Source organism: Bifidobacterium sp. M0353 (assembly GCF_016100645.1).
Classification (GTDB): Bacteria; Actinomycetota; Actinomycetes; order Actinomycetales; family Bifidobacteriaceae; genus Bombiscardovia; species Bombiscardovia choladohabitans.
Window position 1 is genome coordinate 575,780 of record NZ_JACFSB010000002.1, and the last position, 57,671, is coordinate 633,450.

The following is a 57,671-nucleotide window of genomic DNA, read 5'->3' on the forward strand; positions in this document are numbered from 1 at the left end:
GTACGACCAGTACGCCGATGCCTACAACGCCCTGCTTGACCACCGTGGTGACGCCATGAGCACCGACAACACCGAGGTGCTGGCCTGGGCCAAGGCCAACAAGGGCTTCTCGGTGGGCATCACCAAGCTCGGGGACGAGGCGGTCATCGCTCCTGCCGTGCGCAAGGGGAACAAGCCCCTGCTGGACTACATCAACAAGGAGCTGGTCAAGCTGGGCCAGGAGCGGTTCTTCCATGAGGACTACCGCAAGACCCTGGAGCCGGTCTACGGCAGCGAGGCCAACCCCGACGAGATTGTGGTCGAGGGCGGCAAGGACTGACCCGGCCGCCTGGTTTATGACAGGGGCCCGCACCCATCCGTATGCGACTGGATGGGTGCGGGCCCCTGTTTCTGCGTGAGTTGGCGGATTGCCGGATCAGTAGGCGGCCAGAATGTCGACCACGAATATCAGGGTCGAATTGGCCGGGATGCTCTGCTGTTTCTGGCTGCCATAGCCCAGCTCGGGCGGGATGATTAGAAGAACCTGAGAGCCTACGGTCTGGCCGGCCAGACCCTGCTGCCAGCCCTTGACCACCTGGTCCAGACTGAAATCGCTGGCCTCACCCCTGTCCCAGGAGGAGTCGAACTGCTTGCCGTCGGCGGCCAGCCAGCCGGTGTAGTTGGCGCTGACGCTCTGATGCTCGCCGACCTTGGCCCCCTCGCCCTTGATCAGGGGCTGGACGACCAATCCTCCCTTTGGTTTGTACCCCTTGAGATCCAGGGAGGGCTTGCCCTTGTCGTCCAGGCTGATCTTGGGCAGGTCGCTGGGCAGGTCGGTCACCTTCTTACCCTGGGCGCGGGTCAGGTTCTTGGATCTGGAGACGAAGGTCAGGGCCATGATATAGGAGTCGGTCGCCTGGCTGTTGCCGGAGCCTGACTCATCGATGCCCACGGCCACGGTGGAGTTGACCTTGAGGCCTTTGAAGGTGTCATAGTAGGCCGGGATAGATTTCCTGCTGATGACGATGGAGCACTCCGGGCTGCTCTTGTCCCAGGTGGAGTTGATTACCTTGCCGGTCTTGGCATCCAGGGCCAGGCTCCTTGTACATACACGGTCCCCGTCGCGGATGACCTCGCCGTTGCCCTCCTGGATGACCTGATGGGTTTGGTTCTCGACCTTGAAGGGCGTCTTGAAGCTGATGTCGGGCTTGCTGCCAGGCTTGCCGCTGGCTGATACTCCCTGCATGGTGTCGCCCGAGTGCCCGCCCCCGTCGGATTCCCCGCCGCAGGCTGACAGTCCGAGACATAGGGCCAGAGCGGTCATGGCGCCCAGCAGACGCTTGCTGCCTGATTTCCTTGCGATGATGGTCATGGAAGACCAGTTTAGGGCTTATGGGTGATTTCCCGGTGCTGGAAACCATCTCATAGGGTGCCGACGGTAGAATGTGGATGATATGGAGCAAGTACCCGAGGAAAAAGATGAGATGACGCGGCCCGGCAAGCCCTCGCGTCACAGCATGATCATGCGCGGCATCGTCACCCCCATCTTCGGACTGTTGGCTGTAACGGCCATAGTGCTGGGTATCTTCAACGCCACGGTCTGGAAGCCTTCGGCTCATGTGGATGCGCATGCGCGCACGAAGGCGGCCTATGTGGTGACCGATCCAGGTGTGCTTCCCCTGGTGGACAGCAAAGTGACCATGCGAGTGGATGCGGCATCGGCTGGAACTGCCGCGTCAGCAGATCAGGATTCACAGAAGCCCACCGTCTGTATGGCCCTGACCACGGCCAAGGATGCAGCTGGCTGGACAGCCGGGCATGATGTGGCCCGGGTGCGCGGCCTGGATGATTGGCAGACCCTGTCCGTCGGCAGGGACACCAGCCCCGGCAAGGCCGTCAAAAGTGATCAGGGCGTGGCCTTTCAGGATTCGGATATGTGGCAACAGGTCACCTGCTCCGACAGCAGCGTGTCAATGTCCCTGAAGACCGACGATCCGCAGGCCGTCCTGCTGGTGGCAGTTCCCCAGGGCGCTCATTCCCTGGGGCTGGAGATGCTCTGGCAGCGTGACAAACTGCCCAACTTCGCCATGCCCTTCTACTTTGCCGGCGGGCTGTTGGCCCTGCTGGCTGTTCTTTCGGCTACGGTCTTTGCCATGGATCCGGCCAAGCGCCGCAGGCAGACCGAACCTGAACAAGAGGATGAAGAGACTCCCGAGGTCAGTGTGGTCCAGGCCCTGGGCAGCGCCATTCTGCCTGGTCTCGGAAATCGGCATACCCCGGCTTCAGGCCGACGCCTGCGTCACGCTCGTGGCCAGGCGCGGCAGGGGGATCCAGGACCCCCGCCCAGGCCGCCTGTGGTGATTGATCCGCGCAATCGGAACCTGGTCGCTGACCAACAGGAGAGTGCCGACGGCAGTACCGTCAACGGCGACCGGAGAGCCGACGATATGTCGTCCACCAGGGTTATCAGCAGCCAGGAGATGGCCTCCTACCTGGCCAGGCTTGCCCACGAGGGGGAGGAGGAGCGCCAATGAGTATGAACAAACCGTTGAACGGGGTGGCGGCTGTAGCGGCGTTGGCTTTGTCCCTGGCCCTTCTGCCGGGTCTGTCCGCCTGCGAGGGGCAGGTTCCCCAGGCGCGCCGGACCGAACCCCAGAGCACTGCAACCACTGCTCCCGCCCCCAACCTGACCCCGGCCCAGGAGGCACGTATCCGCAAGAGCATCGGGGCTGTTCTCGATCAGGCCAACGAGGCCAAAGACCCGGCCGGGCTGGACCAGCGGGTCAGCGGCCCCCAACTGGAGATCCGCACCAGCGAGCTGACCATAGCACGGGCCACCGGGCAGTTGGATCCCAAGACGACCATCCCCACAACCATCGCCCAGACGGTCATTCCCGGCGATCCGGGCTGGCCGCGTTCGGTCTTCTCGATTACCACCACCACGCAGGATCAGCAGTCCAAGCGCCTCTTGGTTCTGGACCAGGAGTCCGCCCATGACAACTACAAGCTTTGGGGCGTGGCCCGACTCTTCCAAGGAGCCCAGTTGCCCAAGTTCCCGGTGGCCACCATCGGCGCCAGGATGGGGCAGGGCGACGACCAGGGGCTCAAGGCTACACCGGTGGAGGCCGTGCGCCGCTATGCCGACCTCCTGCAGAATCCCCAGGGCAGCAAGTATGTCAAGGAGTTCGCCCAGGATGACTTCCGCAACTCCCTGGGCACGCTGACTCAGGTGGTCCAGCAGGGAATCGAAGCCAACAAGGGCAGTCAGTCCCAGACCTTCACCCCGGCACAGGGGCAGCTGCGGGTCATGCACTCCTCCGATGGGGGCGACCTGGTCGTGGCCCGAATCGATTCGGTCTGGACCAGGCAGGCGGGGGAGGGCCGTGAATCCTCGCCGGCCTCGGATGCCGAGACGGCCCTCTTTGGGCAGGGCAAGCCCACCAGCACCATGAAGGTCACCTATGTCAACGTAATCGCTCTTTACGTGCCTTCGGCGGACTCGCATGAGCCTATCAGGGCCGTGGGCGCCGAGCGTGAGCCCATCAAGGTGGAAGCGGTCTGAGGGGCGGGATTGCGCTGGGTGAACGCCCGGGCCTTGGACTAGATTGGCTTTCAGGAGTTTGCAATCGAGGGCGGGCCGAAGCTGCAGTCGGCGACCGCGGGGTTAAGGAGGACTGACATGGCGAACAAGAACGGGCAGGGGCAGCCGGGCGTCTCGTTGGCAGGAGCGGTCGACCTGGGCGCGCTCAAGCACCAGGTCGATGCCGAGCCAGGCCAACAGGGAGGTGCGCCTGCGGCCGGCGGCTACGTGATCGATACCACCGAGGCCAGTTTCCAGGCCATGGTCCAGACCTCGACCACCTTCCCCATTCTGATCCTGCTCTGGGTGCCCACCGACGACCGTCTCTTCCCCCTGGCCACCCGTCTGGCCCAGGCCGTCAACGCCCAGGAGGGGCGCATTCAGCTCTCCCGCATCGACATCGCTTCCAATCCGCAGATCGCCCAGACCTTCCAGGTGCAGGGCGCCCCGGCCCTCTTTGCCCTGCTGGCCGGCAGGCCCATGCCCATCCTGCAGGGGCTGCCCACCGATGAGGAGATGAACCAGATCACCGATCAGCTCATTCCCCAGGTGGTTCAGATGGCACAGAAGGCCGGCATCACCGGCAGTGCCCCCTACCAGGAGACCAACGACCAGGGGCAGGATGAGCAGGCCGGCCAGTCAGCGGCTGATGCCATCCCCCCTGCCCATCAAGAGGCCCACCGGCTGGCCCAGGAGGGCGACTATGCAGCTGCAGCCGAGGCCTATGGCAAGCTGGTCCAGGCAGATTCGACAGACGATCTGGCCAAGCGTGAACAGGCCAAGTGCCTGCTGATGGCCAGGTCGGCCAAGGCCGATGTTCGCAAGGTCCGTCAAGCGGCTGCCGATGCCCCTGACGACTTGCAGGCTCAGTTGGATGTGGCCGATGTGGACATGATCGGCGGCCAGATCCAGGATGCCTTTGATCGCCTGCTCGACTTTCTGGCCGGGCACCGGGATCAGACCGATCCCATCCGCCGCCGTCTGCTGGAGTACTTCGTCATTCCCGAACCGACCGATCCCCGGCTGGCCAAGGCCCGTCGCCGTCTGTCCACGCTGATGTACTGAACCGCTCCTGGGTCAGGACTCGCGATTCCCGTCGAAGTTGGTCAGGAAGCGCGGTCCGCTGGCCTTCAGCTCCCGGTCGAAGTCGGTCGCCCAGTCACCGAAGGGACGGTCGGCCAGCCCGTCGTTGGAGAACCGCGGATCGTCGGTGATTTCCGTGGTGCAGAAGTCGGGGATGGTCAGGTCGGTCACCGGACCGGTCCGTTCCACCTCGGCCACCACAAGGGGGGTGTTGCCGTCCCCGAAGACATCCAGGTTCCACCAGTCCTCGTCCAGCCAGACTCCATATCGGTTCTTGACGATGGGAACGCCGCCGCGCAGAACCAGCTCCAGGGCGATTCCCGGGTCTATGGCCCGTTCGGCCTCGTAGCGGGTGCCGCCGACAGAGGGGCCCTTGGCCGTCATTGAGGCGGCCTCGAAGTGGTCGCCTTCCTCAAGCAAGGTGTGGAGGGCATCGGTCCGGGCAGTCATGGGCACCACCGGGTCCACCTGTCCCTGAAGGCGAACACGCAGGGCGAAGTTGTCCTCATGTACGTAGTAGCTCTGCACAATAAGGGTCGGCCGACTCTCCCCGAGCAGCTCCCGGGGGAGGTCCCGGCAGAAGAATCTGCGCTCGAACTCGAAATCGTCCTCGTCCTCATTCATGGCCATGTCTCCCATGGTACGGTAGGCCTGTCGCGTCCACCATTTGCCGTCCACAGCCCATCAGACTTGTCCAGGTATGTGAAGGCCGCTTGTGATGGCCGGGTGAAGGAACTACAGTGGAGACTATCCCGAGAGAAGATCATCCGGGAATGTTGGCGGCTTCGCGCCACCGCATGAGGATGCAATGGCGCAACCGGGGCGGTGGCACGAAGTCTTGCCATCACGATACCTACGAAACGCCCGGAATTTTGCGGCAACACGCCGAGAGTGGCTGGAGCCGGACCGACACGTCAGGACGCGCATGGGTGCGAAAATGCGCAAAGTGTCCTAGTATAGTCTCTGTTGTCCACTGGAAAGTGGCTGTCGGGTTCGTAGCTCAGCGGATAGAGCGTCTGTCTCCGGAACAGAAGGTCGAGGGTTCGAATCCCTTCGAGCCCACCAGGATGAAATCCCTGCGGCCAGGAAGAGTGCGGGGGTTTTCCTTATGCGACTCCCGTCTGCCATCGTGCCTGGGATTATGGTCTTGGTGCTCACTGGATGAAGTAAGCGCACCCCCTATGCGTCACGATATGTGTGGTGAATCACTAAGCTTTTGAGGAACATGGCCCTTGGCCCGCTCGTGTCTTCGTTCTCAGGTGCCATAGTGAAGGGGTAAGACCGAACGTCGGGGAGGACCGACGCTTCCGCGTTGTGGCGGAGCCTCCTTTCCCCGGTGAAGCAAAGGAGTTCACATGGCCAATCGAATCAATGCAGGGGATGCTGTCCTTCACGTCCTGGAGCAGTGGGGGGTGCCGCGCATCTATGGCCTGCCCGGCGGTTCCTTCGACTCCATGATGAACGCCATCCACAACGAGCGCGAGCGCATCGACTTCATCCAGGTCCGTCATGAGGAGGCCGGAGCCCTGGCTGCCGCCGGCGAGGCCAAGCTGACCGGCAGGATCGGTGTCTGCTTCGGCTCGTCGGGCCCAGGGGCTGTCCACCTGCTCAACGGCCTCTATGATGCCCGCGAGGATGGCGTGCCGGTGCTGGCCCTGGTGGGCGAGGTGCCCCAGGCCTTTATGAACATGGACTTCTTCCAGGCCATGGACGAGGTGCCTATCTTTACCGATGTGGCCGTATTCGCCCGGGCCGCCACCAACGCCCAGGGGCTGCCGGCCCTGGTGGACGAGGCCATCCGCCGCGCCTATGCCAGCAACGGGGTCTCCGTGGTCATCATTCCCAAGGATCTGGCCTGGGCCGAGATCGACGACCGCCCGGTGGCTTCTGCGCCTAACTTCCGTAAGCCTGAGCCTCTGAAGCCCGCGGCCGACCAGGTCAGCAAGGCGGTGGAGATCATTCAGTCCGCCAAGGCGCCGTTGCTCTACTTCGGCCAGGGCGCTGCCGGGGCCCGCGATGAGCTGGTCGCCATGTCCGAGCGTTTCAAGATGCCCATGGTCTCCACCTTCCCGGCCAAGGGGATTGTGGAGGACACCTATCCTGCCTACCTGCAGTCGGCCGGCCGTGTGGCCACCAAGACCGCCACGGAGGCCATCTACACCTCGGATCTGACGGTCTGGGTGGGTTCGGATAACCCCTTCGGGTCCATGTTCGTCACTCCCAACACCAAGGTCATCCAGATCGACCTGAACCCGGTCAAACTGGGCAAGCGCTTCCAGGCCAACGTGGTCCTGGCCATCCAGGCCGACGCCCGCGAGGCCCTCAAGGCAATAACCGCCGCTGGCCAGGACCAGGAGGAGTCCGTCTTCTACAGGGCCTGCCTGCGCAGCAAGGAGAACTGGGACCAGTGGCTGGCCTCCTTCAACGAAGACACCCGTACGCCCCTGCGGCCCGAGCCCGTCTACCACGTCATCGATCAGCAGCTTGAGGACAATGACATCGTCATCCCCGACGTGGGCAATGTGGACATCGATTTCCTGCGTCTGCTGCATCTGAAGCCCACCAACCGCTGGACCGTCTCCGGCAAGCACGCCACCATGGGCTACGCGGTGCCGGCCGCCCTGGCTGCCAAGCTGGAGCATCCTGAATCGACCGTCTACTCCCTGAGCGGCGACGGCGGATTCGCCATGCTCGGCGAGGAGGTGCTGGCCCAGCTCAAGTATCATGCACCGGTCATCAACGTGGTCTTTTCCAACCGGTCCCTGGGCTACATCGAGGCCGAGCAGCGCGACGACAGCCATCAGCCTCTGAGCGGAGTGGATCTGCCCGACACCGACTGGGCCAAGGTCGGCGAGGGCATGGGCGCATTGGGCTTCACCGTGCGCACGGTGGCCGATGCCCGCCACGCCTTCTCCGAGGCCCGCAAGGCCGACAGGTCTTCGGTCATCGATGTCAAGCTGACGGGAGCCAGCCCTCTGGACACCCGCTACATGCGGTTCCCGGAGACCTGCTCGGATCCGGACCAGGTCGAGAAATTCGTCAAGACCTACGAGGCCGGCGATCTGCGCTCCCTGGCCTACTGGATGGGCCAGGAGGCTCGCAAGGGCTGAGACTGGTGCCGCTTCTACCGGGCGGGCACTCCTATAGTGGACGGTGTCCGCCCGGGGCTTCGGCCCGGCATGGGTGCGGCGGACCTGAAGAAAGGACGGACTCATGGAAGATGGACCGGAAGAGATCGGCACGCCGTATGCGCCCCAGGCCTTGGGGGCTTACAGCCAGGCTGTCAAGGCCGGGGGCTTTGTCTTTGTCTCCGGACAGCTGGGCATCGACCCGGGAACCGGCGAGCTGGTGGAGGGCACTGCGGCTGACCAGGCCACCCAGGCGCTGAAGAACGTCAAGAACATCCTGGATGCAGCCGGCACCGGCATGGAGAAGGTGGTCAAGGCCACCATCCTTATGCGGCGGGTGGAGGATTTCACCCAGGTGGACCAGGCCTACTCCCAGGTTTTCATCGGCTCGGTGCGGCCGGCCCGCGTGGCTTTCGGTGGCGCTGACATCCCCAAGGGGGCCCTGGTCGAGATCGAGGTGGTGGCTCTGGCCTGAGACGGGCCGGCTGCTGGTCCCCGCCATCGCTAGACTTGAGGGCATGAGTCCTGAAGCACTTGCCCGTATCATCTCTTCGACAGCCGTCAAGATGGCCCAGTCAGGCCGCCTGGGAAGCCTGGAGCCCGACATGGTTCCAGACGCCGACCATCTGGCGGTCATGCGCCCCAAGGACCGCTCCCACGGGGACTGGTCCACCAACATAGCCATGCAGCTGGCCAAGAAGGCCGGCATGAGGCCTGTCGAACTGGGGCAGGCCTTGGCCGAGGCCCTGCGGGAGGCCGACGGGATCGCCCAGGTGGACGTGGCAGGTCCCGGCTTCATCAACATAACCCTGGATTCGGCCTCGGCGGCTGCAGTGGTCGATGCGGTCCTGGAGGCGGGGGCCGCCTTCGGGAGTAACGATCACCTGAGCGGGCGCACGCTCAATCTGGAATTCGTCTCCGCCAACCCCACGGGTCCCATCCACATCGGCGGCACACGGTGGGCGGCTGTGGGCGACTCCATGGCCCGCGTCCTGGAGGCCAACGGCGCCAAGGTGGTCAGGGAGTACTACTTCAACGATCACGGCACGCAGATCGACCGCTTCTCCCGTTCGCTGGTGGCGGCGGCCCACGGCGAGCCTGTGCCCGCTGACGGCTACAAGGGTTCGTATATTGACGAGATTGCCTCCCGGGTGGTCAAGGAGGCCGCCGACGAAGGGCAGGACATCCTGGCCATGCCCAGGGTGTGCGACCAGGACGGCGCCGAGGGTGACAGCCCCCAGCGCGAGGCCTTCCGCACCCGGGCTGTGCCCATGATGTTCGCCGAGATCCAGCAGTCCATGCGTGACTTCCGGGTCAATTTCGATGTCTGGTTCCATGAGAACAGCCTGTACGAGTCCGGTCAGGTGGACCGGGCCATCGACGAGCTGCGGGCCAAGGGCGACATCTTCGAGAAGGACGGGGCTACCTGGTTCCGCTCCACCACCTACGGCGACGACAAGGACCGGGTGATCATCAAGTCCGACGGCCACGCAGCCTATGTGGCGGCCGACATCGCCTACTACCTGAACAAGCGGCGCAGGGCCAAGGATCCCTGCGACGAGGCCATCTACATGCTGGGCGCCGACCACCATGGCTACATCGGCCGGATGATGGCCATCTGCGCGGCTTTCGGTGATACACCAGGCGTGAACATGCAGATCCTGATCGGCCAGATGGTCAATGTCATCAAGGACGGCCAGGCCGTGCGCATGAGCAAGCGGGCAGGTAACGTGGTCACCATCGATGATCTGGTGGATGCCGTGGGTGTGGATGCCGCCCGGTATTCCCTGGCCCGCACCGACTACAACCAGAGCGTGGACATCGACCTGGACCTGCTGACCTCGCACACCAATGACAACCCCGTCTACTACGTGCAGTACGCACACGCCCGCTCCAAAAACGTGGATCGTAACGCAGCCCAGGCGGGTATCGACCGGTCCGGGGCCGACCTGTCCCTGCTGGACACTGCCGCCGACAACGATGTTCTGGGCGTCCTGGCTCTTTACCCCAATGTTGTTCAGACTGCCGGCGACCAGAAGGCCCCTCACCGGGTGGCCCACTACCTGGAGCAGCTGGCTGGGGTATACCACCGCTGGTACAACCTGGAGCGCGTGGTGCCCATGGAGCCCACTGGCCGGGCGGATTTGGACCAGAACGAGGACAGGAATCCACAGCCGGCCCGCGCGGCAGCGCGTCTGCGGCTCAATGACGCTGTGCAGCAGGTCATCGCCAACGGTCTGGGTCTGCTGGGCGTCCAGGCCCCGGACCGTATGTAAGTCTGAAGGTCACCGGGAGGTCGTCGATGGAAACAGGGATGTGCGGGCTGGGGCCCGACGGGTTCTGGCCAGAGTCTTTGCAGCGGGACCACCAGGGCATGCTGACCATGCACGGGTGCTCCATGGAGGACCTGGCCAAGCGTTACGGCACCCCCATGTATCTGATGGATACCGCGATGATGGCGGAACGGGCCTCGGCCTTCCGTCAGGCGGCCCTGCGGGATCTGGGTGGTGCGACCACCAGGGTCAGCTACGCCGGCAAGGCCTTCCTCAGCAAGGAGACCGTGCGGATCATGCTGCGCCAGGGGCTTGATATCGACACCTGTTCCCTGGGCGAGATGCTGATCGCCCGGGCCGCCGGCGCACCCGGTCGCCGCCTGGTCCTGCACGGCAATGACAAGTCCGATCAGGAGATCGACCTGGCTGTGAGGGAGGGCTACAGGGCCATTGTCATCGATGCGCCCGACGAGCCAGCCCGGATTGCCGCTGCTGCCAGGGCTCAGGGTCGTCGCGCCAAGGTCATGCTCCGGGTGACTGTGGGCGTGCACGCCGGCGGTCACGAGTACATCTCCACTGCCCACGAGGATCAGAAGTTCGGCATCCCCCTGCTGCCCCAGGGCACCGACGTGGGCCTGCTGGACCTTGGGTCTGGGCCTGGATCCTCCGGACAGGCTGGGGCAGCGACTTCGGTGGCCACGAACGAAAACGGCACCTCGGCTCCTGTCGATTCCGTGCTCTCACCCTCCTCTTCGGCCCTGTATTCGGCTGCCAACGGGCCCGCTGAACCGGCCGATCCCGCACGGATCAAAGCCATGTCCGCCCTGGCCGACGGACCGGCCATCGCCCTGCTCAAGGAGATTCGCTCCCACGAGAAGGAACTGGAGCTGGTGGGCATCCATACCCATATCGGCTCCCAGATCCATGACTCTTCGGCCTTCATCGAGGCCGCCCGGCGCATGATGCTGCTGCGGCACACCTTCTGGGCCACCGACGGTTACCTGATGCCCGAAGTGGATCTGGGCGGTGGTTTCTCCGTGCCCTATACCCCGGATGAGGACCGGATGGACCTGGACCAGACCCTGACCAGTCTGGGGGCTGACATGGTCGCCATCAACCGTCGCCTGGGCATGCCCATGCCGGTCATTGCCTTCGAGCCCGGCCGCTGGATCGTGGCCCCCTGCGGCATGAGCCTGTACCGGGTGGGCACCGTCAAGCCCGTCCCCCTGTCTGACGGAAGCGTGCGCACCTACGTTTCGGTCGACGGCGGCATGAGCGACAACATCCGTCCGGCCCTCTACGGGGCCGAATATACCGCCGTCCTGGCCAACCGACATGGCAGCGGGGACCGGATCCAGGCCCGTGTGGTGGGCAAGCACTGTGAATCGGGGGACATCCTGGTGCAGGATGTGGCTCTGCCTGCGGACATCCGCAGGGGTGACCTGCTCCTGGTGCCGGTGACCGGCGCCTACGGGCGGACCATGGCCAGCAACTACAATCAGGCTCTGATCCCTCCTGTGGTGGGCCTGGACCTGTCCGGCGCCCATCTGATGATGCGGCGGCAGACCATGGATGACCTGCTGGCCCTGGACCAGGGATGAGTCCCGCCCCGGATGGAAGCGGCCGCCGGGGTGGATACGGGTGTCGGATTGGCTTTCTAAGATGGAGCAACACACGGTGACCGGCCCCGTTGGGGCGGATGGAGGATCCATATGCCCAGGAATACGCAACAGCAGGAGGCCGTCAGGCCTATCCGCATAGCACTTCTAGGGGCAGGGACCGTGGGATCCCAGACCGCTCGCCTCCTGGTGGAGCAGAGCCAGGATCTGGCCAGTCGAGTGGGTCGTCCCCTGGAGTTGGTGGGCATCGCCGTCCTCCATCCTGACAAGGTCAAGGCTGATTGGATCGATCCGTCCCTGCTGACCACAGACTCAGCCGGTCTGGTCACCCGGGCGGACATCGTCATCGAGCTGATCGGCGGCATTGAGCCGGCCCGCACCCTGCTGCTCAAGGCCATTGAATCCGGCGCCAGCGTGGTCACCGCCAACAAGGCCCTGCTGGCCCAGCACGGTCCCGAGCTCTACCGGGCTGCCGAAGAGCGGGGCGTCGACATCTACTTCGAGGCGGCCGTGGGCGGGGCCATCCCCATCGTGCGGCCCCTGCGCGAATCCCTGGTGGGTGACGGCATCACCAGCCTGGTGGGCATTGTCAACGGGACCACCAACTACATTCTGGATGAGATGACCACCAAGGGTCTTCAATTCGACCAGGCCCTGCGCGACGCCCAGGCCAAGGGTTTCGCCGAGGCGGACCCCACTGCCGACGTGGATGGGCTGGATGCAGCCGCCAAGGCCGCCATCATGGCCACGCTGGCCTTCCACACCGATGTGCGCCTGGATGATGTCCCCGTGGAGGGCATCCGCGCCATCACCGCCGACGATATTGCGGCCGCACAGACCGAGCACCGGGTCATCAAGCTTCTGGCAGTGGCCGAACGTGGCGAACAGGGCATCTCCGCCCGGGTCTACCCGGCGTTGATCCCCGATAGCCACCCCCTGGCCTCGGTCCATGGCAGCTTCAACGCGGTCTTCGTCACCGCCAAGGCCGCCGACGACCTCATGTTCTACGGCCGGGGTGCAGGCGGGGCGCCCACGGCATCGGCCGTTGTGGGGGATGTGGTCACCGAAGCCCGCCACATCGTCCAGCATGGCATGGGCCCGGGGATCCCCATGTACGCCAACATCCCCATGGCTCCGCTGGATGCATCCCGAGCCGCCTTTGCCGTCCGTTTCCTGATCCACGACAAGCCTGGCGTGCTGGCGGCCATCGCCCAGGTCTTCTCCGAGGCGGGCATCTCCATCAACGGAGTCAATCAGGACATCAAGCCCACCCTGCATGACCCGGGCTACAGCGGCGAGATCCAGCAGCTGCGCGTGGTCACCCACCTGTGTGACGAGGTGACCCTGCGGAAGGTGGTCGAACGGATCTCCACCTTTGACTCGGTCACCGGACAGGCATCCATCCTGCGCGTCTTCGATCGGCAGGCCCGATGATGGCAACTGCTGCAGAGGGCCCGTCCACTGTGCGGGTGCGTGTGCCAGCCACCAGCGCCAACCTGGGCTCGGGTTTCGATGCGGTCGGCCTGGCGCTGGACTACCATGACGAAATCGTCTTCACCCGTTCCGTGGACCCGGGCGACACCACCGCCTATGTGGTTATCAAGGGTGAGGGGGAGCGGACCCTGCCCCGAGACGAGACCCATCTGGTTGTTTCCGCCTTCCGTCGGGCCTGTCAGGTCTTCGGACTGCCAAGGTTCGGCTTCATCATGCGCGCCGTCAACCGTATCCCCCAGGCCAGGGGGTTGGGATCCAGCGCCGAGGCCATCGTGGCCGGGATTGCTGCGGCTGCGGCTTTCGCCCACGTCGGTCCCCTGCGCCGTGATGCCGTCTTCACGCTGGCCGCCCAGATCGAGGGGCATCCCGACAACGTGGCGCCTGCCGTCTATGGGGGACTGACCGTCTCCTATGATCTGGCCACTGGCGAGGGGGTGGGTTCCCTGCCCATAGCCGGGGGCGCGCCCTTGGAGGGCGGTTACCATACCCTGCGTTACCAGGTGGACCCGGCCATCAAAGCCACAGTCTTCGTCCCTGGTGCTCATCTGTCCACGCAGAAGGCCCGGCAGGCCCTGCCCAACCGGGTGCCTTACGCGGATGCCGTTCATAACCTCTCGCGGGCGGCCCTGATTCCCGGCGCCCTGAACCCAGGGTCACTGGACGACCTGGGAACCGAGGCAGCCGAGCAGGCCGCCAGGGCCAACGCCCTGCTCTTCGTAGCCACCCAGGATCGGCTCCATCAGCCATACCGGGCCGGGCTCATGCCCTCCTCGACCAAGCTCCTGCAGCTCCTGCGCCGTCAGGGTTACGCGGCGGCCGTCTCAGGGGCTGGACCATGCATTATCGTCCTGCACTACGGGGATGCTGAAAATCAGCTGCGGATCCTTACCAAGGACTATCTGGATTCCGGTCGCTGGCGGATTCTGCCCCTGGATGTGGACTGCCAGGGTGTCCAGGTGGAACGGGACCAGGAAGGCAATCGTGAACACTGAAGACAGACATATTCCGCTCATCCTGGCCTCATCCTCCCCCTCCAGGCGCCGGCTTCTGGTCCAGGCAGGCATTGACCCCATCATTCGACCCTCAAAGGTGGATGAGCCAGCCGTCCTGGCTGAACAGGCCGGAAAATCAGGTCGTCACCTGGATGACCTGGATGCGCGCGAACGGGTCGGCGTCTTGGCTGAGGCCAAGGCCTCGGCTGTCCAAGCGACCATGGATGCCGTCAAGGATGCCGAAAGGCGCTCGCGGGGCGAACTGGTCACGTTCAGGCCTCTGAATCAGAGCGATTCCGGTGCATCCTCCCGGAATCCCATGAGCCAGGTCCTTGGGGCCTGGGGCGGGATGATCGATGCCGAGCGCGGACCCCTCCTGCTGGGATGTGATTCGCTATTCAGTATGGACGGGGTCGTCATGGGCAAGCCTCACAAACCGGAGCGTGCTCTGGAGCGGCTGATGGCCATGCGCGGCCGAACCGGCGCCCTGGTCACCGGCCACTGTCTGATCGATCTGGCCACCGGCCGACGGGCCAGGGCGGTCAGCAGCGCTCAAGTGACCTTCGGAGACTATGACAGGACCACCATGCAGGCCTATGTGGCCACCGGCGAACCGCTTGAGGTGGCCGGATCCTTCACCTTGGAGGGATTGGGCAGCGCCTTCATCCAGGGCATCCAGGGCGATCCCAGCGGCGTGATGGGATTGAGCATGTCCACCCTGCGCTCCCTGGCCCAGGAGCTGGGCGTCTCCTGGCCTGACCTGTGGGCCCAGCGGGTCCTGCCCGAGCGGCAGCAGGCAGACGGATCGACGCATGGCTCTGAAAGGCTGGTCGCCCCTGCGGAGAACGTCCACCAGCCTGGCGACGGGTGGGTGGATTGTGCCTGCGGCAGGCGGCACTGGGGGCTCAACGGGGCTGCCGGCGTCTTGCTAGCCCGGCGTGATGCCCGCACCGGCGCACTGGTCAGCGTGCTTCTGCAGCACCGGGCGCGCTGGAGCGCCGAGGGCGGCACCTGGGGTGTGCCGGGCGGCGCCATCTCGGACGGGGAGAATCCTCTGGAGGGCGGCCTGCGCGAGAGCTATGAGGAGGCCAACATCCGCCCGGAGGACATTCAGGTGGTGGGCTCCTACCTGGAGGACCACGGCCCCTGGGGCTACACGACCATCCTGGCCTTCGAGCGTCCCGGCCATCAGGTCGATCCACGAATGAATGACGATGAGAGCATTGCCCTGGAATGGGTGGATCTGGACAAGGTCGCGGACCTGCCCCTGCTGAAGGCCTTCGGTCAGGACTGGCCGCACTTCCGGCAACGCCTGGAGGCCCTGGCGGCCGAAGGCTGAGCAGGAGGCCTTGTTCAGGCGTATCAGCTCAGGAGCAGGGCGACCAGGGCGATGATCACGGGCGAGCTGATCGTGCTCAGCAGGATGCCATCCCTGGCGAAGGTGGTTCCCACCTCGTAGCGGGCCGCATAATTGTAGACGTTCTGGCCGGTGGGCAGGGCCGCCAGAACCACGCACCCGTACAGTTCAGCCCCGCTGAAGCCCATCATGAACCGGGCCAGCAGGTAGGCGATTATGGGCATGACCAGATTCTTCAGAATCACCGCGCAGAGGGTGGCACGACGGTCGGTGCCCTGGCCCATGGGCCGCGAACCCCGCAGGGACATGCCGAAGGCCATGAGAATCATGGGCACGGCCGACTGTCCGATCATGTCGATGGGTTTGTAGACGAAGTCGGGGATGATGAAATGTCCGACCTGGGCGCTGATGGCCGAAATCACTATGCCGCCTATGGAGCCGATGAGGATGGGTTGCTTCAGGGGCTGTTTGAGGATGGTCTTGATCGAGAGCCTGCCAGAGGTGGTCGCGTCCAGAACGGTCAGCCCAATAGGAGTGAACAGGGCTTGCTGCATGACCAGGATAGGTGCCACCAGTGTGGGATTGCCCAGAATATAGGTGGCTACAGGCAGCCCGATGTTGTTGGAGTTCAAATACAGCGAGTCCAGAGCGCCGATGGTGGCTTCGGCTGCCGGCAGGTGGAAGCTGGCTGCGTTCAGGGCCACGAAGAGCAGGCCCACAGCCGCCGCCGACAGGAAGGCCACGATGATGCTGGGGTGGAAGATGACCGACAGCTTCTGCTTGGAGAGGATGGCGAACATCAGGCAGGGTGTTGATACAAAGAAGGAGAACTTGTTGAGCACCAGCTGGGCTGTGGGACCGCCTACATGGAAGCGGGCGGCCACATACCCCACGGCGATGACCACGCCGATGATGAAGAACCCTTCCATGGCACTGAGCAGTCCAGGCACTCCGGCATCCTCCTCGTCTCGCAGGGTGGACGGCGGCCTTCCAGGCGGAGTGCCACCGCTTCCGTCCTCCCCATTGTGCCACCCGGACCTCATGCTTGCGGCTGCAGGTCCATCCGCGCTCCTTCGGCCCGCTAGCATGGCACTATGGCCAAGAACACACAGACGGATATTGATCTTCTCGCCGGCGTCCGGGAGGCTGAACCTGCCCAGGCCCTGGCAAGGATACTGGAGTCCATGACCGCCCTGCCCTCGGTCAGCGGTCAGGAGGGCGCCCTGGCTGATGCCGTCCAGAGGGCCCTGTCCTCACGCTCCGACCTCGTGGTCCGACGGCTGGGCGACACGGTCGTGGCCTCCACGCAGCTGGGCCGTCCCCATCGCATCGTCCTTGCCGGGCATCTGGACACCGTGCCCGTGGATGGGAACCTGCCCCCGCGCTGGCTGGAGCCCGGCGATCCGCATATCCGCACCGATCCGGCCGCCGCCCACCCCGGATCCCGGGTGCTGTACGGTCGGGGCACCGCCGACATGAAGGCCTCGGACGCCGTATTTCTCCATCTGGCGCTCACCCTGCAGGAGCCGGTCCATGACCTGACCTTCGTCTTCTACGACCATGAGGAGGTCCAGGCCGACCTGAACGGGCTGGGCCGGGTGGTGGCCGCCCACCCTGACTGGGTGCGGGGGGATTTCGCCATCATCGGCGAGCCCACCGACTGCGCCATAGAGGCCGGCTGCAATGGAACCATGCGTTTCGACCTGATCACCCACGGCACGACGGCCCACTCCGCCCGGGCCTGGATGGGCAGCAACGCCATCCACGCCGCCGCGCCCATCCTGGACCGGCTGGAGCAGTACCGTCCGGCCACGGTGCGGGTGGACGGCCTGGACTATAGGGAGGGGCTCAACGCCACCATGATCGAGGGCGGTCTGGGCACCAACGTCATTCCCGACCGCTGCCGGGTGCATGTCAACTACCGGTTCGCCCCCGACAAGAGCCTGGCCCAGGCCAAGGAGCTGATGATGGGCCAGGGGACAGGCGCCGAGCTGGGCAATGGCGAGCATATGGCCCGCGGCGGGGTCTTCCAGGGATTCTCGGTGCGCATGTGCGATGAATCTCCCGCGGCCCGTCCGGGTCTGGATTCGCCATGGGCGCGTTCGCTGGCGGACCTGGTCGCTCGGACTACGGGCCAACAGCCTCGCGCCAAGCTGGGATGGACCGATGTGGCGCGGTTTTCAGCCCTTGGCCTACCAGCCGTCAACCTGGGTGCAGGGAACCCCCTGCTGGCCCACAAGGCCGACGAACAAGTGCCCCTGGATGACCTGGTCCGGCTGGAGGCAATACTGGTCGAGTGGCTCAATGGACCTGAAGGCCGCTGATTTGTGTCATACTAGAGGACGGTGGTTCTGCCTGACCACTTGCAGCGTAGGCGTTGATCCCCCCGGATGGAGACCCAGTGATCCGTACGGGCGTCGGTGTCCGCCTGCGTCAGGAAGACTTTTTGCCAAGGCGTTTCGATCGGGCGTACGCAGGTGCGCGGCTGCAGTGAGAGTGCAGCGTGAGGACGGATCGGGACCGTGAGAGCGGCGCGAGGCGGCGTGCCGCAAGGAGCATTGTGCCCGAAAAAGCGAATAACGAGGATACCCAGGATAATAGGTCCACCATCAGGGATGGGCAGGAGCGGCAGGTCGAGGAGACCGCCGCTTCCGGCACCCGTCGCCGCGCCGGACGGCGTGTGGTCAGGGTGGCCGGCGCCGCCGGTGCCGACGTGCCCGTGAAGGTCGAGGCCGAGAAGCGCAAGGCCAGCCGCAAGGCCAAGGAGGAGGACGATGAGTCCAAGCCCGCCGCCACCCGTCGCCGTCGCGCTCGCAAGCCCAAGGAGGATCAGGCTGCCGATCAGAGCCTGCAGGAACACTCCAGCCAGGATGCCCGGGAGGATGAGAACGAGTCCAAACCGGCCAGGACGACCACCCGTCGTCGCACCCGAACTACTGCCCGTCGACGCACCGAAGAGCATGCCCCGGAGGGCGAACCTGATCAGGAGCGTCAGGAGCGTGCCCTTGAGGCTGTGGAGGCACTGACCTCGGGCCGCAGCCAGAAGGCAGTCCGGAAGGCCGAGGAGCAGGATGAGCATCCGCGCGCCGCCCGTGCCTCCCGTCCCCGCCCTATGACATCCCTGCTCTTCCAGGAGCCCGTCATACCCGTCTCCCGGCCTGAGCAGGATGAGCGCGAGGAGCGGGACGATGAAGACGAGGATGCCGAGCAATCGCCCAAGACCTCCCGCCGTAGCAGGTCCAGGAGCACTTCGGAGGGTGGTTCACGCCGTTCCCGCAGGCTCAACGCCGAGGAGCGCCGGGCCGCTGACGAGGTGGAGCGCATCGAGGAGGATCTGGATCACGAGGGCATCACCTTCGTGGTCGACGAGGACCAGGAGCAGGACGAGGATCAGCAGGAGTCCGGCACCCGCACCCGTCGCCGTCGCCGTTCCAAGAGCGATGACGAGGACTCTGAGAAGTCCGTTTCCACTCGTCGCCGCCGTCGTGGGCACGAGCAGGAGAAAGAAAGGGACAAGGATGACGAGGACGAGGCCCCGCTGACCCGTCGCCGTCGCCGTCGCAGGGGTTCCAAGTCCGCTGAGGGCGAGTCGGAGGAGTCCGGCGCCCGCCGTTCGCGCAAGCAGCAATATATCGACGAAATCACCGACGTGGAGGGCTCTACCCGCCTGGAGGCCAAGAAGCAGCGTCGGCGGGACAACCGCCGCGAACGCTCCCGTCAGTCCCAGCTGGTCGAGCAGGACTTTCTGGCCCGCCGCGAAAACGTCAACCGTCTGATGGTGGTGCGCGAGAAGGAGCACCACACCCAGATTTCGGTCATCGAGGATGACATCCTGGTCGAGCATTACGTCTCCGACATCCAGGAGGTCTCCACTGTCGGCAACATCTACTTGGGCCGGGTCCAGAACGTCCTGCCCAGCATGGAGGCCGCCTTCGTAGACATCGGCCAGGCCCGCAACGGCGTGCTCTACGCCGGCGAGGTCAACTGGGATTCCACCCGTCTGGAGGGCCAGCCCCGCCGGATCGAGCTGGCCTTCAAGTCCGGCGATCCCGTGCTGGTCCAGGTCACCAAGGATCCCATCGGCCACAAGGGCGCCCGCCTGACCTCGCAGGTCACGCTGGCCGGCCGTTTCCTGGTCCTGGTGCCCTCGGGCGGCATGACCGGTGTCAGCCGCAAGCTGCCCGACCGCGAGCGTTCCCGCCTCAAGAGCATCGTCTCCAGGGTAGCTCCCAAGGACATGGGCGTCATCATCCGTACCGCGGCCGAGGGGGCCAGCGAGGAGGCCCTGACCAAGGACCTGGAGAACCTGCAGCGTCAGTGGAGCAAGATCGAGGACAAGCGCAAGGAGTTCCTGCACGGCAAGCGCCCCAAGCTCCTGCAGGGCGAGCCGGACGTGGCCATCCGCGTGGTCCGCGACATCTTCAACGACGACTTCGCCAAGCTGGTGGTCCAGGGCCAGGGGGTCTACGAGAGGGTGCGCAACTACCTGGAGACCATGGCCCCCGACCTGAAGGAGAAGCTCGAACACTGGGATCCGGCCGAGCACCAGGGCAAGGATGTCTTCGACCGCTGGAGCATCGACAGCCAGCTGCGCAAGGGCATGGAGCGTCAGGTCTACCTGCCCTCCGGAGGCTCCCTGGTCATCGACCGCACCGAGGCCATGACCACCATCGATGTGAACACGGGCCGCTTCATCGGCAAGGGCAAGTCCCTGGAGGAGACGGTGACCCGTTGCAACCTGGAGGCCTCCGAGGAGATCGCCCGTCAGCTGCGCCTGCGCGACATCGGCGGCATGATCATGATCGACTATGTGGATATGGTCATGCCGGCCAACCGCGACCTGGTCCTGCGCCGCCTGGTGGAGTGCCTGGCCCGGGACCGCACCAAGCATCAGGTGGCCGAGGTCACCTCCCTGGGGCTGGTCCAGATGACCCGCAAGCGGGTGGGTCAGGGTCTGGTCGAGGCCTTCTCCGAGGAGTGCCCCACCTGCCATGGTCGAGGCTTCATCCTCCACGACAAGCCGACCATCTCCGCCTCCTATGCCGATCCATACGCGGTCAAGGGCGGCGATCCCTTCGTCAAGACCAACAAGCATGGGCATGGTTCCTCTTCCAAGGAGACCTTGTCCACTGGTTCGACTCCTGCAGTCAAGGCCAAGCTGGCCAGGATCGCTGCGGCGGCCCAGGCGGCCTCGGACGAGGACGACGCCCAGGCTGGGTCGGCGGATGTCGCCAAGGAGTCATAGACTGAATTTCGTTTTGTCGGCGGGGCAGGCACATTTGACGACGCGGTGTGTTTGCTTCTATACTGGTTAGCTGGTGTCTGGACGGGTTCGTCAATCGAATGGCGGGACTCGGATGCCGGGCGCATACAGCTTTGGACAACAGGCAAGGTAGGGCTATGTACGCGATTGTGAAGGCCGGAGGCCATCAGGAGAAGGTCGAGGTCGGTGACCAGATCACGGTCAACCGTCTGGCTGCCAGGAAGGGCGAGTCGGTCGAGTTTCCGGTCGCGCTGGTCGTCGACGGATCCAAGGTGACCATGGCCGCCAAGGATCTGGCCAAGATCTCCGTCAAGGGCGAGGTCGTGGACGACGAGGCCAAGGGCCCCAAGATCAACATCCAGAAGTTCAAGAACAAGACCGGCGTGGCGCGCCGCAAGGGTCACCGCCAGAAGCAGACCGTGGTCAGGATCACGGCCATCGCCTGAGGGCCTAGGTCGAGGTAGGAAAGGAACCAGACATGGCACATAAGAAGGGCGCGTCCAGCTCACGCAACGGGCGCGATTCGAATGCACAGTACCTGGGCGTCAAGAAGTTCGGCGGCGAGGCCGTAGTGGCCGGCAACATCATTGTCCGCCAGCGTGGCACCAAGTTCCATCCCGGTCAGAACGTCGGCCTGGGCAAGGACCACACCCTCTTCGCCCTGACGGACGGAACCGTTCGGTTCGCCAACCGGCGTGACCGCAAGGTCGTTGACGTGCTTACCGCCTGATTGCCCCTTATCGGCATGGGCCGAAGGCCATCCCTGTCATAGGGGTGGCCTTTTTGCATATGTATGGAGATGCCGGGCATTCAGCTCTCAGGGGCCGCATGTCAGGCCGGATTGAGTACCATGGGCCCCTATGAGTGCATTTGTGGATCAGGTCACCGTCCATGTCAAGGGTGGCGACGGCGGCAATGGGGCGTCCTCCATCCGCCGCGAGAAGTACAAGCCCCTGGCCGGGCCCGATGGGGGCGACGGTGGCCAGGGCGGCTCGGTCATTCTTCAGGCCGACGCCAACGCCACCAGTCTGCTGGACTACCGCTTCCTGCCTCACCGCCAGGCCGGATCGGGCACCATGGGTCTGGGCGGCGACAAGGACGGCAGCCGTGGCCAGGATCTGATTCTGCCGGTGCCGGTGGGCACTGTGGTCTTCACCGCCAAGGGAGGCCAGGGCGAGCGCAAGCAGCCGGGTGAGCGCCTGGCCGACCTGGCTCATGCGGGGGACCGGTTTGTGGCGGCCCAGGGTGGCGTGGGCGGATTGGGCAACCGCTCCCTGGCCACCAAGGCCAGGCGGGCTCCCGGCTTCGCTCTGCTGGGGGACCCCGGTCAGGAGCGCGATCTGGTGCTGGAGCTCAAATCCATCGCCGACGTGGCCCTGGTGGGCTTTCCCAGTGCGGGCAAGTCCAGTCTGGTGGCGGCCATGAGTGCGGCCCGACCCAAGATCGCCGACTATCCATTCACTACCCTGGTGCCCAACCTGGGCGTGGTCCAGGCAGGGGAGGGTCGCTTCACCATGGCCGACGTGCCAGGGCTGATTCCGGGAGCCTCCCAGGGCAAGGGCCTGGGGCTGGAGTTCCTGAGGCACATAGAGCGCACCGAGATCATCGCCCATGTCATCGATTGCGCCACCCTGGAGCCTGATCGGGACCCCATGAGCGACTATCGGGCCCTGGAAGAGGAGCTTTCCCGCTACGCCGACCGTCTGGAGCTTCCGCTGGGGGTCATCCCCATGGCCGAGCGGCCCAGGGTGATCATCCTCAACAAGGCCGACCTGCCGGAGGCCCGCGAACTGGCCGAATTCGTCCGGCCCGACTTCGAGGCCCTGGGCCTCAAGGTCTTCATAGTCTCCACAGCCTCGCATCAGGGGCTCAAGGAACTTGGCTACTACCTGGCCGGTCTGGTGGACCGCCTGCGCAGGCAGTTGCGCGAGCAAGAGGAGGCCAGGCAGGAGGAGCGTGTGGTCATCCGCCCCCTGGAGCGTCGGCGCAGGAATGCCGACCAGTCCGGGGACTTCACTCTTGAGCGGCATCAGACCCGGTCCGGACAGACCTGGTTCAGGGTCTGCGGTGCCAAGCCCGAGCGCTGGGTCCGCCAGACCAACTTCGACAACGAGGAGGCCGTGGGCTATCTGGCCGACTGCCTGGCTCGGATGGGCGTGGAGGATGCCCTGCGCAAGGCCGGTGCCAGGCCTGGGGACGAGGTCCGCATCGGTCCTGGCGATGACGCGGTGGCCTTCGACTGGGATCCCAGCGTGGCGGCCGGCGCTGAAATGCTGGACGGCACCCCCCAGGTGGCCCGGGGCCGTGACCTGCGTCTGGAGGAGAGCCAGGGGCTCAACCGCCGCCGCACCAACAGCGAACGCCGCCGCCAGTACCACCAGATGATGGACGCCCGGCAGGCGGTGCGTCAGGTCATGGAGCAGGAGCGGCGCCAGGGGCACTGGGCCGATCCCTCCGTGGACGACGATCCCCACGATAGGCAGGGTCTGCTGGGGCGCGGGGACACGGAGTCCGCCGGTTCGGAGGAGGCCGGGCAATGACCGGAGGGGAGGGATCCGACGAGACCGCGGTCCGCTCCCGGGTGGCCCAGGCCCGCACCATGGTGGTCAAGGTGGGATCCAGCTCCCTGACCGATCCCCACGGGCACCTGGACCTTGGCCGCCTGCGTTCGCTGGTGGGCGCCCTGGCCTCGGCTGCCGTCAACGGCGCCCGCCTGGTCCTGGTCACCTCCGGGGCCATCGCAGCCGGCTTCGGCACCCTGGGATTCGACGAACGCCCAGATGACGTGGCCACCCAGCAGGCTACGGCCTCGGTGGGCCAGGGTCTGCTCATGGCCCAGTACGAGACTGCCTTCGCCCGCTATGGCCTACGTGTCGGCCAGATCCTGATCACCGCCCGTGACACCACCCATGCCGTCCAGTACCGCAACGCCCGGCGCACCCTCTGCCGGCTGCTGGATTTGGGGGTCATCCCCATCGTCAACGAGAACGATGCCCTGGCCAGCAACGAGATTCGCTTCGGCGACAACGACCATCTTTCGGCCCTGATCGCCAACATCGTCAGTGCCGATGCCCTGGTCCTGCTGACTGACGTGGATGCCCTCTACACCGAGCCCCCATCCAGGCCGGGGGCGCGCAGAATCGGCTTCGTGCCCGATGTGGCGGCCATCATGGACCAGGTGGATGCCCAGGGGTCCGTCTCCGGGCTGGGGACCGGGGGCATGTCCACCAAGCTGGAGGCGGCGCGGATTGCTGCGGCCTCCGGTATGCCCGTGGTCCTGACCCGCGCCGACCTTGCAGGTCCCGCCCTGGCCGGCGACATGGTGGGCACCCTATTCGCCCCCATTCGTCCACGGGGCTCCTCGCATCGGCTCTGGATCAAGTTCGCCTCCCGTCCCCGGGGCGGCTATCTGGTGGATCAGGGGGCTGTCAAAGCCCTGCGTGGCGGCCGGGCCAGCCTGCTGGCAGCTGGCGCCAGATCGGTCCAGGGTGAGTTCTCGGCCGGTGATCCCGTCTGGATCCATGATGAGTCAGGCCACCAGGTGGCCAAGGGCCTGTCCGGCTACGATTCCGAGGAGGCCCAGGACATGCTGGGCCTAAACACCAAGGAACTCCGCCGTCGACTGGGCGCCCACTATGCCCACCCGCTGGTGCATAGGGACTCTCTGGTCCTGGTCTGAGCACAGCCCTGGGGGTGCTGGGCGGTAGCATGGCAACATGACTATGGCGCAATGGCAGACCCTGAGCAGACGCATAGATGCGGTGGCCCCCAGTGCCACTCTGGCCGTGGATTCAAAAGCCAAGGCCATGAAGGCCCAGGGCATGAATGTGATCAGCTTCGGTGCCGGCGAACCCAACTTTCCCACGCCTGACCACATCGTTCAGGCGGCGGCCCGCGCCTGTCTGGATCCGCGCAACCACCGCTATACGCCTACGGCGGGTCTGCCCCAGCTGAAGCAGGCCATCGCCGACAAGACCCTGCGCGACTCGGGCTATCAAATCGACCCGGATCAGGTGGTGGTCACCAACGGCGGCAAGCAGGCCGTCTACGAGACTTTCCAGATCCTCTTGAACCCAGGCGATGAGGTCATCATCCCCGCACCCTACTGGACCAGCTATCCCCAGATGGTTCTGCTGGCTGGCGGTCGGCCGGTACCGGTGCTCAGTGGAGCCGAACAGGGCTATATCCCCACCCTGGAGCAGCTGGAGGCGGCTCGAACCGAGCACACCCGTGCCATCATCCTCAACCTGCCCGCTAATCCAACCGGGGCGGTCTGGGACGACGACCTGGTGGCTGCCGTGGACCGCTGGGCCATGGAGCACCGAATCTGGGTGATCAGTGACGAAATCTATGAGCACCTGACCTACCAGGGGGCGCACACCCCCTATCCGGGCGCCCTGGCGCCCCAGGTGCGCGATCAACTGATTGTGGTCAACGGTGTGGCCAAGACCTATGCCATGACCGGCTGGCGGGTGGGCTGGCTGGTCGCACCGCTGCCGGTGGCCCAGGCGGCCGCCAAGCTTCAGGGGCATATGACCTCCAACGTGGCCAACGTCTCCCAGCAGGCGGCCCTGGCTGCCCTGACCGGTGGCCTGGAGGACGTGGAAGCCATGCGGTCGGCCTTCGCACTGCGTCGACGGGCCATTGTGGATGCCCTGAACGCCATGGAGGGGGTGACCTGCCCTGAGCCTCTGGGTGCCTTCTACGCCTTTGCCGACGTGACTGGTCTGCTGAATCGGCCGGTGGGTCCGAAAGGCACGGTCTGCTCTACTTCGGGTGATCTGGCCGAGGTCATCCTGGAACAGATCCAGGTGGCGGCCGTACCAGGCGAGGCCTTCGGCGCGCCCGGCTGCCTGCGCTTCTCCTACGCGTTGGCCGACGACGACCTGGCCGAGGGCATGCGGCGCCTTGGGGACTGGGTCGGCGCCTGATCCGGCTCCTGGGCAAAATGCCCTCGGGGCAACACGGTTGGACGCAATCCATCCTTTAGGCTAAACTAGCGATTTGGCGGTTTTTCCTCCCGGTCGAGTAGGCTGGTGGGAAGTTCCGATAGGGAAGTGGCGCAATTGGTAGCGCAACGGTCTCCAAAACCGTAGGTTGTGGGTTCGAGTCCCGCCTTCCCTGCCAAGGCTTGCAGCAGATGATGCAGAACAAACGAAGGACGGATGACCATGGCACAGAAGGATGGGGCTGAGGAAGCCAGGCCGAACTTCTTCATGCGTATCGGGCTCTTCATCAAGCAGGTCATCGATGAGATCCGCAAGGTCGTGACCCCCACGGGCAAGGAACTGGTGGGCTGGTCCGTGGCCGTCTTCATCTTTGTGCTGCTGCTGATGGTCTTCGTGACCGTGATGGACTTCGGGCTGGGCAAACTGGCCTTCCTGATATTTGGCTGAGCCGTGACAAGGTAGAAGGTGGAGTGATCCATGAGTGATGATCTGACCAGAGAGGGATTGGACCCCGATCAGGCCGCTGAGCCGGTCTCGTCGGTGTCCAACGATGCCCCCACGCAGGAGGATGCCCAGGTCCAGGATCAGTCTCTCGGGTCCCCTTCTGAGCAGGCTGAGCAGGACAGCACACCCGCCGAATCCGCCCAGGCCAATGACACCCAGGCCGATTCTTCCGATTCCGACGACCAGACCGATCAGGAGGATCCCGGTCAGCGGGCCGTGGACGAGTTCTCCAAGAAGCTGCGCACCCTTGAGGGCAAGTGGTACGTTCTGCACACCTACTCAGGCTATGAGAAGCGCGTCAAGGCCAACGTGGAATCCCGCGTGGCCTCCTTCGGCTTGGAGGACAAGGTCTTCCAGGTGGAGATTCCCATGGAGGAGGTCGAGAAGCATACCGACAAGGGCAAGAAGGTCGTCACACGCGTGCGTGTGCCCGGCTATGTGCTGATCCGCATGTGGCCCGACGAGAATGCCCGCCGCATCATCCGCGACACCGAGGGTGTCACCGGGTTCGTCGGCCCCAGCAAGGAGCCGGCGCCGCTGACCCGCAAGGAGGTCGTCCAGATGATGGCCCCCATGATTGCCTCCGAGGCCCTGAAGGCCGCCGGGGACAAGCCCGAGGCCGCCAAGAAGCGCACGGTGGAGGTCTCCTACGCCGTCGGCGATCAGGTCACCGTCACCGAAGGACCCTTCGCCACCATGGCCGCCGTGGTCTCCGACGTGGAGCCCACTACGCAGAAGCTGACCGTTCTGGTCTCCATCTTCGGCAGGGACACCCCTGTGGAGCTGGGCTTCGACCAGGTCGAGAAGATCGTCTGAGCGCCGTTGGCCGGTCCCCGGTCGATGCGATAATCGTCAAGCTTGTGCTCCCCTGTGGAGCGCATTTGGAAAGAACAGGTTGCGGGAGGGGATCTATGGTCTCCGACATCACCGCTTCGTAGAAAGAAGAACCAGCATATGGCTGCAAAGAAGAAAGTCACCGCGCTGATCAAGGTGCAGATAGAGGCCGGCAAGGCCAACCCCGCACCCCCCCTGGGCCCGGCTCTGGGTTCCCACGGCGTGAACATCATGGACTTCTGCAAGCAGTACAACGATGCCACCAAGGACAAGATGGGCCAGGTCATCCCCTGCATCATCACCGTCTACGAGGATCGTTCCTTCACTTTCATCACCAAGACTCCGCCGGCAGCCGACCTGCTGCGCAAGGCGGCCGGTGTCTCCAAGGGTGCCGGCAACCCGCTGACCACCAAGGTGGGATCCGTCACCAAGGCCCAGGTCCGCGAGATCGCCCAGACCAAGATGGAGGATCTGTCGGCCCGCGACGTCGAGGCCGGGATGAAGATCATCGAAGGCACCGCCCGTTCCATGGGCATCACCGTCACTGACTGAAATTTTCGTTGTGAGCGGTAGGGCACACGCTTGCCCGCACCGCGACTGCTGATAGGAGAAGCAGATGACCAAGCGTTCCAAGAAGTATCGCGAGGCGGCCGAGAAGGTCGATCGCACCAACCTGTACACCCCCGAGGAGGGTATCGCCCTGCTCAAGAGCATGCCCAAGCGCGGGTTTGACGAGACCGTGGAGGCCGTCTACCGCTTGAACGTGGATCCCCGCAAGGCCGACCAGCTGGTCCGCGGCACCGTCAGCCTGCCCAACGGCACCGGCAAGACCGTGCGCGTCCTGGTCTTCGCCCGTGGTCCCCAGGCGACTGCAGCCGCCGAGGCCGGAGCCGACGAGGTGGGCGACGACGAGCTGGTGACCAGGGTCGCCGGCGGCTATCTGGACTTCGATGCCGTGGTGGCCACCCCCGACATGATGGGCAAGGTCGGCCGTCTGGGCCGCGTGCTGGGTCCCCGTGGCCTCATGCCCAACCCCAAGACCGGCACCGTGACCATGGATGTGGCCAAGGCGGTCACCGAGATCAAGGCCGGACGTATCGAGTTCCGTGTGGACAAGAACGGCAACCTGAGCTTCCCCGTGGGTAAGGTCTCCTTCGAGCAGCAGGCTCTGGAGGAGAACTTCCACGCGGTCGACGAGGAGATCAAGCGCCTGAAGCCGGCCACGGTCAAGGGCCGCTACATCACCAAGGCCACCGTCACCACCACCATGGGCCCGGGCGTCCCCCTGGACATCGCGGTGCTCTGAGCCGGTTCGGCTGATACTTCCAGGGCGGGAGACCTTCGGGTCCCCGCTCTTTTTATATCTTGGCCAGGAGCACTTGGCCCGGCACCAGTCAGTCGGCGCTCGGATGCGACCTACGGATTCTACCGATGATCAGGGCCGCCTGGAGGACGAAGGATTCTCGGGGGTCCATGGCATCCCAGCCAGTTACTTCCACACAGCGCCTGAGTCGGTAGCGCACGGTGTTGGGATGGATTCCCAGCTTCTTGGCGGTGATCTCCAACGAGTTGCCCGAGCGCAGGAAGGTGAGCAGGGTGGTCGGCAGGGGCCCGTCCGGATCCTGTCCGGCCAGGCTCAGATAGACCTCCTGGTAGAGCTGGTCGGCAGCGTCCGTGTCCCCGTTCAGGGCTCGTTCGGGCAGCAGGTCGTCGGCGTGCAGTGGCCTGGGCAGGGCGGCGGTGATGGGGTCGGCCACTGCTGGAGCCGCCGCATGGGTGCTCAGTGCGGCTCCGATGGAGGCTTCCGCACCGGAGATCCCATGGCGGAGAGGTCCCAGGCAGACGGCTGATCCGTCAGCGAAGAAGCGCAGGATGGAGGCACAGAAGTCTGCTGGGGTGCCCGACCGGTCGGGATTGATCAGGACCGTCATGAGCCCATCGCTCTCGCCCACCAAGGCCCTGCCGCCTTCATGCGCCACCGTGGTATGGATGGGCTGGCGGGCGTTCTCCATGCCCTGTCCGTCATCGTTGCCCCGGGCCTCGCCAACGACAGCAAAGCAGTCGAACTCGGTCGGCCAGCCCAGCCGGGCCAAATCGTCGACGGTCCGTGTGTCTGCTGTTTTCTCGATCAGATGCCGAATGATCCTGGATTCCGTGACGGCTTTACGTCCGCTCCGCGCCTCGGCCAGGTCGGCGTAGAGACCGGCTGCTGCGGTGGCGGCATGACGGGCGTAGACCAGTGTGGCTCGTTCCCCTTCGGCCCCCATGGTCCGGCCAGCCTCCTCAAGCATGTCCAGAATGACCCGGGTCAGCTCCATGGCCCGGTGCGGGCCCAGGCTCCTGGAGAGTTCGGCTGGCACGGGGGAGGGGACTTCGCCCTCTTCTTTGCCTTGGGAGTCGAGTCGGGAGAGCAGGTCGTCCAGGGCTGTTCGAACGGCCCCCTCCAAGGTTCTGCGCCCGTCGGCGGGCAGGGACCTGGCCCAGGGCAGCGCCTCCTCCAGATGGTCCAGCGTCTTCCGGAGGATCCGCTCCATGGCGGCATCGGAGGCGGTAGGTGCCCGGTGAGATTGCTGCGCCTCGGCAGGGTCGTCGTCCTTCGGTCTGGACCGCTTCGACTTGCCGATCATGTCGGCCGGTCCATCAGGTTTGCGGCGCGGGCACGGCGGCTCTGCCGGACCATGTCCAGAATCAGGAAGGGCACCACCATGTCCACCGGCAGCATGTGCCGTTCGAAGTTGTTGGCTGGGGCCGTGATCATGACCCCCATGATCAGCAGGAGGGGGAACCAGCACAGGGCCCCGCGCCAGTGACCGGCTGCCAGGCGGGCGACGATCAGCAGCAGGGCGGCCACCACCCAGAAGTTGGCACGCGCTACCAGGCCCAGCAGGGGGGTGTCGGCCCAGGTTCTGACGAATCCGGTCACCCCGTTGCGCCAGTCGTGGCACCAGGCCGCCAGCCAGGAGCCCGAGTTCTGCACGTAGCCGTTGTTCAGGTAGTAGGACATGGCCACGTAGGCAGGGTCGCCGGGGTCGAAGTAGCCGTAGGACTCGGCCATGAAGGCATCCAGGTATATCACCGGGTTGCGCAGTCCCACCTGGAGCCAGGCCCGATTCAGCCGGGACAGCTGCTCAGGCGTGACGGTCCTCCAGCGATAGACGATCAGTTTGGGCTGGTTGCCCGAGGACTTGACCCGGTCGGCCTCCCAGGGGGTGTATTGGATGGCGGCATTGTCCAGGTCCATGATGGGCTCGAGGTCGGCCCTCGCCTGGGCCGGAATCCCCTGGGGGTTGCGCTGGGCCACCCGGGCGATCTGCTGCAGCTGGATGCTGCGGCTCTCCACAGGGTCACCCTGGATGACCGTCCCCGTAGCCGTCAGAGCCCCGGTCACCCCCGTGAACAGGACCAGGGGCAGCAGAAGCCCTATCAGGATGGTGGCCCATTGGCGACGGTGGACGATCAGGGCCAGGACCAGCTGGGCCAGGACGATGTAGAGGGCGTACTTGGCGCTGATCAGCATGACCAGGGTGCTCAAGGCGAGGCCGGGCCGCAACCGGGCCGCTTGGCTGGCGTAGAGCGGTGAGTTCTTGTCCACAGATTCCAGCTGGTGCCAGATGCCGAACCACCAGATGAAGGCGAAGGCGAAGAGGGGGGACTTGGTCAGGCTGAAGGTACTGAAGACCACGAAGGGGGAGAGGAGGAAGAAGAGCATGACCAGGGTGCGGGCCAGTGCCCCGACATGTTCGGTTCCGCCCCCGCGCAGGAAGCGGTCGGCGGTGACGGCGCAGCAGAAAGCGGCGAAGATCACCTGCAGCCCTGCCAGGAGCACGATGCCCGCATCATAGGATCCGGTCAGATGGTTGGAGGCCATGATCGTCATCCCGTAGAACAAGGTCAGCACCATGTTGTGCTGGTCGGTCAGGAAGGTGGGGTGCCCCGGCCACAGGTAGTGGCCGATGGGGTAGACGTCCATCTGGGTGAAGGCATTGCCGCCGTAGGGGGGCTGATCGCCCTGCAGCTGGGCCAGGAAGTTGGCGCATTCCTGGGCCTGCGCGTACAGGTCGGCCCCGTAGGCGGCCAGCAGGGTAAGAAAGGCCCAGGCCCATCCCAGCAGGAGCAGACGCATGATGGGTCGCCAGCCACTGGTTTGTCTGGTGATGAAGGCCGCGTAGGTACGCATCCGTGGGCGCTGTGCCAGGGCGGTCAAGCGCTGTGGCATCCGGAGGGGTCCGCAGCCCAGCAGAATCCGGCGGCAGGCCAGGACCAGTGCCAGGCAGATGGCCAGGGTTCCCAGCATGATCAGCACCTGGGGCAGACCCACCTGTGCCAGCGAACCCTGCTGACGGTAGATGGGGCCCAGACCGGTGCAGCAGGCAATCCAGAGGCAGGCCAGCAGGGCCAGGACAAGGCCGAGGGTCCGGGATGAACGGGAACCAGGCCTTCCGGTCTGCAAGGCTGATGTCCGCACAGGTTGTTCGCCCGCCTCTCTCGGTTGCGCCCTTCCGCTGTCTGCGCTCAAAAGAACCCCTTTCGCGGGTCATGCCTGGTCTACGGCTTCCCCATTTTATCCAGTGCCCATCCGAGGATGCGCTCAGAGCTGTCCAAGGGTCTCCTGTGAAAAGATACAAAAACCGGCAGCCGCTTTTGTGGGTGGTTCGCTACCGGGGCTGACCCCTTGTGCCGTATAGTGGAACGCGTGCCTCATCAGAATATCAAGTGGCAGCCATCGGCATCGCTGGACAGTGGCGTACTCTCCTCGATCGTGGTGCTCGACACCGTCGATTCGACCAATACGCTCGTGGCTCATGCTCTGGAAGCCTCGACGTATTCGGATGCGCGCGACCGGGTCGAGCGGCTGTTTGGGGGCGGTGAATCGACAACGAGCACGGAGACCGTGAAGGGACTGGCCTCTGGCACAAGGGGAAAAGCCGAAGATACGCCTCGAAAAAATGCCCGTCAGGGTGTTTCTACGACTACACGATACGAGGGAAGAGTCGCAAGTAAAGGTATTCGGCGATGGCCGGGCGCCGGGGGGAGCACCATGCCGCTGAGCGTAGCGGTTGCCGATGCGCAGTCCCGGTGCCGCGGTCGTCTTGCCCGAACCTGGGTCAATCAGCCCCGACGTTCCCTGCTGGCCACTTGGGCCCTGCCGCTGCCCACCAGCTTGCTGACCGGACCCTTAGGTGGATGGATGCCCATGGTGGCGGGACTGGCTGCCTTGGAAGGCCTGCAGGATGTGCTTGGGTACCACGGCTGCCGGCTGGCCGACGGCGGCGACCCGAAAAGGGTCCTGACCCTCAAGTGGCCTAACGATCTGTTCTGCCGCGGGGCCAAGCTGGGGGGCATCCTCTGCGAGCTGGTCCGGGTGGATCAGGACTGGTCGGCCCTGGCTGTCGGCATCGGCATCAACCTCCTGCTACCCCGGCAGGCGTTGCCCATTGCGGAGTCCACCTCCCTGCAGCTGCATTACCAGGACATGCCCGACTACCGGACCCTGCGCGACGATCTGGTTGACGCCATCAGCTGGCACCTGAGCGGGGAGATGGCCCCCCTCGGCCTTGACGGGTCGCTGGACAGGACCTTGAACGGGCCACAGGGGCTGCGCTCGCGGATTGTCGAACTCAGCTGGACGCTGGGCAGGCGGGTCAGGGTCGTTCCGGTGGCCGGTGAGCCTGTGGAGGGCCGGGCCCTGCAGATCAATCCGGATGCTTCCCTGCGGGTGCGGTTGCCCGACGGCAGCCAGGTCGACGTTTCCACGGCAGATGTGGGCGTCCTGCCTGAAGTGGCCGCTGTGGGGGCCTAAAGCCCACCCTGTCCATACTTTCCGTCAGTCCGAATCACCCTTGAGCAACCAGTGAGGAGAGGGGAATGAAAAAACTGCTGATCGCCAACCGTGGCGAGATAGCCCTGCGGGTTGTGCGCACCGCCCAGGAGATGGGCATCGCCACCGTGGCCGTCTATGCCGACCAGGATCGGGATGCCCCCTATGCCCAGATGGCGGACGAGGCCTACCTGCTGCCTGGGGACACCAACATGGAGACCTATCTGAACGAGGATCTGATCGTCTCCATCGCCCGCAGGTCCGGCGCTGACGCCCTCCACCCGGGCTATGGCTTCCTGTCCGAGTTCTCCTCCTTCGCGCGCAAGGTGATCGAGGCGGGCATCACCTGGGTGGGGCCGGATCCGGAGGTCCTGGACGAGCTGGGTGACAAGATCACCGCCTGCAAGGTGGCCGAGCGGGCCCGGGTGCCCGTGGTGCCAGGCCTGAGCGAGCCCGTCACCGACATGCGCCCACTGCTGGACTTCGCCGACGAGCACGGCTATCCGGTCATGATGAAGAAGGCTGACGGCGGCGGCGGCCGGGGGATCACCCTGATCAACGACAGCGACGAGCTGCGCACCTTCTACATGAACCATGATGCCCTTCAGGGCGGCGACCTGGGCGACTACTTCATCGAGAAGTTCGTGGACCGGGCCCGGCATGTGGAGACCCAGTCCGGCAGGGACAGCCACGGACAGTTCACCGTCTATTCCACCAGGGACTGCTCGGTACAGCGACGCAACCAGAAGCTGGTTGAGGAGGCGCCGGCCCCCTTCCTCTCCGACGACGTGATCGCCCAGCTGGAGGGGTTCTCCCGCCGCCTGTTCGACACGGTGGGTTACGTGGGCCTGGGCACCTGCGAGTTTCTGGTCACCCCCAGGGACGACGTCTACTTCATGGAGGTCAACCCCCGGCTGCAGGTGGAACATACGGTCAGCGAGCAGGTCTGCGGACTTGACCTGGTCCGCGAGCAGCTGCGGATCGCCGACGGTGGCTCCCTGAACGTGGCGCCTCCGCCCCGAGGCCACAGTTTCGAGCTGCGCATCACCAGCGAGGATCCGGCCACCAACCTGACCCCCAGCTCCGGGACCATCGAGTCGATTCAGTGGCCCTCCGGCCCCGGCATCCGCGTGGATTCGGGTGTCGAGGTGGGCGACACGGTCTCGCCCAGGGACGACTCCATGATGGGCAAGCTGATCGTGACCGCCCAGGACCGTCCGGCGGCCGTGGCCAGGGTCCGTCGGGCCCTGCGTGAGATGAGCATCAGCGGGGTCCCCACCCCGGCCGGCCTCTTCCAGAAGATCTTCACCAACCCCGAGTTCACCGCCGAGGACGGGCACTCCTTCGACGTGTCCACCAAGTGGCTGGAACGGGTCTACCTGAACGTGGAGCCTGCCTCCAACGGGAGCGGCCAGCCCGCCTCGGTCTCCGGCGTTTCGGCCCAGGAACAGGACAGGGACAGCGATCCCATGGAGACCTACAACGTGGAGATAGACGACAAGAGGGTCAGGCTTGCTCTGCCCCAGTCGCTGCTTGGCGGCATGGGCGGCGTCGGCGGCCACGGCGGCATTTCCCGGCCCCGGCAGCCCCTGCGCGGGCGCGGGCTGCGCGATCAGGAGCCCGGCGCCCCCCGGCAGGATGCGGCCCGGTCCGGCGTCATCGTGGCCACCATGCAGGCGGTGGTCACCCGCATCAACGTGGCCCCCGACCAGGAGGTGGACAAGGGCGACCTGTTGGTGGTTCTGGAGTCCATGAAGATGGAGAACTACGTCTATGCCCCGGCCAAGGGCCGCGTGAAGACCATAGAAGTGTCCGTGGCACAAGGGGTGGATCCGGGTCAGACCCTGGTCACCCTGGATCTGGGCGGAGAGGAGCAGGCATGAGCGTCACCGAATCCACCTTGGGCTCTCAGCCGGTGCGCCAGGGCATCCATCGGGCCGCCGCCCTGGCCAAACAGGCCGAGGAGCACGCCCGCGACCGTCAGCATGCCAAGGGCAAGCAGACCGCCCGGGAGCGCCTGGATCTGCTCTTCGACAAGGACACCTTCGAGGAGGTGGGCCGTTTCGCCGGCGGCGACATCGCCGGGGACCGGGCGGGCTCTGCGGTCATCACCGGCTTCGGCCTGGTCTACGGGCGCAAGGTCGGCGTCTACGCCCAGGACTTCTCCGTTCGAGGCGGCACTTTGGGCCGGGCCGAGGGTGAGAAGATCTGCCGGCTCATGGACATGGCCCTGCGGATCAAGGTCCCCATCGTGGCCATGATCGACTCGGGAGGCGCCCGCATCCAGGAGGGTGTGGCCGCCCTGACCCAGTACGGACGCATCTTCCGCAAGACCTGCCAGGCCAGCGGCTTCGTCCCGCAGATCTCCCTGATCCTGGGACCCTGCGCCGGCGGTGCCGTCTACTGCCCGGCCCTGACCGACCTGATCATCATGACCAAGGAGAACTCGGACATGTTCGTCACCGGTCCCGACGTGGTCAAGGCGGCCACCGGCGAGACCATCAGCATGGACCAGCTGGGCGGCGGCTACGTGCACAACACCCGTTCCGGCGTGGCCCACTACCTGGGCGAGGACGAGGCCGACGCCATCGACTATGCCCGGACCGTGCTGGCCTACCTGCCTGCCAACAGCGGCCTGGAGCCTCCCCGGTACGCCTTCATTTCCGGCCATGCCGAGCGCCAGGCCGCCAAGCGACTGGCCACGGTCATCCCCGAGAACGACCGGCAGCCATACGATGTGTTGGACGTCATCCACGCCATCGTCGACTACGGCGAGTTGGTTCAGGTCCAGGAGCTCTACGCCCGGTCCATCGTGGTGGGCTTCGCCTGCCTGGAGGGCCGTCCGGTGGGGATCGTGGCCAACCAGCCCATGGTGGACGCGGGCAGCCTGGATGTGGAATCCTCCGAGAAGCTGGCCCGTTTCGTCCGCCTCTGTGACGCCTTCAACCTGCCGGTCATCACCCTGGTGGACACCCCTGGCTACAAGCCGGGATCGGACCAGGAGCACGCCGGCATCATCCGCCGGGGGGCCAAGGTCATCTACGCCTACGCCAACGCCCAGGTGCCCATGGTCACCATTGTGCTGCGCAAGGCCTTCGGCGGCTCCTACATCGTCATGGGCTCCAAGGCCATCGGCGCGGACCTCAACTACGCCTGGCCCTCCTCGCAGATAGCAGTGCTGGGGGCCCAGGGCGCGGTCAACATCATCCACCGGCGCGACCTGCAGGAGGCCAAGGAGGCCGGCCGGGACGTGGATGAGCTGCGCAACCGGCTGGCCCAGGAGTATGAAACCAGCACCGTCAACGCCAATCTCTCCCTGGAGATGGGCGAACTTGACGCCATGATCGACCCGGAGCAGACCAGACCGGTCCTGATCCAGGCCATGGACCTCCTGGCAGACAAGCAGCGCGTCAGGGTCAACGACAAGCACCACGGCAACCAGCCTCTATGAGCTTCCCCTCGTCATTATCAGCAATCCCCAACTCTCTATGAATAGGACATCATGACCAGTACATTCTTCATCAACCGTCTCGCCGAGCAGCCGCACGCGCTCATGTTCGCCGGCCAGTCCAACCCCTGGACCGTGGCCCTGGCCGATCTGCAGGGCGATCCCGACATCGACAAGGCCCTGAGGGAGCGGATGGCGGCGGCCACCGACCTGCTCAGGGCGGTCAAACCCGACCTGCTGGCCACCAACGGCCGTCAGTTGGACCTGTTCGGCTACAAGCCTGACCCGGTCAGACTGGGACCGGCCGCCGACGCGGCGGTCAGCGTGCCCGGCATCGCCCTGGTGCAGCTGGGTGCCCTCATGGACATGGACCAGCTGGGCTACGATGCGGCCCAGGCTCGTCCGGTGGCCCTGCTGGGGCATTCCCAGGGCATCATCGGCGTCCACATGGTCCAAGAGATCCAGGCGGCTGGGTCCCTCAAAGCCGCCCAGGGCGCCATCGACCAGATCCTGGCCACCGCCATGCTGATCGGCGCGGCCGGCACCCGTCAGGCCCGTCGTCTGGGCATCCACCGCCAGGGTGAGGCCACGCCTATGCTCTCGGTGCGCGGTGCCACCCGCCGTCAGGTGGAGGTCCTGATCGATCGGGTGCCCAGCGCTCGCGGCCCTATCAGCGTGGCCGTGACCAACTCGGATCGCAACCTGGTCCTGTCCGGCTATCCGGAGGATCTGGCCGCCTTTGCCATCGAGGCGGGCAAGGAGAGCGAGCATCAGCGCCAACTGCGCGAGGACAAGGTCCGTGGTGGAACCGCTTTCTCACCGGTTCTGGAGTACCTGGATGTGACCCTGCCCTTCCACTCGCCGCTCATGAAGGACGCCGTGGATCTGAGCGTGGATTGGGCCTCTCGCTGCGGTCTGGACACCGAGCGTGCCCGGGTCCTGGCCCAAGAGGTCCTGCTCAACCATGCCGACTGGGCCGGCCGGATCGCCGAGGTCATGGACCAGCAGGATGCCGCCTCCCTCTGGCTGGTGGATCTGGGCCCGGGCGAGACCCTGGGCAAGCTGGTGGACAACCTGGTCCAGGGAACCGGCGTGGGCGTGGTCGAGGCCTCCAACCAGGCCCGGCGTGCACAGCTGTCCACCATGGAGGAGGATCCGGCCAGGACCCAGGACTGGTCCAAGCTTGCCCCCCGTCTGCTTGAGACCCCGGCCGGTCCCCGGGTGGAGACGGCCTTCAGCCGGTTGACCGGCAAGCCCCCGGTCATGCTGGCCGGCATGACCCCGACCACCGTGGAGCCCGAGATCGTGGCTGCGGCCGCCAACGCCGGCTACTGGGCCGAGCTGGCCGGTGGTGGCCAGGTGACCGCCGAAGTCTTCGATCGCCATGTGTCCCAGCTGGAGGACCAGCTGCAGGAGGGCCGCACGGTCGAGTTCAACGCCATGTTCATGGACCGTTACCTGTGGAACCTCCAGTTCGGCAGCCAGCACATCGTGCCCAAGAAGCGCGCCTCCGGCACCCCCATCGACGGAGTGGTCATCTCTGCCGGCATCCCCGAGCTGGACGAGGCCATCACCCTGATCCGTCAACTCAACGAGGAGGGCTTCCCCTACGTGGCCTTCAAGCCCGGCACGGTGGACCAGATCCGCCAGGTCGTGGCCATCGCACGCAAGGTAGCCCCCACCCACATTCTGATGGAGGTCGAGGGTGGGGCCGCCGGCGGCCATCACTCCTGGGAGTCCCTGGACGACCTGCTCTCGACCACCTACGCCGAGGTTCGCGCCTGCCCCAACATCGTTCTGGTGGCCGGCGGCGGCATCGGCACCCCTGAGCGGGCGGCCGACTACATCAGCGGCCAGTGGTCCCGGGCATACCATCTGCCGGACATGCCTGTGGATGGCGTCATGATCGGCACGGCGGCCATGACCGCCAAGGAGGCCCACACCAATCCCGAGATCAAGCGGGCTCTGGTGGCCACCCCCGGCATCGACACCTCCACCCCCGATCCGGACCCCTTCGCCCCCATGGGCGAGAAGTGGGTGCCCAGCGGCAAGTCCGTGGGGGGTGTGGGCTCCGGCCTGAGCCATCTGCACGCCGACATCTACGAGATGGAGAACTCCTCCGCCGAGTGCGGCCGCCTGCTGGTCCGGGTCATGAAGCACCCCGAGGAGCTGGAGACCCGCCGCGGGGAGATCATCGAGGCTCTGAACAAGACCGCCAAGCCCTACTTCGGCGATCTGGAGACCATGACCTACCAGGATTGGGCCCAGCGTTTCGCCGACCTGGCCTACCCCTGGGCCGACGACACCTACATCGACCGCTTCCTGCACCTGCTACGGCGCATCGAGGCCCGTGTCTGCGAGCGTCAGAGCGGCGAGTTCGACTCCATCTTCGCCTCCAGGCAGGATGTGGCCGAGCCGGGGCAGGCGCTTCGTCGGCTGCATGAGGCCTACCCCCAGGCAGCCGAGCTCAAGGTGGTGCCCACCGATGTGGCCTGGTTCCCCGTCCTGGTACGCGAGTATCCCAAGCCCATGCCCTTCGTGCCGGTCATCGATAACGATCTGCTGCGTTGGTGGGGTCAGGATCAGCTCTGGCAGTCCGAGGACCCCCGCTACGGCGCCGACTCGGTCAGGGCCATCCCCGGACCCATCTCCGTGGCGGGCATCACCACGGTGGACGAGCCGGTGGCCTCCATTCTGGGACGGTTCGAGCAAGCGGCCATAGACCGGGTGCGCGACCTGGACAGCGGTCCTGCCAAGGCCTACAGTCAGCTGGCAGGCGCCGCTGACGCGCAGGAGTTCATCCGCCGCAGCCCCAACATCTCCTGGGTGGGCCACCTGATGGCCAATCCTGCCTACGGGACGGCCATGGACGACCCCAACTACACCATCACCGCCACCGGCCAGGATGACCAGGGCGAGTACTACGACCTGGACATCCACCTGGATACCTACTGGGACGACGACCCCGACGGCGGCCTGGACCGGCATGCGGTGCGCGACATCGTCGTACCGCTGACCCTCAAGAGCGACCAGGTCGGCCTCTTCCCGGTGGTCGACCGTAGCCGCCTGCCCAAGGACGTCTACGCCTTGCTGGCCGATACAGCCGGGATCGGCAACACTTCCGTCACCGGCGACAAGCTTGAGGCCATGCCTGTCATCGAGAAGGACGGTGACGACCCTGAGCATCCCTTCGGCCTGGCCCACAGCGGTTACACCCTGGCATCCAACCTGGGCTTCGACCATGAGGCGGCCACCGGAGGCGCCCTACCCGATGCGCTGATTCCCTCCGGCTTCGCTCCGGACGCCCTGGTGGGTCCGGCCTGGCCGGCCATCTACGCAGCCCTGGGATCCGTCTATGTGAATGGCTTCCCCATCATCGAGGGACTGCTAAACGCGGTCCATCTGGACCACCTGATCGAGCTGGAGGTCAGCGAGAAGCGCCTGCTGGAACACACCGGCCAGCGGATCGAGCTGACCAGCTGGGCCGAGCCCTACCAGGAATCTTCCTCCGGCCGGGTGGTGACCATCCATGTGGTCCACGCCGCCCAGGACGGGACCGTGCTGGCCCGCGAGGTCGAGCGTTTCGCCATCCGTGGCCGCGCCTACAGCGACCAGCTGCCCCAGGAGGCTCCCGAGTACGGCGGCATCCGCGCCGACACGGTGGACACACCACGCAGGCTGCTGCGCCGCGTCACCGTCACTGCCCCCAAGGACATGACCGCCTTCGCACGTACCTCCGGGGACTTCAATCCCATCCACACCTCCAGGCGGGGTGCTGCGGTCTCGGGTCTGTCTGCGCCGCTGGTGCACGGCATGTGGCTGTCGGCCACCGCCCAGTACGCGGCTCAGGCCACCGACGAGCAGGGCGTCCACTACGAGATCGCCGGATGGACCTACAACATGTACGGCATGGTCCAGCTGGGCGACAAGGTGGAGATCAGCCTGGAGCGTGTGGGCAAGGTCCGCCATGGTGGCCTGGTCCTGGAGGTCACCTGCAGGATCGCCGGCCAGCTGGTCTCCCGCGGCACGGCGATCGCCCGCGCCCCCAGGACCGCCTACGTCTACCCCGGCCAGGGAATCCAGCAGCAGGGCATGGTCCTGGACGAGCGTGCCAAGTCCCCGGCCGCCCGCGAGACCTGGGAACGGGCCGATGCCCTGACCCGCAGCAAGCTGGGGTTCTCCATCCTGGCCGTGGTGCGTGACAACCCCCACACCCTGACGGCCAAGGGGGTCACCTACCACCATCCGGAGGGTCTGCTCAACCTGACCCAGTTCACCCAGGTGGCCCTGGCCACCGTGGCCTTCGCCCAGACCGCCCGCCTGCGCGAGTCCGGTATGGACATCTGGCCCGCCTACTTCGCCGGCCACTCCCTGGGCGAGTACAACGCCCTGAGCTCCTTCGCCGGGGTCATGTCCCTGGAGACGGTCCTGGAGTTGGTCTTCCACCGCGGGTCCACCATGCACTCCCTGATCGAACGTGACGAGCAGGGGCGCAGCAACTACCGGATGGGCGCCCTGCGTCCCAACCAGTTCGGCGTGGGCGACTCCGGTGTCAAGCAGTATGTGGAGTCCGTGTCCAAGGAGTGCGGCGAATTCCTGGAGATCGTCAACTACAACCTGGCCGGCCAGCAGTATGCCATAGCCGGAACCATCGCAGGCCTGGAGTATCTGCGTGCCGACGCCAACCGTCGGGCCAAGGATGCGGGCGGCAAGCCGGCCTTCATGTACGTGCCCGGCATCGATGTGCCCTTCCACTCCACACTGCTGCGCAAGGGGGTGCCCGAGTTCCGCGACACCCTGGATGCCCTGCTGCCCGAGCACATCGACTACTCCCGCCTGGAGGGTCGCTACATACCCAACCTGGTTGCACGGCCCTTCCAGATGACCAAGGAGTTTGCGGCCTCCATCCTGGAGGTGGTTCCCTCCGAACGCATCAAGAAGGCTCTGGACGATCCCAAGGTCTGGGATCAGTATGCGGCCGACGACCAGAAGCTGGGCCGTCTGCTGCTGACCGAGCTGCTCTCCTGGCAGTTCGCCTCCCCGGTGCGCTGGATCGAGACCCAGGCACTCATGTTCGATGCCCCCGAGCAGGGCGGCCTGGGCGTGGAGCAGCTGATCGAGGTAGGGCTGGGCCATTCGCCCACCCTGGCCAACCTGGGCACCAAGACCCTGAAGCTGCCCGACTTCCGCGAGCGTCACGTAAGCGTCTACAACCTGGGCAGGGACGAGAGCCGGGTCTATCTGACCGACACCGATCCCATGGCCCCGGTGGAGGAGGAGCCCGCAGTTCCGGTACAGGAATCCAGCCCTGAACCTGCTGAGGTAGCTGCGGCTGCACCTGCATCGGCTCCGGCTCCGGTCCCTGTCCCTGCAGCAGCCGAGGACTCGGCCCCTGCTCCCGCTCCCGCCCCGACCGCCGGTGGCCCATCAGGTGCCGATGTGGCCGACCTGCCCTTCAAGGCCTCGGATGCCATCGCCGTTCTGCTGGCCTACTCCACCAAGATCCGCCCCGAACAGATTGGACAGACCGACACCACCGACACCCTGACCAACGGCGTCTCCTCCAGGCGCAACCAGCTGCTGATGGACATCAGCTCCGAGCTGGGTGTGGCCAGCGTGGACGGTGCCGCCGAGGCCAGCATGACCGACCTGAGTGCCCTGGTGAACAAGGTGGCCCCCAACTATCGGCCCTTCGGCCCGGTGCTCTCCGACATCGTGCGTGAGCGCATCCGCGACCTCTTCGGCCCCTCCGGCCTCAAGCTGCAGCAGGTCGAGCAGCGGGTCTCCGACGTCTGGCAGCTGGGCCCTGGCTGGGTCTCGGCCACCGTGGCCAGCCTGGTTCTGGATACCCGCGAGGGTGCCTCCTCGCGCGGCGGCGACCTGGCGCTTCTGCCCACCGAGGCTGTCTCCACGGTGCCTGCGGCCAATGCGCTGATCGACCAGGCTGTTCAGCAGGTGGCCCAGCGTCACGGCGTCACGGTCTCCATGCCTTCTGCAGGCGGTGCTGCTGGCGGTGCCGTGGTTGACTCCGCCGCCCTGGATGCCTTCGCGGCCCAGGTGACCGGCTCTGAGGGCGTGCTGGCCTCCACCGCCCGCTTCCTCCTGGACAAGCTAGGGCTTGAACCCCCGGCCGTCCAGCCTGGCGAGAATGAGGACGCTGCCGTTGTGGCTGCCGTCGATGCCGAGATGGGCAGCGACTGGCCCGAGCAGGTGGCGCCACGGTTCGAGGCCTCGCGCGCCGTCCTCTTCGACGACCGCTGGGCCAGCGCCCGTGAGGATCTGGCTCACATCTACCACGAGCATGACGACGACCGCAGCCGCCTGAGCTTCGTAGGAGCCGGACGCGAGGTGCACGATCAGGCCGTCTGGTACGCCGAGCAGGCGCGTAAACGCGGCGAGCAGGATCTGGCCCGGGTCTTCAGCGGCATCGCCGACCAGGCCATGACCCCAGCCGATTCGGACCAGACCGCCGCACGGTTCGCCAAGGACGTGGCCGTGGTCACCGGCGTGGCCCCCAAGTCCATCGCGGGATCTTTGACTGCCGGCCTCCTGGAGGGCGGGGCGACGGTCATCGCCGTCTGCCATTCCCTGAAGCCGCAGACCGTCATCTGGGCCCGCGACCTCTACCGTCGCCATGCCGTGGGCGGTGCCCGTCTCTGGATCGTGCCCGCCAACCTGTCCAGCTACCGGGATGTGGATGCCCTGGTCGACTGGGTCGGCAACGAGCAGCGCAAGACCACGGGGGCTACGACCACCGTGCTCAAGCCCGCCTACGAGCCCACCCTGCTGCTGCCCTTCGCAGCCCCCGCCATGCACGGGACCATGGCCGACTCGGGCCGGCTCTTCGAGTCCCAGGCCCGGCTCATGCTCTGGAGCCTGGAACGCCAGATCGCCGGGTTCGCCGCCATCGGGGCGGACACCGACGTCGACCACCGTCTGCATGTGGTCCTGCCTGGCTCTCCCAACCGCGGCATGTTCGGCGGCGACGGAGCCTACGGGGAGGTCAAGGCCGCCCTGGATGCCATCGTCAACCGGTCCCGCCCCGAGCAGGACTGGTCCGGTCGGGTCACCTTCGCCCACCCGCTGATCGGCTGGGTCCGGGGCACCGGACTCATGGGCGGCAACGACCCGCTGGTCCAGGTGGTGGAGCGCCACGGCATCCGCACCTACTCCACCGGGCAGATGGCTGATTCCCTGCTGGAGCTTTGCACTGTAGAAGCACGTCAGCAGGCCCTCCAGGCCCCGCTTCAGGCCGACCTGACCGGCGGCCTGGGCTCCAGCCCTCTGGACCTCAAGGCCCTGAAGGCCGAGGCTGCCCAGGACGACGATCCGTCGACACCGGCCCCAGCCGGAAAGTCCGGTGATGCGCCCGCAGATGCCGACAAGGATCCGGACCGGGTCATCAAGGCCCTGCCCACACCCCGGGTGCCCGCCCAGGCCCCGGTGGATCTGCAGGATTGGCAGGGCGTGACCGCTCGGCCCGAGGATCAGATCGTCATCGTCTCCATCGGCGAGATGGGTCCCTGGGGTTCCGGCCGCACCCGCTTCGAGGCCGAGATGGGTATCCACTCGGACGGCCAGGTCGACCTGAGTGCCGCCGCCGTCCTCGAACTGGCCTGGAACATGGGTCTGGTCGAGTGGCAGGACAGCCCCAAGCCGGGCTGGTATGACACCGACGGTGAGCTGGTGCCAGAGCAGGACATCGCCGAACGCTACCACGACCAGGTGGTGGCCCGCTCCGGCATCCGTCCCTTCGACGACGGCATGGGCTCCGACTACCGTCAGGGCACCAACGAGGAGGAGGTGGACGTCTTCCTGGATCACGACGTGGCCTTCTCGGTGCCCACCAGGGACATGGCTCAGGAGTACGTGGCCCAGGATCCGGACCACACCAGCGTCGCCCGCGACGAGCAGTCCGGCGAGTGGACCGTCACCCGTCTGCCGGGCTCCCGCATCCGCGTGCCGCGCCGGGCCACCATGTCCAGGACCGTGGGCGGCCAGTTCCCCAAGGGCTTCGACCAGGTCAAGTGGGGGATTCCCGCCTCCATGGTCGGGGACGTGGATCCGATCGCCCTCTGGAATATCGTGACCACCGTGGACGCCTACCTGTCGGCCGGATTCACCCCGGTGGAAATCCTCCAGGCCGTGCACCCCTCCAAGGTGGCCTCCACCCAGGGGACCGGCTTCGGCGGCATGGCCTCCATGCGCAAGCTCTACCTGGACCGCTTCCTGGGCAAGGAGATCCCCACGGACATCCTTCAGGAGGCCCTGCCCAACGTGGTGGCCGCGCACGTCATGCAGTCCTACATCGGCGGATACGGCAACATGGTCCAGCCGGTCTCGGCCTGTGCCACGGCTGCGGTCTCCCTTGAGGAGGGCGCTGACAAGATCGCCCTGGGCAAGGCTGACTTCGTGGTCACGGGCGCCATCGACGACATCGGCGTGGAGTCGGTCATCGGCTTCGGCAACATGAACGCCACCGCCGATTCCGCCGAGATGTACGCCAAGGGCATTCAGCCCCGCTTCTTCTCAAGGGCCAACGACCGTCGGCGCGGCGGCTTCCTGGAGTCCCAGGGCGGCGGGACCATCCTGCTGACCCGCGGCGACATCGCCCTGCGCATGGGTCTGCCTGTGGCTGGTGTGGTCGGGTACATCCACTCCTTCGCAGACGGCGCCCATACCTCCATCCCTGCACCCGGGCTGGGGGCTCTGGCCGCCGGCATGGGCGGCAGGGATTCGGAACTGGTGCACTCGCTGGCCAAGCTGGGTGTGGACCCCGACGATATCGCCGTGGTCTCCAAGCATGACACCTCCACCAACGCCAACGATCCCAACGAGTCCGAGCTGCACAACACCCTGGCCCATGCCATCGGGCGGACGGACGGCAACCCGCTCTACGTCATTTCCCAGAAGAGCCTGACCGGCCATGCCAAGGGTGGTGCCTGCATCTTCCAGATCAACGGGCTCACCCAGCTCTTCCGGTCCGGGGTCATCCCTGCCAATGCCTCCCTGGACTGCGTGGATCCGGTCCTCAAGCGCGACGACCATCTGGTCTGGCTGGAACAGCCCCTGAAGGTGGGCAGGATCAAGGCCGGGCTGGTCACTTCCCTGGGCTTTGGCCACGTCTCCGGCATCGTGGTCATCGTCAGCCCTGGAGCCTTCGAAGCAGCCGTGCTCCGGACCTCCGGCCAGGAGGCCCTGGACCAGTGGCGTCGCCGGGCCAACGACCGTCTGGCCGCTGGCCAGCGTCGTCTGGAGGAGGGCCGCATGGGTCGGGCCCCGCTCTACGAGCCCATCGACAACCGCCGCTTCCATGAGGACGGCCACGGGTATGTGGGCCATGAGATCGAGAAGGCCATGCTGCTGGATCCCCAGGCCCGACTGGGTGCTGACGGCTACTACGACCTGAGCTGAGAGCATCCTGAGTTGGTCGATTCCCCATCTTCTGCAGTGGGAGATGGGAAATCGGTGAGAGTTCAATCACTGCGCTGATCAGGGAGGTGGGCCAGACGGCTCACCTCCCGTTTTAATCGAGGCTCTCTGTGCCTTATCTTCCTTTTGTTATGGATAGATGCAGCTGCTCCTACTAGGGTGGCTGCTTCCTTCGTGGAAGCATGGATTGAAATAAAAAACCAAGCCCGAACCTGAGAACTTGCCTTATGGCGCTTCCTTCACGGGAGCGTGGATGAAATGTCTCTGGGTACGTCAGATTTGGCTATGACCATCACTTGTTGTGCCTCGTGCCCTAAGCGTAGAGAGTCCCAGATAGGTATACGGGCTAAGACGGGTCATATATGGCATCGGAGTGATTAAGAAGGGCGCGAATTGTGATCTTTCCCTGCTGCCATTGAGATGCTTCAATGCTGCTTGAGGGACGGGTGGCCCTTACAGCCCGATTGTGATTGGACCCCGTTCGTGAAAAGGTATAAAAAGTAAATGGGTGGCCCAGGTTTTACTTGGGATTAATGCTGGGCCACCCGAATGGCCAGACTTGTCTTGGGGCAGTCGTCCGGCCTCTTACTCGTGCGAAGTGTTAGTGTTAGTGGCCGCTGTTACGGAATTCCTGCGGCTGAGGTTCGTTGCCATAATACTCATGGCGAGAAGCTCGATTACCATAGCCACGCCGATATTTTTCCCTTCAGCTGTGGGCAGGACTCCTGCAGGCAGGAAGGTGCTGATTGTTGATGTCGTCGGATTGGGCGATCAAATCGAGCGGTTAGCAGATAGTGGCCTTTACAAGAACCGGAGTGTGCGGGGGGGGGGTACTGCCCAGTGAAGTCTGCATAGGTTTGTTACTGGGTTAAACCGTGCGATGACCAATTTGCTGCATGTTCCGGCTGGCCCGTGTGCTATGCTCTTTACCGAGCCAACGGCTTTGCGGGCGTAGCTCAATGGTAGAGCCTCAGTCTTCCAAACTGATTACGCGGGTTCGATTCCCGTCGCCCGCTCCACGATAATCGTTGATATTCCGCCATTCTCGGCGGGTTTTCCAACAACTTGGAGCGGTCAGGATTGGGTCTGACTGAGCGAAATCTTCCCCAGTATTCGGTACTTTACGGGCTGAATGGGTACACGTTAGGGTACACACGGAGTTGCTCGGCTGACTGCAGCAACAAGGCCTCCCAGATGTCGCACAGGTATCGTAATCGTCCAGGACGGGAGAGGCTACTGGCATTTCCACTGGAACCATCTCTGGGCCCTATGACCAGGTTGGACAGTTGATAAAACGGGCCGCCAAGAATGGAAAGCTAATTGAGTTGTTATATCCAGTCAAGTATGCTTGGTGCATTAAGAGGTATGAAGCTTGACAAGAAAGTTGCCGCTTCCTTAAAGATTGAAAGAATTTCGAGAACACTTAAGGAAAGACACTGCTGGCAGCCCTCGGTGTTGATGGTTGTTGGGCATTGTTCAAGGGATTGGCGGGGTGATGATAGTGAGTATTGTGGCATCCGTCGGTTTTGCGCTGTCAATTATCTGCCTGGTCGAGTGTGTGACTCGTCTATTCCCCAAAGGAGTGACCACTGGCCGGGCAGTCTTGGTTGTTCTGCTATGCCTGGCGTTGATAATTCTGGGATTTGTCTCCTTGCATTTCATGGGTGGCCCTAAGGGTTCCATTCCCATGACTAACTGGATTATCTCTATAGCGCTGCTGGTGATATACGTGGCTGTACGGTCGGCGTTCTCCATTGTCGAGCAGATACATAGCGGCTAGCAGGATACGGATGAAAACCAGCTATAGTTTGCTGCGCCATGCGCACTAATGCCTGCAGCTTGCTTGCTGCTGGAAGCCGTATCTTTTTCGCATGCCTGCACGATGGGTGCAGGGCGTCGTCGCGACATTGCAGGCACGCCTATTGTTTTCTGGTCACTGTTGTTCCCATGATCTTATCGGCGAAGGTCTGCCCTCTGCCATCCCATAAAGGTTAAAGAAAACCAATGAAGAGCGATGCGAAATCAGCAAGATGCGCTATCTCCCGCACGCCCATTCTCAGACCGGATATGGGCAGGTTGGAATCCTGGTCGCATACCTGAAGCTTGAGGAGAGGTGCGCCCAGGATTGCCCATTGCGCGTGGACCATGCGGAAATCACGCAGGCAACAGCCACAGAAACGCAATCGATCCAAGGTTGAGCAGATCCGCCTGGCGAAGATTTTCCAAATGCAATGGTCCCCACCAACTGTGACAGCAACGACGCAGGCAATACTATGCGAAGCAGGTACGACGCCACTCTGCGCCACCATAAAGCTGACATTATTACCCTCCCCTCAAATATCATCCTCTTGCTTTTATTTTCGGTATGACAAGCGTAGTCCTGCATTGTCTATGATGACGTTCTCTCGGCTGCTCGTCGAGAGCGAAGGACTCAAGCAACTCAACTCCGAGCTGGAAAAGGTCGCAGTGCTTCCCGAACAAACAAACAGGTGTGAACCACTCTGGCCGAGATTCACGCATAGGCATGAGGGCATGACCGAGTGAGTTGAACTCCTGATCAATGTCTAGTTGCTCATGATTCTTTTGCCGCTGTTTTCTGTATCTCCGTTCGCAGGAACGTGGCAAGCTAAGGACAATGCGTACTCATCACCGCTTGGATGGGATTCCTGTGGCTTCAGGTCCTGCGAAGAGTCTCTGAGTTGCTGCGCTGAATGTTCCTCAATGATTTGTGTGCGGTTGGCCCAGCCCGCTGACTTCCGAGTATGTTGCCGACTGCGCTCTATGAGAAGTGGCAGACTCTCACTCTATCTATTCTTATCCATACCTTCCCTTCTTGCTAACCTCTTGTTCCTTGTGGTTTTATTCCTGTCCAGGGTCATTTCTGCACGATTGCAGTGATCGTCGATTAGGACCATGGGTTGTGTGGTCTCCAAGCTCCTGACCGGATGATTTGCTGTAGGGGCAGATGAGAGGCATACTCGGGCCTATGGAAGATGCCGGGTTTGGACAAGTGCTGGGGTTGGGACATGACCTGGTCGACCTGAAGGAGTTCGGCCGGCAGCTGGCTATGCCTGGCACGCGCATGACGAGCTTGTTCTCGCCACGGGAGCGGCGGCAGGCCAAACAGCGGGCTTTGCTTAAGCATGACGGTATAACGGCGCACTTGGCCGTGCGCTGGGCCGGCAAGGAGTCGGTGCTTAAGGCCTGGTCGCAGGCGCTGGGAACTCAGCCATCGCCCTATGATCTGGATGATTTTCCCTGGAGCGGGGTGGAGATTCTGGATGACGGCCGGGGTCGGCCGAGCGTCAACCTAGCGTCCTCCGTGGAAGCCAGGCTTTACGATTCCTTGCCTCTACCCGGTGGTCAGGTCGATCGAGTGCAGTTGTGCTGGCACATCGCTCTCAGCCATGACGGGCCGGTGGCTTCGGCGGTTGTGCTTTTATGCAGGTGCATCTGCAATTAGGCCAGGACATGTGGCGCATGTGGCGTTAATTCCTAGTTGTCGTGTTCGACAACCAAATAGAAGTCCTCGGCATGTGGGGGTGATGCTTTTACTGTGTCGAAGTCGAATTCGACGTTCAAGGCTACAAATGCAGTCAGTTCTATGTATTACATGCCTCGCTCCAAGGGTTGACTGTGGTTCCCGTGTAGACTACATAAAGCTTCTTCTTGAGGTGTGTTCCCCGCTTCTGTGGGGATGATCCTTTGTGCCATTAGGATTTTATGTGCTCCCTGAATAGTCAGGGTATATAAGTCAACTTGTGCCATTAAGAGATTATAAATTTGGTATATTCCATATCTTCGTGCTATGCTTACAAATTGTTACAACGAAGTCGTCCAATTGGCAGGATCGCTGAGTTGAGATCGGGGGAACAATGAGCGGAGTGATACCAACAGACTTGGGTCTGAACGCTAAAGCCATGTCCCTGTGGGGCAAGACAAATCTGCATGACGAGAATGATTGGCAGGGAGTTTTCGCGCATCTGAGTGATTCCGCTGCAGTGGCTGGGTACTTATGGCGTGACTGGGTGCCCCGGGGCACCCGAGAGATCATCATCCGCGATGTTGGTGATCCGGAATTGGCTCGCAAAGTCTGCATGTTTATCACCGGTGTCCATGATATCGGTAAGGCAACCCCGGTTTTCCAAAGCAAGCCGTTGACGCATGCGCCTGGTATGCAGGATCTCTCCCTACAGTGGAAGCCCAGACAGGCTGGTCTGCGGTTCCCTGATGTTCCGATTACGGATACCAATTATCCTACCCATCCCATAGCGGGCCAAAGGATTCTGGAGTCGTATCTGAAGCAGGTACGACATTGGAACAGGTCAGTGGCCGAATCCTATGCCTGTGTCGTTGGAGGGCATCATGGTCAGCCTCCTACGCGTCAGGCTCTATGCAAGTCCGATATGGATGTGCGGATGGGCACTGCTCAGGGTTATGAGGACTGGGCTGAAGTCCAGCGCCAACTGATTGAATTCGTGGCCAAGCAGTGTGAGCTTAGTGATGATGACTTCGCTCGGCTGAGCAGAAGGCGTCTAAACATATATGCCGAATCTGTGCTGGAGGGGCTGGTCATTATGGCCGACTGGATCGCCAGCAACAGCGACGATGCTCTATTTCCCTTGGTGCCGCTCAACCCTAAGAGCTATGACGAACAGACCTGGGACCGGATGAATTCAGTACGTACAAGAGCTGGTCTTAAGGCACGTCAGGAGCGCGGATGGCGTAACCTCGATCTGCCTCCTAAGTGGCAACCGATTCACGAGCAGATCAGCGTAGGGGAGCGCTTCGCCTCCAGATTTGATCTGCCGGCAGGTGCCAATCCCAGACCAGTCCAGGAGCAGGCCGCACATCTGGCGGAAACGACCAAGGATCCAGGCATTATGGTCATCGAAGCGCCCATGGGCGAAGGCAAGACCGAAGCAGCCCTGGCCTGTGCGGAAATTCTGGCTGAACGAACAGGCAGGGGAGGAGTCTGCGTGGCCCTGCCGACAATGGCCACCACCGATGCCATGTTCTCGCGGTGCAAGAGTTGGATCGATAGATTGCCTCAACCTGAGGGGCGCTCTGAGAAATCCACCTCGCTCAGACATGGCAAAGCTGCTCTCAACAGGGAATTTATGTCCATGATGACTTCAGCCAGGGGGTCGGCCACCTCATCAGTTTTCGATGAGGATGTCCTACAAGGCTCTGGTGCACGAAAGGCCACCTACCCCGAGGCAGTGGTGAACGACTGGCTGCGAGGAAGAAAGAAAGGGGTGCTGGCTAACTTCCTGATCTGCACTATCGATCAGGTGCTCATGGCCGCTCTGCAGATGAAGCACGTCAGTCTGCGGCAGCTGGCTCTAGCCAACAAAGTTGTCATCATCGACGAATGCCACGCTTACGACACCTACATGCGTGAATACCTCAAGAGAACCCTGGAATGGTTGGGAGGATTCCACAACCCAGTCATCCTTCTGTCGGCAACCCTGCCTGCATCGATGCGACGTGAGCTGGTGGACGCTTATATTAAGGGGTATGCCTCGGTGCTCGGCGGGTCGAGTAACCTTGCGGAGCAGTCCCCCCAAGTTGCACCGCGTCGTTTTGCAAGCATGGAGGCATTTGCTGACCGCTACTCCAAGCAACGTAATGATAAGGCTTCTGACTCTTCACAGCCGGGTGACAGGCAGCCCTTTAATGAGGGAAAGGACCCTGACGACCTGCATGCTTATCCGCTGATTACCTACACATCTGGAACGACCTGCCGGACCAGCTCGGTGCGATCTTCAGGTCGTGCGGTAGACATCGATTGTCATGTCATTGATGACGATCTTGAACATTTGTCAGACTTGCTGCAAGAGCGTCTGGCTGAAGGTGGCTGCGCCGCTGTGATTTGCGACACCGTAGACCGTGCCCAGCAAACTGCAGCAGCTTTGACCAATGTATTTGGTTCGGACCAGGTCAGACTGACGCATTCACGCTTCATCGACCGGGATCGTATGGACAACGAACGAGAACTCCGAGAACGCCTTGGCCCGGATGCAACCCTAGCCAATGGAGGACGTCCTCACCGGCTGATTGTTGTGGGCACGCAGGTTCTGGAGCAATCCCTGGACGTCGACTTCGATCTTATGGTCACCGATATAGCTCCGGTCGATCTGTTGTTACAGCGCATGGGTCGTCTGCATCGCCATCGCAGAGGACAAGGTGAGGGCGACCGTCCAGCTGGTCTGCGGAAAGCCTTCTGCTATCTGCGAGGCATTGCCTCCTGGAACGCGGATGGGCCAGTATTTCCTGACTATATAGACAGCGTCTATCCACCGGCATCACTGCTTGAAGCTCTTGCTGTGCTTTGTCTGCAAACAGTTAGCGCCCACCGCTTGCTGCATCTTCCTGATGACATCTCTCCGCTGGTCCGCACGGCTTATGACTCTGATGCAATTGCACAGTTGATACCCAAAGCCTGGCAAAAACGGTATCGGCTGGATGTACACAAGCGTGCCCAAAAGGATGCGGAAGAGATCGATAAGGCCCAAGTCTATTTGATGAAAGATTCGGCCCGTCTGCTGCACCAGTCTCACACCTTGGTGGACCTGTTTACAGGCACTGTGGACGCCAGGTCTGAAGCCAAAGCCAGACAGGCTGTCAGAGACACTCATGATTCGGTGGAGGTGGTGCTTCTGCGCCGGTGTGGTGATGAGTATGCGCTTCTGCCATGGATCGGAAGCGATACAGTACCTTGCGGGGCTCCTGTGCCCACAAAAACCGAACCTGAAAACCGGCTGGCGCAAGTGGTGTTGCGTTGCTCGGTAAATCTGTCAGATCGCATCTGTCACGACATTGATGCGCTGATCAATGAACTAGAGCTCCGAGCCAGTGACTGTGTTGATGCATGGCATCAATCTCCTTGGCTGGATGGCTGTTTACCTCTGGTATTGGATGAGGAAGAATCCGATTCGGGTCGCCGGAGATTTGTCGCCACTGTACTTGGTTACCTTATCGGATACACCCGTGAGGATGGGCTTACTTGTGTGAAAGCCGACGAGGACGAAAAGAGCTGAACGTTGCAGTGCCTCGCCAGTGTAGGCATTTTCCACTTATGAATAATCGAACAAGCAGAAAGGACAATGATAATGAATGATGTTGGAGCGACCGGCGGAGGCCGGCCGTCGTTCAATCTCTTGGACCAGCCCTGGATCAGGGTTACATATTTGGAAGGACAAGTCGGCCTGGTCTCCCTTCGTGACCTTTTGGTTGAAGCCCATCGAATCCGTGAGATTTCAAGTGACATGCCTCAGCAGACCTTGCCCATACTGAGGAATGCCTTGGCTGTGCTTTACCAGGCATACGCTCAGCGGTTTCGTCCTATGATCGGGGATGATAATCCGACGGCCTTGCTGCAGCTGTGGTGGACGCTTTGGCAGACTGGGCAGTTCGACCCTCAAGTAATTGACGATTACCTTGAGCGCTATCACGATCGGTTCGATTTGTTCAACCCGGAGCATCCTTTTTACCAGACGCCGGGATTGACCTACTCGTCCGAGGATAAAGAGTATGACAGCATTGGCGAACTTCAGGCTGACGTTCCTAAGCCCAAGAAGTTTCTCTTTTCCATGCGCGCCAAGAACGACCTGGACTCGCTTACATTGCCTGAGGCAGCCCGATGGTTGGTCTTTCTCCAGGCCTATGACCCTGCAGGCATCAAATCGCCGGTAGATGGGGAGACCCATATTCTGCGCAACAGGGTTTATCCGCCCAAGTCCAAGGTGGGAACCGGCTGGCTGGGCGCCTTGGGCAACGTTTATTTGGAACAGGACAACTTGTTCGCCACCCTGATGCTCAACTGGTGCTTGATCAATCCCCGCGGCCGTGGAGATGATGATATCTGGTTCGGCAAGCCTGGTGATTTGGCGCCCTGGGAGCGCGAGCCGGCCGGCCCTGACATGGATCCTGACTATCAACCCACGGGCATTGTGGACATGCTCACTCTGCAATCACGCAGGGTAAGGCTGGTGCCTGACGACTCAGGTTCCCGTGTGGTCGGCATCGTCGTCTGCTATGGCGATGTCATCAGCGCTGACAACATGGACGCTTATGAGCCTATGACGGCCTGGCGTTACGGCAGCGAGAACCTGCGGAAGAAATTGGGACTGCCGACAGCGCCTCGCATGCCAGTCACATTCACTTCCGACAAGGCCATTTGGCGGCAGCTGCAACCTTTGATCAGCGCGGGAAGCAACGGAGCAGGTCAGACTGATGACACCCGTCCTGGTGTTATTCGGTGGGTTGAAACTCTGTTGAATTGGAATCGGGATGATGCAGGGTCCGGAAAAGTGATGCAAATGGCTCGCATCCATACACAGAGCATGATCTATGGTCCGCAGAACAGCTTCTTCTCGGATGCTATCGATGATTCACTCGATGCAAACCTTCAACTGCTTCATTTGGATGCTGCCGCCGTGGATGTGGTGGTTCAAGTTGTTGAGCGTACTGAGGATTCCGTCAAGGCGTTGGACTCCATGGTTGCCCAGTTGAACCAATCCGCAGGCGACAAAGCGCAGAAGGACCGCTTCTATGCTGCAATAGCTCGCGTCAAGGAGCGTGCATATGCTTCCCTGGATCAGCTGTTCAGACAGAGGATTGCGGAGTTCGGTCCTTCAGAGGATGTCGAACGTTACCGTAATGACTGGTTCCAGGCCATTCATCGGGATCTGATCGGCATAGCTGGTGAGTACCGCGACCAGTCTCCGGCGCCGTCTTTCCTGCCCAAGGTCAATGGCGCCCGATCTGCTGAGCCAATCTTCGACAGATTCTTATACCAATTGAATAAATATCTAGGTCCCCTTCCCTCTCGTGAGGGCGAGACCGCAAATGAAAAGGAGGTTCAATGATGACTGCAGCTACCATGACGAACGATCGTGTCTTGTCAGTCGACGACCGCAAACAGGCCGTCGGGCGGTATGTCAATTACCGGATTGGGAAATTGCAGTACGCCTACACGGTCCAGGCCAGCAGCGTGGCCAGGGCTCATCTGGCCCTGCTGCGTCGGGGCATTGACGATGGCAGGGTGCGGTGGATGAATGTCGGGTTTGATCTATATGAGGATTGGCCGCAGGATACTCTGGGAAACCCGGCCCTCGACAATGACCGTAATATCGTCACGGAAACACGGGCTATTGCCACTGCCCTGCAGATGTATGCGCTTCATCAGCAGTCGAAATCTCAGGGTATGGCCTGGATGCCTGATCATAAGGGTACAGGGAATAACACCGAAGCTAAGCAGCTAGCGCGATCCAAGCGCTCCCGCTACAGTTTCGGCCACGCATGCCGCATGATCGACGCCAACCAGGACGGTTCTAAGACCACCCCAGTTCTTCGAAGACTGCAAATCATGGAGGATGTTCCTGATTTCGATGGCATCCGGCATCAGCTGTATTCGTTGATAAGGATGATGAGGAATCAGGATGTGCAGCTGGACTATCAGGCTTTCGCCCAAGATCTTTATCTGCTGCAGCTGCCTGGTCGGAGGTCCTCTGTCTTTCACCGTTGGGCTCGTCAGTATTACGCCGTGCACAAGGCAGCGGATGCGAAAGAGGGTGAGAAGGCCAATAGAACAGCTGAAGTCTAGTAACACGGTCAATGGTGACAGGTTGTCTCGAATGATTCGCCATCTAGTAGATACACATACACAAGATCACTGATTTTCAAAAAATAAATATTAAGGAGAAAAGCCATGTTTATGGATATTTATGCAGTTCAGAACGTCCCGCCGAGCAACATCAATCGTGACGAAACGGGTAATCCCAAGACAGCTCAGTATGGCGGTGTCTTGCGCTCGCGAGTCTCCAGCCAGGCCTGGAAGCGGGCCATGCGCGAGACCTTCAAGTCTTTGCTGGACAAGAAACAGTTGGGGGTACGGACGAAGAATGCAGTCGAGCTGATCGTAAAGGCCATGGTTAATCAACGGCCTGAATCGGCGGACCGGGCTGAAAGCTACGCTTCCATGGTCTTGAAGGCCACCGGTGTTAAGGTCGTCGCTTCCACTCGCGCAGGAGCAGCCAGTGGTAAGCCGGTCACTCAATATCTGATCTTCATCGGCAACACCGAAATCGGCAAGCTGGCTGCTATCGCACTGGAATGGATGGATCAGGGAAAGGATCTGGCCAAAGCTCCGGATTCGGCCATGAAGAAGGAAGTATCGGCGGTCTTCCACGGTGAACAGGCGGTCGACATCGCCCTGTTCGGCCGTATGCTGGCTGATGCCCCTGACCTGAATACGGATGCCAGCGCTCAGGTGGCTCATGCCATCTCCGTGGATGCCATCAAGCCTGAGTACGACTATTTCACTGCCGCTGATGACTGCGCGGAAGCGGACAACGCCGGTGCGGCTATGATCGACTCCGTCGGCTTCAACTCATCCACACTGTATCGCTACGCGACCGTGAACCTGGATGCCCTGCAGGAGCAGATTGGCAATGCCGAGGCCACTGCGAGAGTGGCTTCGGTCTTCGTAGAGGCTTTCATCCGATCCATGCCGACCGGCAAGCAGAATTCCTACGCCAATAGGACTCTGCCCGAGACCTGCATTGTGGCCTTCCGTGACAGCCAGCCCATCAATGCTGTGGAAGCCTTTGAACGTCCGGTTGTAGCCGAGCATGATCAGCCTATCTCGCAGGTCGCTGGCCGCAGGCTGGTTGAGGAGTTGCGCAGGATTCAGGATGCTTATGATGAGCAACCTGTGCGTGCTTGGGCGATCAGCACGGATTTGTCAGCGCAGGACTTGGCTCCGGTGGCTGAGTCTGTCGGTCTCAAGGATCTGACCAGCCAGGTGGATGCTGAGACTATGCGCGTGCTGGGTCAGCAGGAGTAATTATGAGCATACTGCTGTTGCGATTGTCGGGGCCTTTGCAGTCCTGGGGGAGCTCCTCGCGTTTTACGATTCGCACCACACAACGGGAGCCCACCAAGAGCGCGGTGATTGGTCTGCTTGCTTCGGCGCAAGGGCGTCAACGCGGTGACGACATTGAGGATCTGCTGCATCTAAGCTTCGGTGTCCGCATCGATCAACCGGGCATCTTGGTCAATGACATGCAAACAGAGCACGGTGCCAATGTCAAAGCCATGCCATTGACCACACGGTACTACTTATCCGATGCGAAATTCCTGGTGGCTTTAGGCGCTGATTCTGCGCTTTTGGAAGGTCTGGACCAGGCTCTGCGTCATCCCCGTTGGCCATTATATTTGGGTCGCCGGGCTTGCCCGCCGGATTACCCGGTCTCGCTTGGTTTGGTTCAGAAGGACCGTGTGGATCAGGCCCTGCGCACGCATCCCTGGATGGCCGCTTCTTGGTATAAGAGGCGCCATCAAGGCTGCCGACTGGAGGTTGTCTGTGACGCGGACTTCGCTAAGGACGAAGACAATGGGATTGTCTCTTCCCAGGCAGATGCTCCGCTGAGTTTCGGTGCTGCCCGCAGATATGCGGTCAGAACGGTTTGCCGATACAGAATCCCCAATCCGGATGGTCCCGGCTCTGACGAGCAGCGGACTAAAGCCGTTCCGGATCACGATCCAATGTCGTTTTTCTAGGAGGCAGGCATGTATATATCCAGAATGCCGTTGAACACTGCACGGTATGCGGCAAAGCAACTGATTGCCTCGCCTTACCGTCTTCATGCCGCCGTGGAGAAGTCCTTCCCGCCGGGTGCTGTACGCAGCGGCGATGGGGGACGTATCCTGTGGCGATTGGATTTCTCCCGTGATGGAGATTCGACCTGGCTGTATGTGGTGAGTCCTGAGCGTCCTGACTTCACCCATATTGTCGAGCAGGCCGGTTGGCCGACCCATGCAGAGTGGGAGGTGAAGGATTACGAGCCGTTAATCACTCATATAGCCAAGGGACAGGAGTGGGCCTTCAGGCTTCGGGCCAATCCCGCCAG

The 57,671-nt window shown here is 63.4% G+C and carries 38 protein-coding genes, 3 tRNA genes and 2 pseudogenes (2 of these 43 running past the window's edge); 37 read left to right on the forward strand and 6 right to left on the reverse strand.

The genetic code is table 11. The features are described 5' to 3' along the window. A protein-coding gene (locus tag H3V04_RS07875; RefSeq protein WP_198187927.1) for a cysteine ABC transporter substrate-binding protein crosses the window boundary here: on the forward strand, positions 1 to 319 show its 3' end. The gene continues 593 nt to the left of window position 1, outside the view; only the last 319 of its 912 coding nucleotides appear in the window; the start codon falls outside the window, past its left edge; the stop codon is at positions 317 to 319. Between the two features lie 96 nt (positions 320 to 415). On the opposite strand, the gene H3V04_RS07880 is transcribed toward H3V04_RS07875, so the two are convergent. Next, on the reverse strand, positions 416 to 1,351 hold the full coding sequence (locus H3V04_RS07880) for an FKBP-type peptidyl-prolyl cis-trans isomerase (protein WP_198187929.1): 936 nt from the start codon (positions 1,349 to 1,351) through the stop codon (positions 416 to 418). 82 nt (positions 1,352 to 1,433) lie between these two features. Here H3V04_RS07880 and H3V04_RS07885 point away from each other — a divergent pair, with 82 nt between their 5' ends. The 3 genes from H3V04_RS07885 to H3V04_RS07895 all read left to right on the forward strand — a co-directional run bounded on the left by H3V04_RS07885 (position 1,434) and on the right by H3V04_RS07895 (position 4,624). Further along, positions 1,434 to 2,513: a hypothetical protein gene (locus tag H3V04_RS07885; RefSeq protein ID WP_198187932.1), complete on the forward strand. Its 1,080-nt coding sequence runs from the start codon at positions 1,434 to 1,436 to the stop codon at positions 2,511 to 2,513. Beyond that, positions 2,510 to 3,541 carry a hypothetical protein gene (locus H3V04_RS07890; protein ID WP_229281570.1) on the forward strand — a complete coding sequence of 344 codons (1,032 nt, stop codon included), beginning with the start codon at positions 2,510 to 2,512 and terminating at the stop codon, positions 3,539 to 3,541. Before H3V04_RS07885 ends, H3V04_RS07890 begins: the two co-directional genes overlap by 4 nt. A gap of 117 nt (positions 3,542 to 3,658) precedes the next feature. Next, a complete protein-coding gene (locus tag H3V04_RS07895; protein WP_198187934.1) occupies positions 3,659 to 4,624 on the forward strand; it encodes a tetratricopeptide repeat protein in 966 nt (321 codons plus the stop codon). Positions 4,625 to 4,636: 12 nt separating this feature from the next. On the opposite strand, the gene H3V04_RS07900 is transcribed toward H3V04_RS07895, so the two are convergent. Continuing rightward, entirely contained in the window at positions 4,637 to 5,266 is a 630-nt protein-coding gene (locus tag H3V04_RS07900) for a hypothetical protein (RefSeq protein ID WP_198177615.1), read from the reverse strand. 365 nt (positions 5,267 to 5,631) lie between these two features. Here H3V04_RS07900 and H3V04_RS07905 point away from each other — a divergent pair. The 8 genes from H3V04_RS07905 to H3V04_RS07940 all read left to right on the forward strand — a co-directional run bounded on the left by H3V04_RS07905 (position 5,632) and on the right by H3V04_RS07940 (position 15,487). After that, positions 5,632 to 5,707, forward strand: a tRNA-Arg gene (locus tag H3V04_RS07905). 290 nt (positions 5,708 to 5,997) lie between these two features. After that, positions 5,998 to 7,752, forward strand: a complete 1,755-nt coding sequence (spxB, locus tag H3V04_RS07910; protein ID WP_198187935.1) for a pyruvate oxidase — start codon at positions 5,998 to 6,000, stop codon at positions 7,750 to 7,752. A 103-nt stretch (positions 7,753 to 7,855) separates the two neighbouring features. Further along, entirely contained in the window at positions 7,856 to 8,245 is a 390-nt protein-coding gene (locus H3V04_RS07915) for a Rid family detoxifying hydrolase (protein WP_198177249.1), read from the forward strand. A 43-nt stretch (positions 8,246 to 8,288) separates the two neighbouring features. Then, entirely contained in the window at positions 8,289 to 10,046 is a 1,758-nt protein-coding gene (gene argS / locus H3V04_RS07920) for an arginine--tRNA ligase (protein WP_198187936.1), read from the forward strand. 26 nt (positions 10,047 to 10,072) lie between these two features. Then, positions 10,073 to 11,644 carry a diaminopimelate decarboxylase gene (locus H3V04_RS07925; protein WP_198187937.1) on the forward strand — a complete coding sequence of 524 codons (1,572 nt, stop codon included), beginning with the start codon at positions 10,073 to 10,075 and terminating at the stop codon, positions 11,642 to 11,644. 111 nt (positions 11,645 to 11,755) lie between these two features. Further along, entirely contained in the window at positions 11,756 to 13,096 is a 1,341-nt protein-coding gene (locus tag H3V04_RS07930; protein WP_198178309.1) for a homoserine dehydrogenase, read from the forward strand. After that, complete coding sequence (thrB, locus tag H3V04_RS07935; protein ID WP_198178308.1) at positions 13,096 to 14,148, forward strand: homoserine kinase; 1,053 nt, start codon at positions 13,096 to 13,098, stop codon at positions 14,146 to 14,148. The genes H3V04_RS07930 and thrB overlap by 1 nt, the downstream gene beginning before the upstream one ends. Continuing rightward, positions 14,138 to 15,487: a Maf family nucleotide pyrophosphatase gene (locus tag H3V04_RS07940; protein WP_198187938.1), complete on the forward strand. Its 1,350-nt coding sequence runs from the start codon at positions 14,138 to 14,140 to the stop codon at positions 15,485 to 15,487. Before thrB ends, H3V04_RS07940 begins: the two co-directional genes overlap by 11 nt. A 23-nt stretch (positions 15,488 to 15,510) precedes the next feature. Here H3V04_RS07940 and H3V04_RS07945 read toward each other — a convergent pair whose 3' ends face one another. Then, positions 15,511 to 16,455 (reverse strand): AEC family transporter, encoded by a 945-nt coding sequence (locus H3V04_RS07945; protein ID WP_198188037.1) that lies wholly within the window; start codon positions 16,453 to 16,455, stop codon positions 15,511 to 15,513. 144 nt (positions 16,456 to 16,599) lie between these two features. Between H3V04_RS07945 and dapE the strand changes: the two genes are divergently transcribed. The 12 genes from dapE (at position 16,600) to rplA (ending at position 28,361) form a co-directional block, all read left to right on the forward strand. Beyond that, complete coding sequence (gene dapE / locus H3V04_RS07950) at positions 16,600 to 17,829, forward strand: succinyl-diaminopimelate desuccinylase (protein WP_198178306.1); 1,230 nt, start codon at positions 16,600 to 16,602, stop codon at positions 17,827 to 17,829. Positions 17,830 to 18,065: 236 nt separating this feature from the next. After that, entirely contained in the window at positions 18,066 to 20,750 is a 2,685-nt protein-coding gene (locus H3V04_RS07955; RefSeq protein WP_198187939.1) for an Rne/Rng family ribonuclease, read from the forward strand. A gap of 155 nt (positions 20,751 to 20,905) precedes the next feature. Next, positions 20,906 to 21,214, forward strand: a complete 309-nt coding sequence (gene rplU / locus H3V04_RS07960; RefSeq protein WP_015022458.1) for a 50S ribosomal protein L21 — start codon at positions 20,906 to 20,908, stop codon at positions 21,212 to 21,214. Positions 21,215 to 21,246: 32 nt separating this feature from the next. Then, on the forward strand, positions 21,247 to 21,498 hold the full coding sequence (gene rpmA, locus H3V04_RS07965; protein WP_015022457.1) for a 50S ribosomal protein L27: 252 nt from the start codon (positions 21,247 to 21,249) through the stop codon (positions 21,496 to 21,498). Between the two features lie 130 nt (positions 21,499 to 21,628). After that, a complete protein-coding gene (gene obgE, locus H3V04_RS07970; RefSeq protein WP_198187941.1) occupies positions 21,629 to 23,308 on the forward strand; it encodes a GTPase ObgE in 1,680 nt (559 codons plus the stop codon). Beyond that, on the forward strand, positions 23,305 to 24,447 hold the full coding sequence (gene proB, locus H3V04_RS07975; protein WP_198183028.1) for a glutamate 5-kinase: 1,143 nt from the start codon (positions 23,305 to 23,307) through the stop codon (positions 24,445 to 24,447). Before obgE ends, proB begins: the two co-directional genes overlap by 4 nt. 43 nt (positions 24,448 to 24,490) lie before the next feature. Continuing rightward, positions 24,491 to 25,699 carry a pyridoxal phosphate-dependent aminotransferase gene (locus H3V04_RS07980; protein WP_198188038.1) on the forward strand — a complete coding sequence of 403 codons (1,209 nt, stop codon included), beginning with the start codon at positions 24,491 to 24,493 and terminating at the stop codon, positions 25,697 to 25,699. A gap of 120 nt (positions 25,700 to 25,819) precedes the next feature. After that, positions 25,820 to 25,895 (forward strand) — tRNA-Trp (locus H3V04_RS07985). Between the two features lie 44 nt (positions 25,896 to 25,939). Then, positions 25,940 to 26,164, forward strand: a complete 225-nt coding sequence (gene secE, locus H3V04_RS07990; RefSeq protein ID WP_015022453.1) for a preprotein translocase subunit SecE — start codon at positions 25,940 to 25,942, stop codon at positions 26,162 to 26,164. A gap of 30 nt (positions 26,165 to 26,194) precedes the next feature. Continuing rightward, a complete protein-coding gene (gene nusG / locus H3V04_RS07995; RefSeq protein WP_198187943.1) occupies positions 26,195 to 27,037 on the forward strand; it encodes a transcription termination/antitermination protein NusG in 843 nt (280 codons plus the stop codon). A 138-nt stretch (positions 27,038 to 27,175) separates the two neighbouring features. After that, positions 27,176 to 27,607 carry a 50S ribosomal protein L11 gene (gene rplK / locus H3V04_RS08000; protein WP_015022451.1) on the forward strand — a complete coding sequence of 144 codons (432 nt, stop codon included), beginning with the start codon at positions 27,176 to 27,178 and terminating at the stop codon, positions 27,605 to 27,607. A 64-nt stretch (positions 27,608 to 27,671) separates the two neighbouring features. Continuing rightward, the gene (gene rplA / locus H3V04_RS08005; protein ID WP_029678147.1) at positions 27,672 to 28,361 is read left to right on the forward strand and encodes a 50S ribosomal protein L1; all 690 of its coding nucleotides are present in this window, start codon (positions 27,672 to 27,674) and stop codon (positions 28,359 to 28,361) included. Positions 28,362 to 28,449: 88 nt separating this feature from the next. Here rplA and H3V04_RS08010 read toward each other — a convergent pair whose 3' ends face one another. Beyond that, the gene (locus H3V04_RS08010; RefSeq protein WP_198187945.1) at positions 28,450 to 29,682 is read right to left on the reverse strand and encodes a CdaR family transcriptional regulator; all 1,233 of its coding nucleotides are present in this window, start codon (positions 29,680 to 29,682) and stop codon (positions 28,450 to 28,452) included. Further along, positions 29,679 to 31,571, reverse strand: a complete 1,893-nt coding sequence (locus H3V04_RS08015; protein ID WP_198187947.1) for a DUF6020 family protein — start codon at positions 31,569 to 31,571, stop codon at positions 29,679 to 29,681. Before H3V04_RS08015 ends, H3V04_RS08010 begins: the two co-directional genes overlap by 4 nt. 522 nt (positions 31,572 to 32,093) lie before the next feature. Here H3V04_RS08015 and H3V04_RS08020 point away from each other — a divergent pair. The 6 genes and pseudogenes from H3V04_RS08020 (at position 32,094) to H3V04_RS08040 (ending at position 46,772) form a co-directional block, all read left to right on the forward strand. Continuing rightward, positions 32,094 to 32,855 (forward strand): biotin--[acetyl-CoA-carboxylase] ligase, encoded by a 762-nt coding sequence (locus H3V04_RS08020; RefSeq protein ID WP_198187949.1) that lies wholly within the window; start codon positions 32,094 to 32,096, stop codon positions 32,853 to 32,855. 65 nt (positions 32,856 to 32,920) lie between these two features. Beyond that, positions 32,921 to 34,756 (forward strand): biotin carboxylase N-terminal domain-containing protein, encoded by a 1,836-nt coding sequence (locus H3V04_RS08025; RefSeq protein WP_198187951.1) that lies wholly within the window; start codon positions 32,921 to 32,923, stop codon positions 34,754 to 34,756. Continuing rightward, the gene (locus tag H3V04_RS08030) at positions 34,753 to 36,324 is read left to right on the forward strand and encodes an acyl-CoA carboxylase subunit beta (protein WP_198187953.1); all 1,572 of its coding nucleotides are present in this window, start codon (positions 34,753 to 34,755) and stop codon (positions 36,322 to 36,324) included. The genes H3V04_RS08025 and H3V04_RS08030 overlap by 4 nt, the downstream gene beginning before the upstream one ends. A gap of 51 nt (positions 36,325 to 36,375) precedes the next feature. Beyond that, positions 36,376 to 42,616, forward strand: a pseudogene (locus tag H3V04_RS08035) (fatty acid synthase subunit beta domain-containing protein); the annotation flags it as partial. A gap of 176 nt (positions 42,617 to 42,792) precedes the next feature. Then, positions 42,793 to 45,735, forward strand: a pseudogene (locus tag H3V04_RS10555) (beta-ketoacyl synthase N-terminal-like domain-containing protein); the annotation flags it as partial. Positions 45,736 to 46,698: 963 nt separating this feature from the next. Continuing rightward, positions 46,699 to 46,772 (forward strand) — tRNA-Gly (locus H3V04_RS08040). Between the two features lie 972 nt (positions 46,773 to 47,744). Here H3V04_RS08040 and H3V04_RS08045 read toward each other — a convergent pair. Continuing rightward, the gene (locus H3V04_RS08045; protein WP_232342632.1) at positions 47,745 to 48,062 is read right to left on the reverse strand and encodes a hypothetical protein; all 318 of its coding nucleotides are present in this window, start codon (positions 48,060 to 48,062) and stop codon (positions 47,745 to 47,747) included. A gap of 677 nt (positions 48,063 to 48,739) precedes the next feature. Between H3V04_RS08045 and H3V04_RS08050 the strand changes: the two genes are divergently transcribed. From H3V04_RS08050 to cas6e, 7 genes are all read left to right on the forward strand, one after another. After that, the gene (locus tag H3V04_RS08050) at positions 48,740 to 49,216 is read left to right on the forward strand and encodes a holo-ACP synthase (protein WP_198187957.1); all 477 of its coding nucleotides are present in this window, start codon (positions 48,740 to 48,742) and stop codon (positions 49,214 to 49,216) included. Positions 49,217 to 49,628: 412 nt separating this feature from the next. Next, complete coding sequence (gene cas3 / locus H3V04_RS08055) at positions 49,629 to 52,796, forward strand: CRISPR-associated helicase Cas3' (RefSeq protein ID WP_232342633.1); 3,168 nt, start codon at positions 49,629 to 49,631, stop codon at positions 52,794 to 52,796. A gap of 120 nt (positions 52,797 to 52,916) precedes the next feature. Beyond that, a complete protein-coding gene (gene casA, locus H3V04_RS08060; protein ID WP_198187959.1) occupies positions 52,917 to 54,626 on the forward strand; it encodes a type I-E CRISPR-associated protein Cse1/CasA in 1,710 nt (569 codons plus the stop codon). Continuing rightward, positions 54,623 to 55,363, forward strand: a complete 741-nt coding sequence (gene casB, locus H3V04_RS08065; RefSeq protein WP_198187960.1) for a type I-E CRISPR-associated protein Cse2/CasB — start codon at positions 54,623 to 54,625, stop codon at positions 55,361 to 55,363. The genes casA and casB overlap by 4 nt, the downstream gene beginning before the upstream one ends. Positions 55,364 to 55,468: 105 nt before the next feature. After that, a complete protein-coding gene (gene cas7e, locus H3V04_RS08070) occupies positions 55,469 to 56,605 on the forward strand; it encodes a type I-E CRISPR-associated protein Cas7/Cse4/CasC (protein ID WP_198187961.1) in 1,137 nt (378 codons plus the stop codon). A gap of 2 nt (positions 56,606 to 56,607) precedes the next feature. Further along, on the forward strand, positions 56,608 to 57,321 hold the full coding sequence (gene cas5e / locus H3V04_RS08075) for a type I-E CRISPR-associated protein Cas5/CasD (RefSeq protein ID WP_198187962.1): 714 nt from the start codon (positions 56,608 to 56,610) through the stop codon (positions 57,319 to 57,321). A gap of 9 nt (positions 57,322 to 57,330) precedes the next feature. Continuing rightward, positions 57,331 to 57,671: the start of a type I-E CRISPR-associated protein Cas6/Cse3/CasE gene (cas6e, locus tag H3V04_RS08080; protein WP_198187963.1), read on the forward strand. 349 nt of this gene lie beyond the right edge of the window; only the first 341 of its 690 coding nucleotides appear in the window; it begins with the start codon at positions 57,331 to 57,333; its stop codon lies beyond the right edge, outside the window.

Bases quoted from the DNA above. Each gene is read 5' to 3' on its own strand.
- casB (WP_198187960.1), top strand. From the start codon at position 54,623: ATGATGACTGCAGCTACCATGACGAACGATCGTGTCTTGTCAGTCGAC.
- proB (WP_198183028.1), top strand. From the start codon at position 23,305: ATGACCGGAGGGGAGGGATCCGACGAGACCGCGGTCCGCTCCCGGGTG.
- rplK (WP_015022451.1), top strand. From the start codon at position 27,176: ATGGCTGCAAAGAAGAAAGTCACCGCGCTGATCAAGGTGCAGATAGAG.
- dapE (WP_198178306.1), top strand. From the start codon at position 16,600: ATGGCCAAGAACACACAGACGGATATTGATCTTCTCGCCGGCGTCCGG.
- secE (WP_015022453.1), top strand. From the start codon at position 25,940: ATGGCACAGAAGGATGGGGCTGAGGAAGCCAGGCCGAACTTCTTCATG.
- thrB (WP_198178308.1), top strand. From the start codon at position 13,096: ATGGCAACTGCTGCAGAGGGCCCGTCCACTGTGCGGGTGCGTGTGCCA.
- argS (WP_198187936.1), top strand. From the start codon at position 8,289: ATGAGTCCTGAAGCACTTGCCCGTATCATCTCTTCGACAGCCGTCAAG.
- H3V04_RS08025 (WP_198187951.1), top strand. From the start codon at position 32,921: ATGAAAAAACTGCTGATCGCCAACCGTGGCGAGATAGCCCTGCGGGTT.
- H3V04_RS08045 (WP_232342632.1), bottom strand. From the start codon at position 48,062: ATGGTGGCGCAGAGTGGCGTCGTACCTGCTTCGCATAGTATTGCCTGC.
- H3V04_RS07900 (WP_198177615.1), bottom strand. From the start codon at position 5,266: ATGAATGAGGACGAGGACGATTTCGAGTTCGAGCGCAGATTCTTCTGC.
- H3V04_RS07895 (WP_198187934.1), top strand. From the start codon at position 3,659: ATGGCGAACAAGAACGGGCAGGGGCAGCCGGGCGTCTCGTTGGCAGGA.
- H3V04_RS07915 (WP_198177249.1), top strand. From the start codon at position 7,856: ATGGAAGATGGACCGGAAGAGATCGGCACGCCGTATGCGCCCCAGGCC.
- H3V04_RS07925 (WP_198187937.1), top strand. From the start codon at position 10,073: ATGGAAACAGGGATGTGCGGGCTGGGGCCCGACGGGTTCTGGCCAGAG.
- rplA (WP_029678147.1), top strand. From the start codon at position 27,672: ATGACCAAGCGTTCCAAGAAGTATCGCGAGGCGGCCGAGAAGGTCGAT.
- spxB (WP_198187935.1), top strand. From the start codon at position 5,998: ATGGCCAATCGAATCAATGCAGGGGATGCTGTCCTTCACGTCCTGGAG.
- H3V04_RS08010 (WP_198187945.1), bottom strand. From the start codon at position 29,682: ATGATCGGCAAGTCGAAGCGGTCCAGACCGAAGGACGACGACCCTGCC.
- H3V04_RS07885 (WP_198187932.1), top strand. From the start codon at position 1,434: ATGGAGCAAGTACCCGAGGAAAAAGATGAGATGACGCGGCCCGGCAAG.
- H3V04_RS07890 (WP_229281570.1), top strand. From the start codon at position 2,510: ATGAGTATGAACAAACCGTTGAACGGGGTGGCGGCTGTAGCGGCGTTG.
- cas7e (WP_198187961.1), top strand. From the start codon at position 55,469: ATGTTTATGGATATTTATGCAGTTCAGAACGTCCCGCCGAGCAACATC.
- nusG (WP_198187943.1), top strand. From the start codon at position 26,195: ATGAGTGATGATCTGACCAGAGAGGGATTGGACCCCGATCAGGCCGCT.
- cas3 (WP_232342633.1), top strand. From the start codon at position 49,629: ATGAGCGGAGTGATACCAACAGACTTGGGTCTGAACGCTAAAGCCATG.
- H3V04_RS07980 (WP_198188038.1), top strand. From the start codon at position 24,491: ATGGCGCAATGGCAGACCCTGAGCAGACGCATAGATGCGGTGGCCCCC.
- H3V04_RS08050 (WP_198187957.1), top strand. From the start codon at position 48,740: ATGGAAGATGCCGGGTTTGGACAAGTGCTGGGGTTGGGACATGACCTG.
- cas5e (WP_198187962.1), top strand. From the start codon at position 56,608: ATGAGCATACTGCTGTTGCGATTGTCGGGGCCTTTGCAGTCCTGGGGG.
- rpmA (WP_015022457.1), top strand. From the start codon at position 21,247: ATGGCACATAAGAAGGGCGCGTCCAGCTCACGCAACGGGCGCGATTCG.
- H3V04_RS07880 (WP_198187929.1), bottom strand. From the start codon at position 1,351: ATGACCATCATCGCAAGGAAATCAGGCAGCAAGCGTCTGCTGGGCGCC.
- H3V04_RS08030 (WP_198187953.1), top strand. From the start codon at position 34,753: ATGAGCGTCACCGAATCCACCTTGGGCTCTCAGCCGGTGCGCCAGGGC.
- H3V04_RS07930 (WP_198178309.1), top strand. From the start codon at position 11,756: ATGCCCAGGAATACGCAACAGCAGGAGGCCGTCAGGCCTATCCGCATA.
- H3V04_RS08020 (WP_198187949.1), top strand. From the start codon at position 32,094: ATGCCGCTGAGCGTAGCGGTTGCCGATGCGCAGTCCCGGTGCCGCGGT.
- rplU (WP_015022458.1), top strand. From the start codon at position 20,906: ATGTACGCGATTGTGAAGGCCGGAGGCCATCAGGAGAAGGTCGAGGTC.
- obgE (WP_198187941.1), top strand. From the start codon at position 21,629: ATGAGTGCATTTGTGGATCAGGTCACCGTCCATGTCAAGGGTGGCGAC.